Source organism: Pseudomonas sp. Ors-4-3C, assembly GCF_055755035.1.
In genome coordinates this window covers 3205356-3261171 of the sequence record NZ_CM146900.1, presented here as the reverse complement: position 1 = coordinate 3261171, position 55816 = coordinate 3205356, and the positions used below count along the sequence as shown (strand labels likewise).

The following is a 55816-nucleotide window of genomic DNA, read 5'->3' as shown; positions in this document are numbered from 1 at the left end:
GTCCGTCCGGACGAGCGCATGGAGAGTTTTTTATGTCAGTTTCCGCCCCGAACGCTGTCCTCTCGGTCAGCGGTATCGGTAAGACCTATGCGCAACCGGTGCTCACGGGCATCGACTTGACGCTGATGCGCGGTGAAGTGCTGGCGCTGACCGGCGAGAATGGCGCCGGTAAAAGCACGCTGTCGAAGATCATTGGGGGGCTGGTTACGCCCACCACCGGTCAGATGCAATTCCAGGGCAAGGACTACCGTCCGGGCAGCCGCACCCAGGCCGAAGAGCTTGGCGTGCGCATGGTCATGCAAGAACTCAATCTGCTGCCGACCCTGTCGGTGGCGGAAAACCTGTTTCTCGACAATCTGCCCAGCAACGGCGGCTGGATCAGTCGCAAGCAATTGCGCAAAGCCGCGATCGAAGCCATGGCACAGGTCGGCCTCGACGCCATTGACCCCGACACCCTGGTCGGCGAACTGGGCATTGGCCATCAACAGATGGTCGAAATCGCGCGCAACCTGATCGGCGATTGCCATGTGCTTATCCTCGATGAACCGACCGCGATGCTCACCGCCCGCGAGGTGGAAATGCTCTTCGAGCAGATCACTCGTTTGCAGGCGCGTGGCGTCTCCATCATCTATATCTCCCACCGTCTCGAAGAGCTGGCGCGCGTCGCGCAGCGCATTGCTGTGCTGCGTGATGGCAATCTGGTCTGCGTCGAGCCGATGGCCAACTACAACAGTGAGCAACTGGTCACCTTGATGGTCGGCCGCGAACTGGGCGAACACATCGACATGGGCCCGCGCAAGATCGGCGCCCCGGCACTGACGGTCAAGGGCCTGACCCGCTCCGACAAGGTGCGTGATGTTTCCTTCGAAGTGCGTGCTGGCGAGATCTTCGGGATTTCCGGGCTGATCGGGGCAGGGCGCACCGAATTGCTGCGACTGATCTTCGGCGCCGATCTGGCCGACAGTGGCACGATTGCGCTGGGTTCGCCGGCGCAGGTGGTCAATGTGCGTTCGCCGGTTGATGCGGTGAAGCATGGCATTGCCTTGATCACCGAAGACCGAAAGGGCGAAGGCCTGCTGCTCAGTCAATCGATCAGCGCCAACATCGCTCTGGGCAACATGCCGGAGATTTCCAGGGCAGGGATCGTCAATGCCAGCGACGAAATTTCCCTGGCGCAGCGTCAGATCGACGCCATGCGCATCCGCAGTTCCAGCCCGACACAATTGGTGTCGGAATTGTCCGGCGGCAACCAGCAGAAAGTGGTGATCGGCCGTTGGCTGGAGCGCGATTGCTCGGTGCTGTTGTTCGACGAGCCGACTCGCGGTATCGACGTCGGTGCCAAGTTCGATATCTACGCCTTGCTGGGCGAGTTGACGCGTCAGGGCAAGGCACTGGTGGTGGTTTCCAGTGACCTGCGCGAGCTGATGCTGATCTGCGACCGGATCGGTGTGCTGTCGGCAGGGCGTTTGATCGACACCTTCGAGCGCGACAGCTGGACCCAGGATGATTTGCTTGCCGCCGCGTTCGCCGGCTACCAAAAACGTGATGCGTTGCTCAATGAAGCGGCGCCTAGGGATCTCCCATGAAAACTGCATCTTCTGCCGGCAAACGTAGTGGCAATTTCTACGGTCTGGGCACCTATCTGGGCCTGGCCGGGGCCTTGTTGGCGATGGTGGCGCTGTTCTCGATGATGAGCAGCCACTTTCTGTCCTATGACACTTTCAGCACGCTGGCCAACCAGATCCCCGATCTGATGGTGCTGGCGGTGGGCATGACCTTTGTACTGATCATCGGCGGCATCGATCTGTCGGTCGGTTCAGTGCTGGCGCTTGCCGCCTCGACGGTCAGCGTGGCGATTCTCGGTTGGGGCTGGGGCGTGTTGCCAGCGGCATTGCTCGGCATGGCGGTGGCGGCACTGGCAGGTACGGTGACCGGTTCGATCACCGTGGCGTGGCGTATACCGTCGTTCATCGTTTCGCTCGGTGTGCTGGAAATGGCCCGTGGCCTGGCGTATCAGATGACCGGTTCGCGCACCGCCTACATCGGTGATTCGTTTGCCTGGCTGTCGAACCCGATCGCGTTCGGCATTTCGCCGTCGTTCATCATTGCCTTGCTGGTGATCTTCATTGCGCAAGCTGTACTGACCCGCACCGTGTTCGGTCGTTACCTGATCGGTATCGGCACCAACGAAGAAGCGGTGCGTCTGGCCGGGATCAACCCCAAGCCGTACAAGATTCTGGTGTTCAGCCTGATGGGCCTGCTCGCCGGTATCGCCGCGCTGTTCCAGATTTCCCGTCTGGAAGCGGCCGACCCGAATGCCGGTTCTGGCCTTGAGCTGCAAGTGATCGCCGCCGTGGTGATTGGTGGCACCAGTCTGATGGGTGGCCGTGGGTCGGTGATCAGCACCTTCTTTGGTGTGTTGATCATTTCGGTACTCGCCGCCGGTCTGGCGCAGATCGGTGCCACCGAGCCAACCAAGCGCATCATCACCGGCGCGGTGATTGTCATTGCGGTCGTGCTCGATACCTATCGCAGCCAGCGCGCCAGTCGACGGGGCTAAGAAATGGCAACGATCAAGGATGTGGCGGCGCTCGCGGGGATTTCCTACACCACGGTTTCTCACGTGGTGAACAAGACCCGCCCGGTCAGTCAGGAAGTGCGGCTGAAGGTCGAGGCGGCCATCAAAACCCTCGATTACGTGCCGAGTGCGGTGGCGCGCTCGCTGAAGGCCAAGACTACTGCGACCATTGGCTTATTGGTGCCCAACAGCCTCAACCCGTATTTTGCCGAGTTGGCGCGGGGTATCGAGGATTACTGCGAGCGTAACGGCTACTGCGTGATCCTCTGCAACTCTGATGACAACCCGGAAAAACAGCGCAGCTATTTGCGTGTGCTGCTGGAAAAGCGCATCGACGGTCTGATCGTCGCCTCCGCGGGTGGCGATACCGGTCTGGCACAAGGACTGGCGGGCGTGAAAACGCCGATGGTCATTGTCGACCGGGGGCTTGAAGGCGTGGATGCGGATCTGGTGCGCATTGATCATGAATATGGCGCCTATCTGGCGACCCGTCACCTGCTGGAGTTGGGGCATCGTGACATCGCCACCATCGGTGGTCCGTCGAGTACCAGCGTGGCGCAAATGCGTCAGGCCGGTTTTTGTCGGGCGCTGAAGGAGGCGGGAGTCACGGTGCGCCCCGAGCGCATACTGGAAAGCGATTTCACCAGTACCGGCGGCTACAACGCAGCGGCGGTTCTGCTCAAAAGCAATCCGCCGAGCGCGATCTTCGCCGGTAACGACATGATCGGTATCGGTGTGCTGCGTGCGGCGGCCGAGCGCAATGTGCGCGTGCCAAGCGAACTGTCGGTGATCGGTTTCGACGATATCCAGATGAGCCGCTATGTGTACCCGGCGCTGACCACCGTCGGCCAGTCGATCCTGCAGTTGGGCGAAATGGCTGCCGAAGTGCTGCTGCGAAGGATTGCTACCCCGAGCCTGGTCACCGATCAACGGATCGTGACCCCGAGTATTGTCTTGCGCGAATCGACTGCGCCGTTGTCTGGCGTGTTCACCGAGTACCGCTGAAACCGAATTGACGAGTAGTGATGTATGCCAGCAAATGTAGTGGTAATAGGCAGCCTGAACATGGACCTGGTCACCCGGGCGCCACGGCTGCCCAAGGGTGGGGAGACGCTGATCGGTCATTCCTTTGCCACCGTGTCCGGCGGCAAGGGCGCCAATCAGGCAGTCGCTGCTGCGCGTCTGGGTGCAAAAGTGGCGATGGTCGGCTGTGTTGGTAACGATGACTACGGCGTGCAATTGCGCGACGCGTTGCTGGCCGAGCAGATCGATTGTCACGCGGTGAGCACGGTTGAAGATTCCAGTGGTGTGGCACTGATCGTGGTGGATGACAACAGTCAGAACGCCATCGTGATCGTCGCCGGCGCCAACGGTGCAATGACCCCGGCCGTGATTGACCGCTTTGATGCGGTGCTGCAGGCGGCCGACGTGGTTATCTGTCAGCTCGAGATCCCGGATGCGACGGTGGGTCATGCGCTCAAGCGCGCACGTGCGCTGGGCAAGACCGTGATCCTCAATCCGGCGCCGGCCAGTCGTGCGCTGCCGGCAGACTGGTTTGCCGCCATCGACTACCTGATCCCCAACGAAAGTGAAGCCGCTGCGTTGAGCGGGTTGCCAGTCGATTCGTTGGAAACCGCAGAAAGCGCGGCCAGCCATCTGATTACCATGGGCGCGAGCAAGGTCATCATTACCCTCGGTGCGCAAGGTTCACTGTTTGCCAATGGCAAAGGGTTCGAGCATTTCCCGGCGCCGAAAGTGAAGGCCGTCGATACCACCGCTGCGGGCGATACCTTCGTCGGCGGTTTTGCCGCGGCGCTCGCCAGTGGCAAATCCGAGGCCGAGGCAATCCGTTACGGACAGATCGCGGCAGCATTGTCTGTGACCCGGGCCGGCGCACAACCTTCCATTCCAACGATGTCCGACGTACAGGCGTTCAAACCCGCATGAAAAAGACTCCACTGCTCAACGTCGCGTTGTCGCGGCTGATCGCCTCCCTGGGCCATGGCGACATGGTAGTCATCGGTGATGCCGGACTGCCGGTACCGCCAGGTGTCGAGCTGATCGATCTGGCGCTGACCCACGGTGTTCCGGATTTCATCGGCACGCTGAAAGTCGTGCTCAGTGAGATGCAGGTGGAGCGCCATGTGCTGGCCAACGAAATCCTCGACAAGCAGCCGACTGCACTGGCCGTGCTGGACGAGTTGCAAGAAGAGGGCGCTCTCGGTCGGCGCGATCTGCTGACTCATGAGCAATTCAAGGTTCTCAGCCGACAGGCACGGGCGATTGTTCGTACAGGCGAATGTCAGCCGTACTGCAACATCGTGCTGGTGGCCGGGGTAACGTTCTAATCGGGTTTTCGACCCTTTCATTTTCATCAGCACAAGGAATGCGCCATGCACCGCTATGCTCAAAAACTCCACCAATTGCTTCGGAGTCTGCTGCTTTTGTCTTTTATTACCGCCACCGGCGCTCAGGCTGCTGAAAAGATCGACCTGATCATCGACACCGATCCGGGTGCCGACGACGTGGTCGCCTTGCTGTTCGCCCTGGCATCGCCGGATGAACTGAACATTCGCGCACTGACCACCGTGGCCGGCAACGTGCGCCTCGACAAGACTTCGCGTAACGCGCGCCTGGCTCGCGAGTGGGCAGGGCGCGAAGATGTTCCGGTCTATGCCGGTGCGCCGAAGCCACTGATGCGTACGCCGATCTACGCCGAGAACATCCATGGCAAGGAAGGCCTGTCGGGTGTCACCGTGCATGAGCCGAAAAAGGGCCTGGCCGAAGGCAATGCGGTCAACTACCTGATCGACACTTTGAAAAAAGCCAAGCCGCACAGCATCACCATCGCCATGCTCGGCCCGCAGACCAACCTTGCGCTGGCGCTGATCCAGGAGCCTGAGATCGTTAATGGCATCAAGGAAGTGGTGATCATGGGTGGCGCGCATTTCAATGGCGGCAACATCACCCCGGTGGCCGAATTCAACCTGTTCGCCGACCCGCAAGCAGCGGAAGTGGTGCTCAAGAGTGGCGTGAAGCTGACCTACCTGCCGCTGGACGTGACCCACAAGATCCTCACCAGCGACGCACGTCTGAAGCAGATTGCTGCGCTGAACAACAACGCGAGCAAGATTGTTGGCGACATCCTCAACGAGTACATCAAGGGTGACATGGAGCACTACGGTATTCCGGGTGGCCCGGTGCATGACGCGACCGTCATCGCTTACCTGCTCAAGCCTGAGCTGTTCACCGGTCGCTCGGTGAACGTGGCCATCGACAGCCGTGAAGGGATCACCTTTGGCCAGACTGTCGTCGACTGGTACGACGGCCTGAAACAACCAAAGAATGCATTCTGGGTCGAGAACGGCGATGCCCAGGGCTTTTTCGATCTGCTGACCGAGCGTCTGAAGCGCTTGAAGTAAGGCATGGACCCGCAGGTGCCAGCCTGCGGGTCGTTACTCCCTCTCGGTGTCCTGCGCGCCCTTGTGCTCGTGTTGATAGCGTTCGAAAATCTGGGCGATAAACGTCTGCGCACCTTGTGTTCCCATGGTCTTGACCAGCAGATCGATGCTGATCAACGCCAACTCCTCCGAACTGCCAGGGCTATATGAACTGTGCCCCTTTGGCCAAAGAACCTTGATGTCGGCGTTGATGCTTACAGTGCTCATGAATGCGCTCGAAAAGTCGGGAATGTCTGTGCCTGAGTTAACCACTTTGTCGGGCGTTTGGCACTGCGACTTAGGCATGAGCGCGACGCTATGCGACACTTGGTCTTTTCCGGCTGATCCAAGGAATGTGCTGTGCAGATCGATTTGAACACCCCCGACGGCCTCACACTCGACGCTGTGCGCCAGTTGCTGGCGTCGGCCAGCGATGATGTGCATACGCAGTTGCGTGTGACGAAGGGGGGGATTGCCTATATTTCTTCTGGTGTGACGGGCGGGCAGGACATCGATGGCCTGCTGTTTCGTCTGGAAACCTGGGCCAAGGGTTCGGGGTGCGTCGGCAATGTTGCGGCCAGTGATGAGGTCTGGGTAATGCAGATTTTCAACGCGCTCAAGGAAAACTGGCCGAATTCGCCGCTCGATTACATCGACGTCTATTGAGCTTCGTTAATATTCGGTGACGATTGCGTGAGGATGCGTTGCGCGCACTTCAGGCAGACTCGGCGTTTTTTCGGATCGTGGGGCAGGGTGGCAGCACTTGTTGTGAAACCAAACGCCAGATTGGCGGTCGCACGATCTCAGCTTAACCATTTGAAAAAAGGAGGCTTCATGCCTTTGAAGTTCGCGTCACTGGGTGCACTTATGGCCGTTGCCATGTTGGCCGGTTGCAGCACAACCTCCAGCGAGTCGGCAAAGGATCCTGTGGCGACCGATGCTGGTCATAGCCGCTGTGAAGCAAAGGCAGCGGAGTTTGCCATCGGTAAAAAGGCTTCGCCGGAACTGCTCGATCAGGCTCGTGCCAAGGCTGGCGCGCAAAACGCTCGATTCCTCAAGCCAACGGACATGATTACTCTGGAGTATCGTTCCGATCGATTGAATCTGAATACCGACAACAACCTGGTAGTCACCCGCGTCAACTGCGGCTGATCGCTGACCGCTTTTGTTGCAGGCATAAAAAACCCCGTCACATGGACGGGGTTTTTTTAGTGCGCCGGGAAATTACTCTGGGCGAACTTGTGCAGCTTGCATACCCTTTTGGCCTTTCTCAGCCACGAAAGAGACGGTCTGGCCTTCTTTCAGGCTTTTGAAACCGTCGGATTCGATAGCTTTGAAGTGTACGAACAGGTCGTCACCGCCACCTTGAGGAGTGATGAAGCCGAAGCCTTTTTCATCGTTGAACCATTTAACGGTGCCGGTTTGGCGATTAGACATGGTGTATCTCCAAGAAACATATATTTTCAGTAGTACTGTGCTGCTCAGGCCAACTGGGCACACCGGAGTATCATAGTCGAAATGTTCGCTTTGGTAGCCCCCCGGACGTGCTGTTTGCTTTCATATTGCATTGATTTCAACCTCTGAAATGTCTGCAAGCCCCGGTTTCAGTGGCTTTCAGCCGAAAGAAGAGGGTGTAAAAAAAGCTATAAAACCTGCGTAAATTATCGATTTCGGGGTCTTTTTGGCGGTTTTCAGCCTGCTGGACGCCCGAAAAAACATTCGTCAGCGCTTATTTCTGCACGCGGCAAACCGAGATTTCTTTCAATGCGCGCTGACCCAGTTCACCACTCGGCGGGGTGTTCTTGTCCATCAGCTGTGCGATCTCTTGCGTGGTGAATTTCTTTTCCAGAACGTCGGCACCGCAAGCACAGTGCTTATTGGCTTCGGCCGGATTGACGCTCTTGCTGGCTGCGGCGGTGCAGTCGTTCATGTACTGGGCTTTGACGCCGGCAGGCCAAGCCGCGTTGGCACTCAGCGGCAGCAGCAGGGCCAGCGGGGCCGCGAAAGCAAAAAGTCGGATAAGGCGCATGTCGGAAACTCCTTGGGTTGATATCGGCGACGATTCTCAGCTTATTTGAGGCAAAGCGTATATCCCAAGTTCACTTCGCGCCGCAAAAATGCGCAAATCAGCAACACCTCAATTCGATGACGTCGATGACCGCTCATCTGTGCTAGCATGCCGGGCTCAAGCGTTCTCAGGCTCCGGACGGCCTTCAGCCCCGGCAGCGGTCAGCGTGCGAATATTCTGATTTGAATCCCAGTCACTCTGGTTCGGTTTTCCGGTTGGCCGCAAGGCTCCTGCCGCTGTAAGGCAGGCGTTCGTCATTGAATGGCCTGGATCGGATCTTGTACTGGCTCATCCCAACCCACGTGACCTTTGGTAGGGGTCACCACTAGGAGAGGAGGCGCCATGCCAACTATTACTCTTCCCGACGGCAGTCAACGTTCATTCGATCACCCGGTTTCCGTAGCCGAGGTCGCCGCATCCATTGGTGCAGGTCTGGCCAAGGCCACCGTGGCCGGCAAGGTCAACGGCAAGCTGGTCGACGCCTGCGACATCATCGACAGTGACGCGACGCTGCAAATCATCACGCCAAAGGATGAAGAGGGGCTGGAGATCATTCGCCACTCTTGCGCGCACCTGGTTGGCCACGCGGTCAAACAGCTGTACCCGACTGCGAAAATGGTCATCGGTCCGGTCATCGACGAAGGCTTCTATTACGACATCGCCTTCGAGCGTCCTTTCACGCCGGACGACATGGCCGCCATCGAACAGCGCATGCATCAGCTGATCGACAAAGATTACGACGTCATCAAGAAAGTCACTCCGCGCGCCGAAGTGATTGAAGTGTTCAAGGCCCGCGGCGAAGACTACAAGCTGCGTCTGGTCGAAGACATGCCGAACGAGCAGGCCATGGGCCTGTACTACCACGAAGAATACGTCGACATGTGCCGCGGCCCGCACGTGCCGAACACGCGTTTTCTGAAATCCTTCAAGCTGACCAAGTTGTCCGGCGCCTACTGGCGCGGCGATGCCAAGAACGAGCAATTGCAGCGCGTTTACGGCACAGCCTGGGCTGACAAGAAGCAGCTGGCGGCTTACATCCAGCGCATCGAAGAAGCGGAAAAGCGCGATCACCGCAAGATCGGCAAGCGCCTGGGCCTGTTCCACACCCAGGAAGAAGCGCCGGGCATGGTGTTCTGGCACCCGAACGGCTGGACCCTGTATCAAGTGCTCGAGCAGTACATGCGCAAAGTGCAGCGTGACAACGGCTACCTGGAGATCAAGACCCCGCAAGTGGTCGACCGCAGCCTCTGGGAGAAATCCGGGCATTGGGCCAACTACGCCGACAACATGTTCACCACCGAGTCGGAAAGCCGCGACTACGCCATCAAGCCGATGAACTGCCCATGCCACGTGCAGGTGTTCAACCAAGGCCTGAAGAGCTACCGCGAGCTGCCGATGCGTCTGGCCGAGTTCGGTGCCTGCCACCGTAACGAGCCGTCGGGTGCGTTGCACGGCATCATGCGTGTGCGTGCGTTCACTCAGGACGACGCTCACATTTTCTGCACCGAAGAGCAGATGCAGGCCGAATCCGCAGCGTTCATCAAGCTGACCATGGACGTTTACCGCGACTTCGGCTTCACCGATGTCGAGATGAAGCTGTCCACTCGTCCGGAAAAGCGCGTGGGTTCCGACGAGTTGTGGGATCGCGCCGAAGCGGCACTGGCTGCAGCCCTTGACAGTGCTGGCCTGCCGTACGATCTGCAGCCGGGTGAAGGCGCATTCTACGGGCCGAAGATCGAATTCTCGCTGAAAGATTGCCTCGGTCGTGTGTGGCAATGTGGTACTTTGCAGCTCGATTTCAACCTGCCTGTCCGTCTTGGCGCCGAATACGTCTCCGAAGACAACAGTCGCAAGCACCCAGTGATGTTGCACCGGGCGATCCTCGGTTCGTTCGAGCGTTTCGTCGGGATTCTGATCGAGCACTATGAAGGTGCATTCCCTGCGTGGCTCGCGCCAACCCAGGCAGTGATCATGAATATCACTGATAAACAGGCAGATTTTGTTGCTGAAGTGGAAAAAACTCTCAACGAAAGCGGATTTCGTGCCAAGTCCGACTTGAGAAATGAAAAGATCGGCTTTAAAATCCGCGAGCATACTTTGCTCAAGGTTCCCTATCTTTTGGTTATCGGAGATAAGGAAGTCGAGATGCAGACTGTCGCTGTGCGTACTCGTGAAGGTGCTGACCTGGGCTCGATGCCCGTCGCCCAGTTCGCTGAGTTTCTCGCGCAAGCGGTTTCCCGGCGTGGTCGCCCAGATTCGGAGTAATTATTATTAAGCGTGAAATGAGACAAGATAAACGAGCTGCACCGAAAGCCCCGATCAACGAGAATATCTCGGCACGCGAGGTTCGGTTAATTGGCGCTGATGGCGAGCAGATTGGCATCGTCTCGATTGATGAAGCGCTTCGTATTGCTGAAGAAGCAAAGCTTGATCTGGTAGAAATCTCTGCTGACGCAGTCCCACCGGTTTGCCGGGTGATGGACTACGGCAAATCGATCTTCGAAAAGAAGAAGCAGATTGCAGCAGCGAAGAAAAACCAGAAGCAGATTCAGGTAAAAGAAATCAAGTTTCGTCCAGGGACGGAGGAAGGGGATTACCAGGTAAAACTGCGCAACCTGGTACGTTTCCTGAGTGACGGGGACAGGGCCAAGGTATCCTTGCGATTCCGCGGCCGTGAGATGGCCCACCAGGAGCTGGGGATGGAACTCCTCAAGCGGGTTGAAGCTGACCTGCTCGAGTACGGTTCGGTCGAACAGCATCCTAAGATGGAAGGACGCCAGCTGATCATGGTCATCGCCCCGAAAAAGAAGAAGTAATCAACAGGGCACGGCAGGCCTTCTGATTATGTTTATCAACTGAATGCGGAGTATCCGAACATGCCAAAAATGAAAACCAAAAGTGGTGCTGCTAAGCGGTTTCTGAAAACTGCTAACGGTATCAAGCACAAGCACGCTTTCAAGAGCCACATCCTGACCAAAATGTCGACCAAGCGTAAGCGTCAACTGCGCGGTAGCAGCTTGCTGCATCCGTCTGACGTGGCAAAAGTCGAGCGCATGCTGCGCCTTCGTTAATTTTAGTCAAGAATAGAGGAAGTAACTCATGGCTCGTGTAAAGCGTGGCGTCATTGCCCGTAAGCGTCACAAAAAAATTCTGAAACTTGCTAAAGGCTACTACGGCGCACGCTCCCGCGTATTCCGTGTTGCCAAGCAAGCGGTAATCAAGGCAGGCCAATACGCCTACCGTGACCGTCGTCAGAAAAAGCGTCAGTTCCGCGCTCTGTGGATCGCTCGTATCAATGCTGGTGCTCGTGTTAACGGTCTGTCCTACAGCCGTTTCATTGCTGGCCTGAAAAAAGCGTCCATCGAGATCGACCGTAAGGTTCTGGCTGATCTGGCAGTGAACGAAAAAGCGGCGTTTGCTGCGATTGTCGAGAAAGCTAAAGCCACCTTGGCTTAAGTACCCCCGACAGTCACCCGGCCTCACCTCTGTGGGGCCAGGTGTTAAACGTCATAAATAGGGGAAGAGCCTTCAAGCTCTTCCCCTATTTTGTATCTGGAGTCTGTACATGGAAAACCTGGATGCGCTGGTCTCTCAAGCACTAGAGGCTGTGCAAAGCGCTGAAGATATCAATGCCCTGGAGCAAATCCGGGTTCAATACCTTGGCAAAAAAGGTGAATTGACTCAGGTGATGAAGACCCTGGGGAATTTGCCGGCAGAAGAGCGTCCGCAAGTCGGCGCCCTGATCAACGTTGCCAAGGAACGTGTCACAGGCGTTCTCAATGCGCGCATGGCTCTGTTTGAAGAAGCCGAACTGGCTGCCAAACTGTCTGCCGAATCCATTGACGTGACGTTGCCGGGCCGTGGTCAGACCTCCGGTGGTCTGCATCCGGTGACCCGGACTCTGGAACGAGTCGAGCAGTTCTTCACCCGCATCGGCTACGGCATCGCCGAAGGCCCTGAGGTCGAAGACGACTATCACAACTTTGAAGCGCTCAACATCCCAGGCCACCACCCGGCCCGGTCGATGCATGACACCTTCTATTTCAATGCGAACATGTTGCTGCGCACCCATACCTCGCCGGTACAGGTCCGCACCATGGAGTCCAAGCAGCCGCCGATCCGCATTGTCTGCCCAGGCCGTGTGTACCGCAGTGACTCCGATATCACCCATTCGCCGATGTTCCACCAGGTCGAAGGCCTGCTGGTCGATCGCGACATCAATTTCGCCGATCTCAAAGGCACCATCGAAGAGTTCCTGCGGGTGTTCTTCGAAAAAGAGCTGGCCGTACGTTTCCGTCCTTCGTACTTCCCGTTCACCGAGCCATCCGCTGAAGTCGACATGGAATGCGTGATGTGCAGCGGTAAAGGCTGCCGCGTCTGCAAACAGACCGGCTGGCTGGAAGTCATGGGCTGCGGCATGGTCCATCCGAACGTGCTGCGCATGTCCGGCATCGATCCGGAAGAGTTCTCCGGTTTTGCCTTCGGCATGGGCGTCGAGCGTCTGGCGATGCTCCGTTACGGCGTGAACGACTTGCGTCTGTTCTTCGACAACGACTTGCGGTTCCTCGCGCAATTTCGCTAGTCGTAACGAATTCTTAGGAGAGCAGGATGAAATTCAGTGAACAATGGCTGCGTGGCTGGGTTAGCCCGCAGGTAAGTCGCGACGAGCTGGTTGCTCGTCTGTCGATGGCGGGTCTGGAGGTCGATAGCGTGACCCCGGCCGCCGGTGTATTCAGCGGCGTGGTAGTGGGCGAGGTGCTGAGCACCGAGCAACACCCTGACGCCGACAAGCTGCGTGTATGCCAGGTCAGCAATGGCGCGGAAACCTTCCAGGTCGTGTGCGGTGCGCCAAACGTGCGTCCGGGCCTGAAGATTCCGTTCGCCATGATCGGTGCCGAACTGCCGGGCGACTTCAAGATCAAGAAGGCCAAGCTGCGCGGCGTCGAGTCCAACGGCATGTTGTGCTCGCAAGCCGAGCTGCAGGTCGGTGAAGGCAATGACGGTCTGATGGAGCTGCCGGCTGATGCGCCGGTGGGCGAAGATTTCCGTGTGTATCTGGATCTGGAAGACGCCAGCATTGAGGTTGACCTGACCCCGAACCGTGGCGACTGCCTGTCGCTGGCCGGTCTGGCCCGTGAAGTCGGCGCGCTGTACGACACGCCGGTCGCTCGTCCGGTGGTCATGGCGATTCCGGCTGTGCACGACGAAGTGCGTTCGGTAGAAGTACTGGCGCCTGCCGCTTGCCCGCGTTACCTGGGCCGCGTCATCCGCAATGTCGACCTGTCCAAACCAACCCCGTTGTGGATGGTTGAGCGTCTGCGCCGCGCCGATGTGCGCAGCATCGACGCTGCCGTCGACATCACCAACTACGTGATGCTCGAGCTGGGTCAGCCGCTGCACGCTTTTGATCTTGCCGAGATCAATGGCGGCATCCGCGTACGCATGGCGGAAGAGGGTGAGAAGCTGGTGCTGCTCGACGGTCAGGAAGTCAGCCTGCGTAGCGATACGCTGGTGATTGCCGACCATACCCGTGCTCTGGCGATTGCCGGCGTGATGGGTGGCGAGCACAGCGGTGTGTCCGCAACCACTCGCGACGTTTTCCTGGAAAGTGCCTTCTTCGACCAGATCGCTGTGGCAGGCAAGGCTCGTTCCTACGGTCTGCACACCGACGCTTCGCATCGTTACGAGCGCGGCGTGGACTGGCAACTGGCCCGTGAAGCCATGGAGCGCGCCACTGGCCTGCTGCTGGAAATCACTGGTGGCGAAGCCGGCCCGATCATCGAGACCGTCAGCGAGCAGCACCTGCCGTCGATCGCGCCGATCACCCTGCGTGCGCAGCGCATCACCCAGATGCTGGGGATGGAGATGGATTCGGCTCAGGTCGAGCGTCTGCTCAGCGCCTTGGGTCTGAATATTTCCGCTGACGGAGCAGGGCAGTGGCGCGTAGAAGTGCCAAGCCATCGCTTCGACATCAGCCTGGAAGTCGATCTGATCGAAGAGCTGGCTCGCCTGTATGGCTACAACCGTCTGCCGGTTCGTTACCCGCAAGCGCGTCTGGCGCCACAGGCCAAGGCTGAAGCGCGCAGCGAATTGCCTGAGCTGCGTCGTCTGCTGGTAGCCCGTGGTTATCAGGAAGCGATCACTTACAGCTTCATCGATCCGAAGCAGTTCGAACTGTTCAATCCGGGCGTCGAGCCGCTGTTGCTGGCCAACCCGATTTCCAATGACATGGCTGCCATGCGTTCTTCGCTGTGGCCGGGTCTGGTCAAGGCGTTGCAGCACAACCTGAACCGCCAGCAGGATCGCGTGCGTCTGTTCGAAAGCGGTCTGCGCTTCGTCGGTCAGCTGGAAGGTCTGAAGCAGGAGCCGATGCTGTCGGGCGTGGTTTGCGGTAGCCGTCTGCCTGAAGGTTGGGCGCAAGGTCGCGACACCGTCGATTTCTTCGACGTAAAAGCTGATGTTGAAGCGGTGCTGGGCTTTGCCGGTGCGCTGGATACCTTCACTTTCGCTCCGGGCAAACACCCGACGCTGCACCCGGGACAAACCGCGCGCATCGAACGTGACGGGCGTGAAGTCGGCTTTATCGGTGCGATTCACCCGGAGCTGTCCAAGGCCCTGGGTCTGGATCGTCCGGTCTTCGTCTTCGAGCTGGTTCTGGCTGAAGTCGCTTCCGGAAAAATGCCGCAATTCCACGAGTTGTCGCGTTTTCCTGAAGTGCGTCGTGACCTTGCGCTGATCGCGCACAAAGACGTCGCGGCCTCGGCGGTATTGGACGTAATCCGAGAAAATGCAGGCGAATGGCTCACGGATCTCAGGCTGTTTGACGTGTATCAGGGTAAAGGTATTGATCCTGATAGAAAAAGCCTTGCAGTTGGCTTGACCTGGCAGCATCCATCGCGCACTCTTAATGACGATGAGGTGAATTCGACGACGCAAAATATCCTCACCTCGCTCGAACAAAGGTTGAACGCCACGTTAAGGAAGTGACGTATGGGGGCTTTGACGAAAGCTGAGATGGCGGAACGTCTGTATGAAGAGCTGGGCCTGAACAAGCGGGAAGCCAAGGAATTGGTTGAACTGTTTTTCGAGGAAATCAGGCACGCTCTTGAAGACAACGAGCAGGTCAAATTGTCCGGTTTCGGCAATTTCGACCTTCGGGACAAGCGCCAGCGGCCTGGCCGCAACCCGAAAACGGGGGAAGAAATCCCGATCACGGCTCGCCGTGTGGTCACCTTTCGTCCAGGGCAGAAGTTGAAGGCCCGAGTTGAGGCTTATGCTGGAACCAAGTCATAACGACGAACTACCCGTTATCCCGGGCAAACGCTACTTCACCATTGGTGAAGTCAGCGAGCTGTGTGCAGTAAAGCCACACGTGCTGCGCTACTGGGAGCAGGAGTTTCCTCAACTCAACCCCGTCAAACGCCGCGGAAACCGCCGGTATTATCAGCGCCAGGATGTGCTGATGATCCGGCAGATCCGCGCGCTCCTTTACGATCAGGGTTTCACCATCGGCGGTGCGCGTCTGCGTTTGTCCGGCGATGAAGCCAAAGACGACACCACCCAATACAAGCAAATGATCCGCCAGATGATCGCTGAGCTTGAAGATGTACTGGTGGTGCTCAAGAAATAAAAAGCTGCGTTTGAATACTTCCAGTTTTCAAAAGCTTGCGCTATATTCTTGAGCGCTCTTCGAGATGAAGAGCAGGTTTCAAACCAGTCGGGGCGTAGCGCAGTCCGGTAGCGCACTAGCATGGGGTGCTAGGGGTCGAGTGTTCGAATCACTCCGTCCCGACCATATAATTCAATGACTTAGCCCAACTCTAACCAGTTGGGCTTTTTCATGCGTAGGGAGTTTTTCGGGACTTCATCTAAGCCGATCATCCAGATCGGCTTTTTTGTGCCTGCGCAAAACCCGCGCAAAAAAGGTCGCTGGGTGAAAAGTTTGGATCACTTGATAGACAGACGGGATCCGGCTGCGCAGCCATTTGATGTCGGGTTGATACTCTGCCTGCCAGGGCTGAAGATGCTCGCTCAGATACACGAATGAAGTGCAGGCCACATCTTTTTCGTCATGGGTTCCTAAGAAAATGGATAAGTTATCTCGCTTGAACTCGCTTTTGATTCAGCACAATGCGGTCGTTTCGCTGAATATCGAAATTCAAGACTTCAAGTACAACCTGGCCTTGACGATGTCGTCGCTCGATGACGCAGCAGAAAGCGCTATCACTATAAATTTTCAGGATGTCAGTGCGCTTGATCTGAGTGGCTTTGGTGGCGGGCTGACTCAATTCATGGAGCTCGTCGTTACCCGAATCGATCGTGGGCTCGACAGGATCAGATATGAATTAAAAGACGTAGAGGACGAGAAAATATCGTTCTACTTCTTTACCTTCAGTGAGCCTATTCATTCAGAGCAATCTTGTGGGTTTGATTGACCGCACTCCCCTGAAGCGCCATTAAATATTGGCGATCGGATGCCGATACCCGGTTATCTAAATTCCGATCGAGCGAAGGCGCATGGACATCAGCAATACCAGCAGTGAATATCAAAAGCCCAAAAATCTCGCAGGGCTGGGCCGTCGCTGGGGCGGGCAGATCATCGATACATTGATCACCTACTTTTTGATCCTCTTCGTAGGACGGCTGGCGGAGTTTATTGGTTTGCCGCCAAATGTGGTGGCTATCCTGGCTTTTGGTTCGGGTGTGTCGTATTACCTGTTTTCCGATGCAATGCCCAACGGGCAAAGCCTGGGTAAAAAACTGCTGGGGATGTCGGTGATTGATGAGCGTAGCTACTTGAACTGCAATCTGTATCAATCGTTCATCCGCAACATCACAACGCCCTTCCTGAACATCCTCGACTGGATTTTCATCTTCTTTGGCTCGCGCAAACGCCTGGGCGACATGCTTGCCTCGACAATTGTGATCCGCGTTTAGATGAGTCAAATGAGGCGGCGGCAGTCGCCCAAGTCTTAAGGTTTCGAATCTTGCTGAATATCCTCCGAGTCACTCGAGGTAGCGGCATCTTTCTGGGTTTCTTTGGGTTCGGTGCTAGAGTTTGAACCTGACGCTTCTTCGCCCTTTTTATTGGCTTTTTCGTCGTTGGACTCGGAGCTGTTCGCCTGATTGGCTCCGGGTGAGACGGCGGGTGCTTCTACCGTTCCTGATTTCTCCGCGGCCTGCGAGGAGAGCGAGCCAGTCAACAGCAGGCTGGCAAGCGTCATGGTGACAATCGACTTGTTCATTGTTGAGTCTTCCGCGCGATGGGGGTAAACCATTGGAGGCATGAACAGGCCCAAGGTGCTTGCTGTTGGACGAGCGGTAGAGTCGGCGGGGACTATGATTTTGCGGCTTGCAAGTCGGCCCATTCAATCCCGAACCGGCTGAGGTATTTTCTCAAGCGATCTGCATCATTCGGCTGCGCCTTGGCCTGGCGCGATACCCCAAACAATCTGCGCCCGGCATCCGACAGGCTGTCTGCCTGCCGGCATACGTCAAGTACCGCCTTCAATTGCAGTCGATCGAACAGGTCCAGGCTGTCGGCGTCTCCCGGTAGTTCATCCGACATCCCGTCCGCTTGCGTCAGCCCCCACGCATAACGCAGCCGATCAATTTCTTCCTGCACTTGCGCCTCATCAATTCGTCCGCTGTCAGCCAGTGTGGCCATCCGGGTAATCGACGCTGACAGTTCGCGAAAGTTGCCCAGCCATGCCGCTTCCCGAGAGCTGGCGAAGGCGAGGTAGCGCCGCCGCGCTTCGAGGTTGAAGCGCACTAGCTGGCCGTGATCGCGGGCGTGGCGTTCCAGTTCGAAGTCGATGTTGGGCTCGATGTCTTCGCGGCGCCCGGCCAGGCCGGGCAAATCAAATGTCCAGAGGTTGATCCGCGCGTACAGATCTTCGCGGAACAGGCCTTCGGCGACGCGGCTGCGCAGGTCGCGGTGGGTGCCGGCGATGATCAGGAAGTCGCTGTCGACCTCCTTGTCGGAGCCAAGCGGAAAGAAGCGCTTTTCTTCGATAGCCTTGAGCAGCATCGCCTGTTCGTCCGCGCCCAGCTCACCGATTTCATCGAGAAACAACATGCCGCCGTCCGCTGCCCGTAGCAGGCCGTCGCGGGCGTTCTGTGCGCCGGTGAAAGCGCCTTTGACGTGACCAAACAATGCCGACATCGCGCCGTCGCCACGCAGGGTGGCGCAGTTCACCTCAACAAACCGGCCCTGCATTTGATGGCGACTGCGCTTGAGTTCGTAGATGCGTCGGGCGAGAAACGATTTGCCGGCGCCGGTCGGGCCGATCAGCAGCATGGGCGCCTTGGAGCGCACAGCTACGCGTTCAATCTGTTCGATGGAGCGGTTGAACGCCGCGTTACGGGTGGCGATGCCGGACTTCAAGAACTCCAGGCCTTCGAGGCGTTTATTGGCGAAACGCGAGGCGATGCGGTCATAACGCGACAGGTCGAGGTCGATCAGGGCGTGGGTGCCGGTGGCTTGTTCATCTTCGCTTTTGCGTCGGGCGGGGGAGGTCTGGATCAGGCGCGCCGGCAGATAGCGTGCTTCGGTCAGCAGGAACCAGCAAATCTGCGCGACGTGGGTGCCGGTGGTGATGTGAACCAGATAGTCCTCATGTTCGGTATCGAAGCTGTAGGCCGTTGTGAAGTCATGCAGGGCGCCGTAGACCTCTTCGAAATCCCACGGATTGCGCAGTGCCATAGGGTGCAGGTGGACTTCGGTTTCCGGTGAGACCTGCTGGATATCGGCGCGAACCCGTTCAGCGAGGCTGATGTCGCGCGCGTCGATACCGTGAATCAGTTCCAGACGATGGATCAGCACGTCCGGTTGTTGGCACAGGCCCACGCTCGGCCGCCAATGGCTCCAGCGATTGGCGCCCTTGCCAACGCGGTCCAGGGTGGCGCCGATAAAACCGATGGCGACGGTGCGTTTGTTTGGCATGGCTATCTCAAAAGATAAATGACGATATCAAATGATAGATTTCTCATGGTTGGTTTGTCTTCGGTTCAGCTAAAAGAAAACCATAAAAAATAAAAAACCCTATAAATCAATTAGATAAGAAATAAATTTTACGACTTTCCAAAACTGGCACAGCCGCTGCAATACCTATCGCAACGAACAGGACAACAGAGCGAGACGCCACGATGGCCAACTTCAAACTCTTCAACACGCAATCGAAGCAACTGCCAGCCTGCGACACTTTGAATGCTTCGGGCGCCTCGGCATATGCCTACACCCCGAAGCATCAACTGGCTCAACTGGCGGTCACCGGTTGCCTGAACCAGACGTTTTACGCCAGCGCTGAAAGTCAGCTGGATCAAGTATTGAAGCTGGTGGCTGAACTCGACAGCCGTTTCGTGGCGAAGGCTGCTGTCTACGCTCGCCAAAAAGGCCACATGAAAGATATGCCGGCGTTGCTGCTGGCGGCGTTGACGGCGAACCGTTCGTCGCTGGTACCTGAGGTTTTTGAACAAGTGATCGACAGCGGCAATATGTTGCGCAACTACGTGCAGATCCTGCGCAGTGGCGCCACCGGGCGCAAATCCCTCGGTTCGCAACCCAAGCGTCTGGTGCAGAACTGGCTGAACCGCGCGACCGAACGTCAACTGCTGCAAGCGTCGATTGGCAACCAGCCATCGCTGGCTGATGTGGTGAAGATGGTTCACCCGAAACCGGCTGAGGCCTGGCGCGAAGCATTCTTCGCGTGGTTGATCGGCAAACCGGTGGATGTGCAGGCATTGCCTGAGTTGACCCGCGATCTGCTGGCATTTCGCAGCGGCGCGAGTCATCAAGTACCCGCGGTACCGTTCCAACTGCTCGGCAACGAAACCCTGAGCAAAGAACAATGGGCTGCGCAGGCTTACAACATGGGCTGGCAGGGATTGCGCATCAACCTCAACACCCTGGAGCGGCATGGCGCGTTTGAAGTTCCGGGTTGCGTCGAATACGTGGCGGCGCGGTTGGCGGACCCGCAGGAAGTGGCCAAGGCGCGGGTTTATCCATACCAGTTGCTGGCGGCTTATCGGATGGTTGGCGATAACGTACCGCTGCAGATCCGCGAGGCGTTGCAGGACGCACTTGAGTTATCGCTGGCCAACGTGCCGAAGCTGGAAGGTGCGGTGGTGGTTTGCCCGGACGTATCGGGTTCGATGGGCAGCCCGGCGACCGGTTATCGTCAGGGCGCGACCACGGCGGTGCGTTGCATCGATGTGGCGGCACTGGTCGCGGCAGCGGTGTTGCGCAAACAGCCGGCGGCGCGGGTGATGCCGTTCGAAGTGAACGTGGTGGATATCCAGCTCAATCCACGGGACAGCGTGATCAGCAACGCGGAGAAACTGGCCGCGGCCTTTGGCGGCGGCACCAATTGCTCGGCGCCGCTGAAGAAACTGGCGGACAGCAAGGCCAGGGTCGATACGCTGATTCTGGTATCGGACAACGAGTCCTGGATCGATACGCGACGCCATGGTGCCAGTGAGACCATGCGCCAGTGGGAGCGCATCAAGCAGATCAACCCGCAGGCGCGGCTGGTGTGCATCGATATCCAGCCGGGTTATGCAACCCAGGCGGCGGACCGCGATGACATTCTGAATGTCGGCGGTTTCAGCGATGCAGTGTTCGATGTGGTCGAGCAGTTCACCAGCGGCCGTTACGGCGCGCAGCACTGGGTCGAAGCGATCGAGAGCATGCAATGAATTGATTTGTCACAGGCGCTGAATGCCGGTGGGACTACATCCAAGACGTCTCATCAAACCCTTGTCAGCGTGTGTGACGGCACGAATGCCTGATGGCTGTACATCTGAGGCCGGTTAACCCCGGTGCGCGGCAACGCGCAACAGTCATCAACTTTTGTCGTGCCACCTTAATTGAAAAAGAAGGCAGCGAATGCAACAGGTACTCCATCGGAACGCGGGTTCGAATCCCGCCCCGGCAACGGGGGCTCGACTGGCAGAGCCACAGTGTCTGTTTTTTTGTCGCTGCACATGACGGAACAACGCCGAATCATCGGCCAACGAATAAAGAATAGAGAAATGAAAGAACACACTTACCAACTGCTCGAAGTCGCCAACGGCAAGCCGATCAAACTCTGGACCGAAGGCGTCCCGGTAGAAACCGAGGCCCGCGAGCAACTGATGAACACCGCAAAGATGCCGTTCATCTTCAAGCATCTGGCGGTGATGCCGGATGTGCATCTGGGCAAGGGCTCGACCATTGGCAGCGTGATTCCGACGGTGGGCGCGATCATCCCGGCGGCCGTCGGCGTGGACATCGGTTGCGGCATGATCGCCGCACGCACGTCGCTGACCGCTGCCGACCTGCCGGACAACCTGCAAGGTCTGCGCAGCGCCATCGAGCAAGCGGTGCCCCATGGCCGCAGTTCGAACCGTTCGCGGCGCGACAAGGGCGCGTGGGACGAGATTCCGCAGCAAGCCGATCAGGCGTGGGCGGGGCTTCAGCCACGTTTCAAGCTGATCACCGATAAGTACCCGAAACTGGCCAACACCAACAACCGCGGGCATCTGGGCACGCTTGGCAGTGGCAACCATTTCATCGAAGTGTGCCTGGACGAAGCCAACCGGGTCTGGTTCATGTTGCACAGTGGTTCTCGCGGTGTCGGTAACGCCATTGGCAACCTGTTCATTCAGAAGGCTCAGGCGGATATGCGGCAACATATTGCCAACCTGCCGGATCGTGACCTGGCGTATTTCGAAGAAGGCAGCCAGCACTTCGATGATTACGTGGAAGCGGTGAGTTGGGCGCAGGACTTCGCCAGACAGAACCGCGAACTGATGATGCGTGCGGTGATTCAGGCCACGCGCCAGATCATTCGCAAGCCGTTCGAGGTGGCGCTGGAAGCGGTCAACTGCCACCACAACTACGTGCAGAAAGAGCGGCATTTCGGCGAAGAAGTATTGGTCACTCGCAAAGGCGCGGTGTCGGCGAAGAAAGGTGAGCTGGGGATCATTCCGGGTTCGATGGGCGCCAAGAGTTTCATTGTGCGCGGCCTGGGCAACGAAGAGTCGTTCAACTCCTGCAGCCACGGCGCTGGCCGGACCATGAGCCGCACCAAGGCCAGGAACACCTTCACCGTCGAGGACCAGATCCGCGCCACGGCGCATGTGGAGTGCCGCAAGGACGAAGCGGTGATCGACGAAATTCCGATGGCCTACAAGGACATCGACAAAGTCATGCACGCCCAGCGCGAGTTGGTGGAAGTGCTGCACACCCTGCGGCAAGTGGTGTGCGTCAAAGGATAAAAGGATCAGCAAGCATGGAATTCGAAGAACGCCACCCGCTGTGCGACACGATGCGTGCGCGGGTACTGGAAGAGTTGGCGCGTATAGAGCGCGAGCGCAACGTCACGGTGTTGTACGCCTGTGAGTCCGGCAGTCGGGCCTGGGGCTTTGCCTCGACTGACAGTGACTACGACGTACGGTTCGTGTACGTGGAAAAACCGCAGTGGTTCGTTCAGGTCGACACGCCGCGCGATGTGATCGAGCGGCCATTGGACGATGAGCTGGATGTCAGCGGCTGGGAGCTGCGCAAGACCCTCGGGTTGTTGCGCAAGTCCAACCCGACGCTGCTGGAGTGGCTCGACTCGCCATTGGTGTACCGCAGCGAAAGCGCACAGGTTGCGCAACTGCGTGAGCTGGCCGAAGCGTTCTACAGCCCGCCGGCAGCCCGTAACCACTATCTGTCGATGGCGAAAAACAATTTTCGCCAGTACCTGCAAGGCGACAGCGTGCGGTTCAAGAAGTACTTCTACGTGCTGCGGCCATTGTTGGCGGTGCGCTGGATCGATCAGGGGCGTGGACGTCCGCCGATGACCTTCGCCGACCTGCTGACCACGGTCGACGACCGTGCACTGCTGGCTGAAGTCGACGAACTGCTGGCACTTAAACGCAATGCCGACGAGAGCTCCCATGGTCCGCGTCGTCCGGCGCTGCACAGGTTCATCGCGGCCGAACTCGAGCGCGATGTGCCCACATTACTCAGAACTCAGGAAGACTCGCGACGACTGGATGACTACCTCAGGGAGACCGTCGGGTTGTACGCGTAAGGATTGAAATGGAACAGCAAGTGATTGAACTGGACGGCGCGATTGGCGGCGGTCAGGTGTTGCGCAGCGCGCTGAGCCTGTCGATGGTGACGGGCCAGGCGTTTCGCATTAAACAGATCCGCGCCCGCCGCAGTCGGCCGGGATTGTTGCGACAGCATTTGACGGCAGTGATGGCAGCTGCCGAAGTCTGCGGCGCACGGATCGCGGGAGCGGAGTTGGGCTCGCAGGCGCTGTATTTCGAGCCGGGAACGATTCGTTCGGGTGATTACCGGTTTGCGATCGGCACGGCCGGTAGTTGCACGTTGGTGTTGCAGACACTGCTGCCGGCGCTGTTGCAGGCGCCGGGCACAAGTCGCGTGCGGATCAGCGGCGGTACCCATAATCCATTGGCGCCGCCTGCCGATTTCCTCACGCGCAGTTGGTTGCCGCTGATGCGACGCATGGGGGCCGGCATTGAGCTGGATCTGTTGCGTCACGGCTTCGTCCCGGCCGGTGGTGGTGAGATCGACGTCACGGTGCAGCCGTCGCAACTGACGCGACTTGATCTGTGTGAGCGCGGGGCACTGCTGTCGCATCAAGCAATGGCGCTGACGGCCGGGCTCGCACCGACTGTCGCCGAGCGAGAACTGAATCGGGTGGCCAAACGCCTGAACTGGTCATCGGAAACATTGCAGTCGATCACGCTCGATCCGGCGCGTGGCCCCGGTAATGTGTTGTTGCTGGAGTACGTGTTCGAACAGGTCACCGAAGTCTTCAGTGCCTTTGGCCAGGTGTTGTTACGGGCGGAGAAGGTCGCTGATACCGCAATCAATCAGGCGGCAGACTGGTTGCGCAGTGACGCTGCGGTGGCGGAACACCTCGCCGACCAGTTGCTGCTGCCGATGGCGCTGGCCGGCGGCGGGTCATTCACCACCCCGAGAATGACCGAGCATCTGCACAGCAATATCGCAGTGATCGAGCGCTTCTTGCCGGTGAATATCGAATGCTCGGAAGAGGGCGCCGAGCGTCTGCGGGTTGAGGTCCGCCGCGGTCGCTGATCACGGCGCAGGCACAGGTCAATCTCGGAAAAGCGGCAATTTGCTGGCCCCCAGGCTTGGGCTTCCCCGGCAAACTCGCCTTTTTTCAAAAGGTTAGGTTGGCTATATGCGGACGATTGTCATAACCGTTGCAACGCTTTCCCTGGCTGCCTTCGCTTCGGCCATTGAAGCGAAGGAGTTGAGCAAGAGTCATCGTTTTGCCTGTACCTGGGGCTCGGACATCGCTGCCGGGGCGCAGCAGTCGAAGCTGTCGGGGATCTCGCTGTACGGCGCGCGCAAGCAGTTGCAGGTGCGCAAGTTCCAGCAACCGTGGATGCGCATGACGGCGATGGGCATTACCGAGCAGACGTACAACAGCACCTCCAGGCTCAAACCCGCGGCGGTCAAGCAGACCTATTACGAACAATGCGTGCGGCATGAGCTGGCCCAGCGATAAACCCAAAAGCCCAACCTGAAGAGGTTGGGCTTTTTCATGCCTGACGAAATGTCAGCATCACTGGTCAGTCTCGCAATTGACCATCCATGACACGCCAAAGCGATCGACCAGCATGCCGAAACGGGCGGCCCAGAACGTGGTTTGCAGCGGCATGTCGACGCGAGCGTCCTTGGCCAGCGCATTAAACACTCGCTCGGCTTCGGCAATGCTGTCGACGTTGAGGGAGATCGAGCACCCGCTCATGCCCCCGGTTGGCCGGTCAGGTGTGGTGTCCGAGGCCATGATCATCTGGTCGCCAACCTTCAGGCAGGTATGGTTGACGAGGTTGTGGTGCTCCTTCGGTACGTGTTCGGCGGCGGGTGTTTCGCCGTAGGTCATCATTGCTTCGAGTTTGCCCTGCAAGGCTTGTTCATAAAAGGTGAAGGCCTCGCGGCAGTTGCCGTTGAAGATCAGGTAGGGATTGATTCTCATGATGGCGTTCCTGGCAGTAGGCGCGGAGTGAGGCGATTTTCGCCAGGTTCCGCGAAAGGCGGTTAAACCATAGCAAAGCATTGGACGCCGCAACGGACAGAGTTTTTCCAGATGTTTTTCTTCTGAAAACGCCGCGCTTCAGCACGGATAAAACCTGCGGAGTACCATGACACCCTGTACGACCTGTCGAGCCTGATCTGCCATGCCTTTGATTTCCCGCTTCAACGCTCTGTTCGATCAGGCCCGGCGCGCCCTGTTGCTGGTCTGGGCGACATCACGCGGGTTGTTTCTGGGGTTGGTGCTGGCGACCCTGATTGCCGGCGTTCTGCCGGCGCTGGCTGCGTGGCTGGGCCAGCGCATTGTCGATGCGGTCGTGACGGCGATGCAGTTGCACGCGCAGCAGGGCGATGCGCCACTGTGGCCGGTGTTGCGTTATGTGCTGATGGAGGCGGGGGTATTGGCGCTGTTGTCCGGCACGCAACGGGCGCTCTCGGTGCAACAGTCGTTGCTGCGGGTGCAATTGGGGCAGAAGGTCAACACGCTGATTCTGGAGAAGGCGCAGACCCTGTCGCTGGTGCAGTTCGAGAATTCCGAGTTCTACGACAAACTGGTCCGCGTGCGCCGCGAAGCTTCGACCCGGCCGCTGGCGTTGGTGATGAAGTCTCTGGGATTGATCCAGAACCTGATCATGTTGATCAGCTTCGGTGTGCTGCTGGTGCATTTTTCGCCGTGGGCGCTGGTATTACTGGTGATCGGCGCGTTGCCGGTGTTCTTTGCCGAGGCGCATTTTTCCGGCGACGCTTTCCGCTTGTTCACCCGCCGTGCGCCGGAGAGTCGGCAGCAAAATTACATCGAAACCTTGCTGTCCCATGAGGCCTATATCAAAGAGGTCAAGCTGTTCGGCTTCGCGCCGTTGCTGTTGCAGCGTTATCGGGACACCTTCGCCAAGCTCTACGCTGAGGATCGGCGCCTGACATTGCGTCGCGATGGTTGGGGCTTCGGTCTTGGATTGCTCGGCACCGGGGCGTTCTATCTGGCTTATGCCTGGGTGGTGATCGATGCCGTGAACGGCAATATCAGTCTCGGCCAGATGACCATGTATCTGGTGTTGTTCAAGCAGGGCCAGAGTGCGGTCAGCAGCAGCCTGAGTGCGATCAGCGGCTTGTACGAGGACGGTCTGTACTTGTCGAACCTGTACGAGTACCTGGCCGAACCGGTGATGGCCGATTCCGGTCACCTCACTGTCGGCGCGCAACCGGGCGATGGCCTGCGCTTTGAAAACGTCGGTTTCCGTTATCCCGGAGCAACCCGGGCAGCGCTGGAAGGCATCGATCTGCACCTGGTGCCGGGCAAGAGCGTGGCGCTGGTGGGGGAGAATGGCTCAGGCAAGACCACACTGATCAAATTGCTGACCCGCCTGTATCGGCCGGATCAAGGGCGCATTCTGCTCGACGGCAGCGATTTGCAGGATTGGGAAGAGATCACCTTGCGTCGGCGTATCGGCGTGATTTTTCAGGATTACATTCGCTACCAGTTCACTGTGGGTGAAAACATCGGCGTGGGGGATACCTCGGCGTTCAATGAAGAACAACGCTGGAAGTCAGCGGCCGCCGAGGGAATGGCCGCGCCGTTCATCGAAGGGCTCGACCGCGGCTACGCCACGCAACTGGGTCGCTGGTTTGCCGGCGGTCAGGAGTTGTCGGGTGGGCAATGGCAGAAGATTGCCTTGTCCCGGGCCTATATGCGCCGCGATGCCGACATCCTGATCCTCGACGAACCGACCTCGGCGCTGGATCCGGCGGCGGAAGCGGCAGTGTTCGAGCATTTCAGCCAGCACACCGAAGGTCGCATGACCTTGCTGATCTCCCATCGCTTCTCCAGTGTGCGCAACGCTGATCAGATCATGGTGCTGGAGGCCGGACGGATACTGGAGCAGGGCGATCACGACAGCCTGATCGCCGCCGATGGACACTATGCCAAGCTGTTTGATCTGCAGGCTCGCGGCTATCGCTAGGAGTCCTGTGCGCTGCGTGCCAGCGCGGGGCCTGCGACGTGGGGCGCGGGTTTGGACTGCATCAGCGCATCAATCGCCTTGCGATAATTCTGCCCGCCCAGCGCCATGCTGTTGTTGTGGGTGGCTCCCGGCACCAAGAGCAGTCGCTTTGGTTGTTGGGCGGCGTTGAACAGTTGCTCGCTGAAGCGCGGCGGCACAAACGCGTCGGCCATGCCATGTACCACCAGCAGTGGCATGTGAATTTCGGCGATCTTGTCGATGGAGTCGAACTTCTGCGACAGCAGCCAGCGCACCGGTAGTGAAGTATTGGCCACTGCGGCCGCCACGTCGGCGAGGGAGGTGAACGTCGACTCGATCACCAGGCCTCTGACCGGCAGCGGAGTATTGTCCCGAACGGCGTCCTGTCCGAGTTCGGCAGCCAGATCAATGGCCACGGCGCCCCCCAGCGAGTGACCGTAGATCAGGCGTTTGCTCGGGTCGGGCTGTAGCAGTTTGAAACGTTCCCACGCCACACGAGCATCTTCGTACACGCTGCTTTCTGAAGGCAGATCACCCTTGCTCTGGCCGAAACCACGGTAGTCGATGGCCAGTACCGAGTAGCCGGCCGCGCGCAGTTGTTCGATACGGAACAACTGCCCGGTGAGGTTCCAGCGCACGCCATGCAGATAGAGGATTGCCGGGGCATTGGCTTTTTCTGCCGGCCACCACCAGGCATGAATATTCTGCCCGGCCTTGAAGCTCTTGGGCTGCAAGTCGAGTTCCTGCACGCTGCCCGGCAAGCCGTGATACCAGCCGGCCGTGCCCGGTTCGATGCGAAACAGCAGTTTGCGCTCGGTGTGTTCGAGCACCGCACAACTCGTCGGCACGCCAATGATCAGCGCAGCCATGCAGGCGAACGCCAGACGGCGACGACGCAAACGAGTCATGAAGGACAGGAACATTAAACGGTTCACCACAGCGCAGACAAAGAAGGCTTTTTACCAGAAGCCTCCGCCTGCGCGTGACTTTTTCGACCGCCGTGTGCTTGCAACGATTACAAAATGCTGCGGCTCAGTCCACCCGCAGCACAATTTTGCCAATGTGATCGCCGCCTTCCATGCGCGCATGCGCCTGGGCCGCATCGTTCAGCGAGTAGACCTTGTCGATGATCGGCAGGCAGCGCCCGGCGGCCAGCACCGGCCACACGTGTTCGCGCAGTTGCTCGGCAATTGCGGCCTTTTCCTCCGAGGTACGCGCACGCAGCAACGAACCCGTGATCACCGCGCGTTTGGCCATGATCGCCAGCAGGTCGACATCGTTGGCCCGTCCGCCGCCGAGAAAGCCGAGCATTACCAGCCGGCCATCCATTGCCAACGCGCTGACATTACCATTGAGGTACGAGGCACCCATGATATCGAGAACCGCGTTTACCCCTTGGCCTGCAGTCTTTTCGGCGATGACCGCGGCGAAGTCCTGCTCGCGATAATTGATCGGCTGGCCACCCAGTTCGCTGATGGCCGCGCATTTATCCGCGCTGCCGGCAGTGGCAAAGGCTTCGATGCCAAACTCGCGGCATAGCATCAACGCGGTGGTACCGATGCCGCTGGTGCCGCCGTGGATCAACACGCGCTGACCACGCTGGGCGTCGCCGAGGCCGAACAGGTTGGCCCACACGGTAAAGAAGGTTTCCGGGATGGCGGCGGCCTGCACCCAATCCAGACCATCGGGGATCGGCAGGGTTTGCCCGGCCGGGACATTGCAGTACTCGGCGTAACCGCCACCGTTGGTCAGCGCGCACACCTTGTCGCCCACGGCAAACTCGCTGACGCCGGCGCCCAGCGCCACGACTTCGCCGGCCACTTCCAGGCCGGGGATCGGATTCATTCCGGGCTTCATCGGGTATTTGCCGGCACGTTGCAGGGCGTCGGGGCGGTTGATCCCGGCGGCATGCACGCGAATCAGCACTTCGCCGGCTGCGGCGACGGGCAGGGGCACGTGTTTGGCCTGCAAGACTTCGGGGCCACCGGGTTGGGTGATTTCGATACGGGTCATTTCGCTGGGCAGTGTCATATCCGGTCCTGTTGCGTAGGAGGTCTGTAGGTGGGAGTCCAGAGGAGCGCCAATGATTCCCTGCAAAAGCATTTCAAACTTGAGAACAGGGGTGAGGATATCGGCTATTGTTGCTGCTTTAGCGCAGTGTTTTGGCGGCACAGTGATGCAAATCTGCATCAACGGGAGATCAGATGAATTGGGATGACGCACGGGTATTTCTCGCGGTCTGTCGCGAGTCGACACTGCGCGGCGCAGCGCGGGTGTTGGGGGTGGATCAAGCCACCGTCGGACGGCGGATTACCGCACTGGAAAAGTCCCTCAGCGCAACGTTGTTCCTGCGCACGTCTGACGGCTATGCGCTGACCGCTGTCGGTGAAGCGGCGCTCAGGTCCGTGGAGAAAATGGAGCATTCGGCGCTGGAGCTGGAGCGGCAGATCCAGGGGCTGGATGATCGCCTGACCGGCACGGTGCGGGTCAGCACCACCGATTCGCTGGCCATCGACTTCCTGATCCCGGCCATCGCCCGCCTGCATGAACTGCATCCGGACGTACGCGTGCAGTTGGACGCCTCCACGCAGATCCTCAGTCTGGCCAAGCGCGAGGCGGATATCGCCGTACGCAACACCCGGCCCGACAATCCGGACCTGATCGCCCGGCGCATCGCGCGCTGGCCAACGGGATTATTCGCCTCAAAAGCTTACGTTGACGCCCACGGAGAACCTGAACCCGGCAGTGCTTTCGCCGGGCATGATCTGGTGGTTTATCAACCGTATCTGCAGAGCAACCGAGACCTGAACCTGGTGGGGGAGCCGATCAGCCGCGGACGAATCGTCGCCAGCCTCGGTTCCAGCCTGTTGATGCGTCGCTCGATTGCGGCAGGTATTGGTGTAGGAGAAATCCCGCTGTACATGGGCGAGCGCGACGGTCTGGTGCGGCTCTGGCCGCAGCGTACCCGGCCGCAGCCGTACGAAGTGTGGCTGGTGACCCATGCGGACCTGCGTCATACCGCGCGGGTGAGGGCAGTGATCGAGCAGATCGTCGAAGTGTTTGCGTCGGAAAACGAGTAAGGCGCGTTTTCTCGGCGAACTCACAAGGTCTGACGAAATGGCCTACGCCGGACGCAGAATCCGCTGGCTTGTAGGCCGAAGGACCGGGGGCTATCGTACCCAAAGGCTGGTGCGAGGCCGCACGCTTGCACTGGCGTGACATACCACGGACGGTATCGGTAGCCCGATAAAGGTGTCGAATTGGAAGCCAGGGAATTCAGTCACTTTCAAAGCAGTGACATAACGGGTAACGGTCAGAGTACGCAAGTCATGGGCGCCATCAGTCGAGAAGAATTCAATGCCAGGATCGAGACCATCGAGACACGAATGGATGCTCGACTGGACGCGGTATCAATGAAAATTGACGGGTTTCTATCTGTTCAGGTTGAGCGCGACAAAACTCAAGTCGAACGAGACAAACGCTACGACTTGATTACGCAAGAGATGCGCAGAATTGCCGACGGCGCGCAGGACGCAGCAAGGCAAGGCGCCACCGTCAAGGCCAACGTCTGGGCAGCAACGGCTGTCCAGTTACTTGGAATAGTCGCCATCGTCGTTGGGGCCTATTACGCCAACCAAGCCAACATGTACGTAGCGATACAAACCACCTTCGCGGCAGTCCAGGCGGGCAAGGATGCCCACACACTCAAATCGCCGGAGTTGCCAACGCCACTGCCACCGCAATAAAAAACGGCCTTCAAATGAAGGCCGTTTTTGCAGGCGTTAAACCCGTGGCTCATGGCATTTGCGGCAACTCCTGCGGCCGCAGATCAAACACCAGCACTTCGGCATCCACGCCGTTGCTCAAGGTCAGGGCATGTTCTTCGCGAACCCGCACACCGTCGCCTTCCTGCAACTGCACGCCGTTGAGTTCCACGCTGCCACGCGCCACATGCACGTAGGCATAACGGTTGGCCGGCAGTTTCAGCGTTGCGCTTTCCTGGCCGTCGAACAGGCCGGCGTAGACCCGTGCGTCCTGACGTACTTTCAGCGAGCCATCAGCGCCGTCCGGCGAGATGATCAGTTGCAGGCGGCCGCGTTTTTTCTGCGCACTGAAGTGCTCTTGCTGGTAGCGCGGCTTGGCACCGGCCACTTCCGGCACGATCCAGATCTGCAGAAAATGCACAGGCCGGGTGGCCGAATGGTTGAACTCGCTGTGGGCCACGCCGCTGCCGGCGCTCATCAGTTGCACATCACCAGGGCGGATCACCGAACCGGTGCCCAGGGTGTCCTTGTGCTCCAGCGCACCTTCAAGCACGTAGGAAAAGATCTCCATGTCGCGGTGTGGGTGCTGGCCGAAGCCCTTGCCGGCCGCCACGCGGTCATCGTTGATCACCAGCAGGTCGGAAAAACCCTGTTCGCGTGGATCGCGGTAACTGGCAAAGGAAAAGGTGTGGAAGGACTTCAGCCAGCCATGATTGGCGAGGCCACGGTCGGAAGCTTTGCGAAGGGTCAGCATGATGGATTCTCCTTGCGGGACGTTGATTCGTCCGAGTGAGGAGAAGGTTACTGTTAAACGATGGATGCAATAAGTAGATGGAAATTGAAATACTGTCCCTCTCAGGTTGACAGTTTTGCGCAGTCGATCACGCATTCTTTTCGCCGCTCTCTACGCACTTGGCCATAATGCGAGGCTTGCTTCCTTTTCCTTGATTTCAGTGATGTTCACCCATGAAAACCGTGGCAATGGTGCTGTTTCCCGACTTTCTTCTGCTCGACATGGCCGGTCCCATGGAGGTGTTTTCGGTCGCCAATCGCTACTTGAAGACCGAAGATCACTATCAACTGATTACCCTGGGCACTGAGCGCGGGATGCTGCGGGCGTCCAATGGCGTGCAGGTGCAGACCGACCGCCATATCGACGACCCGACCCAGGCCTTCGACCTGTTGCTGGTACCGGGTGGGCCGGGTGCCTATAACGAAAGACACCCGGCGCTGCTCGCCTGGCTGCGGCGCGCGGTGAGGCAGGCTGGTTGCTACGGTTCGATCTGCACCGGGGCTTTTGTGCTCGGGCATGCCGGTCTGCTCGACGGTTATCGCGTGACCACGCACTGGAATTACACCGAACGACTGATCAAGGCCTTCCCCGAGGCGCAGGTGGAGACCGACCGGATTTACACGGAAGACCGCAATCTGATTACCTCGGGAGGCGTGACCGCCGGTATCGATCTGGCGCTGGCCGTGGTCGCCCGGGATCATGGGAAAAAAGTCGCTCAGGACGTGGCCAAGGTTCTGCTGGTGGTGATGAAACGACAGGGCGGACAAGCACAGTTCAGTCCGTTGATGGCGGCAGTATCCCCCCAGGAAACCGCGATCACGCGGGTGCAGAACCATGTCCTGGAACACCTCGAAGAAGCCTTCACGGTCGAGCGCATGGCGGGTCTGGCGAACATGAGTACCCGGCACTTTGCGCGGCTGTTCGCGCGGGATGTGAGCATGACGCCGATGGAGTTTCTGCAAAACGCCCGGATCGATTGCGCGCGTAATCTTCTGGAGACCACCGAGCTGCCGTTGAAGACCGTCGCCTATAAAAGTGGTTTCGGCAGTGTGCGGCACATGCGTTTTCTGTTCACTGAAAAGCTTGGTCTGACCCCGGCGCAATACCGCGAACAGTTCAGCTAGAGCGGTTGTGTCCGTCCGGTGCATCCGGATGTCCGTGTTGCGCCCCGTACGGAGGTTGTGCCGTTACCGGCGCCTGCCAAGATAAACGGCAACGCTTGGGAGGGAGAGGCACTGGACGCCGAGGGCATGCTGCCCGCAGGCGCTGGCGCTGAAAAACGGCATGAACAGCCACAATGATTTACCCGCGGCATCGGTCCTGCATTTCGGGCCATACGCCTTTCATCTGCGCCAACGGTTGATCCTCGAAGGGGATCGACAGTTGCGCATGGGCGGGCGCGCCCTCGATATTTTGCAGGTGCTGGTCGAGCACGCTGGTCGAGTGGTGCGCAAGGAGCAGTTGATCGCCTGGGTGTGGCCGGACAGTGTGGTCGAAGAGATCAACCTGCGGGTGCACATCGCTGCGTTGCGCCGGGCGCTGGGCGATGGTGAAAACGGCCAGCGCTACATCGTCAATGTGCCGCAATGTGGTTACAGCTTTATCGCCCCGGTGCACGGCGACAGTGTCGCGCAAGTGGTATTCGAAACCCTGCAGGCGCCGCAACATAACCTGCCCGCACGCTTGACCCCGGTCATCGGCCGCGATTCGCTGGTCGGCAGCCTGGTGCGACAAATGCCGCTATGCCGGCTGATGACGTTGACGGGCCCGGCGGGCATCGGCAAATCCACGGTGGCGCTGCGGGTGGCCGAGTTGCTGTTGCAGCATTATCGCGACGGTGTCTGGTACATCGACCTGTCCATTGCCGATGATGCGCCGTCGTTGCTCGACTGTCTGCTGCAAACTCTGGATACCTCGTTCGATACGTTAGCGTCGCGGCATGCCTTGCTGATCCTGGATAACGGCGAGCGGCGTCGCGAATCATGCCGGGCGCTGGTGGAACGATTGCTGTTGGCGGCGCCGCGGCTGGCGCTACTGGTCACCAGCCGCGAACCGCTGCAAGCCCATCTCGAGACCCTGCAACCGATTGCGCCATTGACCTTCCCCAAGGCATCGGTGCCAACCAGTGTCGACGAGCTCATGGGCTATTCGGCGGTGCAATTGCTGGTCAGCCGTGCGCGTGCCCGTCAGCACGATTTCCGCCTGCGCGAGCAGGATCTGCACACCGTGTGCGCGATCTGTCGGCGACTGGACGGTTTGCCGCTGGCGATCGAGCTGGCGGCTGCGCAAATCGATGCGCTGGCGCTGGTGGGGCTGCTAGCGCAACTGGACAACGGTCTGCGCCTGCTCAGTCATGGCCGACGCACCGCGATGCCCCGGCATCAATCCATGAGCGCCGCGCTGGACTGGAGTTATCAGGATCTGCGTCCCTGTGAACGACGGGTATTGCAGCGCCTGTCGGTGTTCAACATGGCCTTCACCGCGGACGCTGCGCTGCGGGTCATTGACGGTGCGCATCTGCGGGCGGTGATTGAACGCCTGGCCGCCAAGTCATGGCTGACGATGGAGCGCGGTGGAGATTCGACGCGGTATCGGATGCTCAACACCCTTCGCTGTTATGTCCGCGAACAGTTGGAAACCAGCGCTGAACGGATGGATAACCTGCAGCGTCATGTCCTGTACAGCGGACGAAATCGATCAAGCGCGGGCGGACAACTGGCCACGCAACGCGTCGAGCAGTGAGCGCACTTTGCGCAGGTCCGGGGTGGCATAGCCTTCGGTGAAGCGCTGGTAGATCGGGGTCAGCAGATCCAATGCCTCGCGATGGCGTGATTGACGCTGCCACAGTTGTGCCAATGAGGTGGCGCTGCGTAGCTCCCAGGCCAATGCGCCCTGGGAGCGGGCGATGGCGAGAGCGTTTTGCAGGAGGTGCTCTGCCTGCTCGCTGAGGCGTCCCTGCGGACAACCCGCCTCATCCGCCAATAACCGCTCAGCCTCGGCCCGCAACACTTCTGCGGTGCTCCAGCCGGCCGCACCGCTGTGCGCCCGCTCCAGCAACGCATCATCGATATGCCGAGCATCGAGCGTGACCATCAGCTCCTTGATCAGCCCGTTATCCGCCGGAGCGTCGGGCTGGGCCAGATGGTTATCGATCACCTGCGCATAGTGCCGGCCCCAGCGATAGAACAGCAGCACCGAGTGCTTCTGCGCCTGCTCCAACAGCAGTTGCAACAGCGCGCGAGCGTTCTTGTCGTCGCCGTTGTAATGGGCGATCAGACAGCTGGCCAGCGCCAGGGTGTAGCAGATCGAAGTGCCGTGATTGATCTGCACCGCGATGTCCAGCGCCTGCCGAGCGGTGCGCCAAGCCTGTTCGGGAAACCCCTGCAGCCACAGCACCCGGGCAAGAATGGTCAGCGAAGCCACGCTCTGGTCGTACTGCACGCCGAAACCGTGGGTGAAACGGTTGCGATAGCCACTGTGGGCCATGCGCTGGATCACTTGCTCGGCACTGACCCGCGCTTGCGGCTGGTCGCCGGCGAAGTGCAGGGCGAGGACGCGCAAGCGGTGAATGCTCAACGACAGCAGTGGCTCGTCGTGGCCACCGAGACGATCGAACTGTTCGCTTTGCAGCAATGCCGCCTGGTAATGCCCGCAACTGAGATTGACCGCCAGGTGCCCGGAGATGGCACGCAACTGTCCGGCGACATCGTTTTGCTGTTGCGCCAATGCGTTGGCTTGAGTGAAGGCGTCGACAGTCTCCGGCGAACCGCCCCAGGTGTGGTAGCAGGCGCTGCCGAGTGCCAGTTGCAGGGCAATCTCCAGACGTGGGCAGGGTTGCTCGGCACCGCCGAGCAAGGTCAGTGCCTGGCGCACATGGTCGCCATATTCCTTGAGCAACGACAGCTCCTGCCACAACGCGGCCGACGTCGCTGTCAAACGGATGCCGAGATGTCGCGAGCCGTTGCCGTGCAAACTCCAGTCCAGCGCGGCGCGCAGGTCTTCCAGGCTTCGGGCATAGCGCTCGATCCACTGCGTGCTCGGAGTGCTTTCCCATTCGGTCTGCGCCTGCTCCATCAATGCCAGACAGCGTTCGGCGTGGCGTTCGCGCAGGGTTTCGTGCTCGCCGCTGTATTCGAGTTTTTCCAGGGCGTAATGGCGGGTCGTGTCGAGCAGGCGATAAAACACTTCTTCATCGCCAACATCCACATTCAGCAGCGATTTACCCACCAGTTGCGTGACCGACGCGAGTACCTGCGTCGGATCGATGTGCTGACCGACGATCACCGCCGCGGCGGATGCCAGGCTGAAGCTGCCGCGAAAGACCCCGAGGCGGCGCAGGCAAGTCTGCTCGCAGGGGCTGAGCAGGTTGAAGCTCCAGTCCAGTGTGGCGTGCAACGTCTGGTGCCGCGCATGGCGCGGGTGGTTGCCCGCCGCCAGCGGGTGCAGATGGCCCTGCCATTGCTCCAGCAAACCGCTCAGGCCCAGGCTCTCGACCTGCGCTGCCGCCAGCTCCAGGGCCAGCGGAATACCGTCCAGGCGCCGACAGATTTCCATGGCCAGCGGTAGGTCGGCGTCGCTCAGTTCAAAGTGTTCATGGGCGCCCATGGCCCGTTCGACGAACAGTTGCAGGGCAGCAAAACCCATCGCCTGCTGGCGATCAAGAACGGCCGTCGCTGGCGGGCAATCGAGGGATTCCAGACGCTGCACGAACTCGCCTTCAGCGCGCAGGCTTTCACGGCTGGTGGCCAGAATGTGCACCTGCGGCGCGCCGCTCAGGAGGCTCTCGACGAGCAGCGCCACGGCATCGATCAGGTGCTCGCAATTGTCGATCACCAGCAGCATCTGCCGCTCGCGCAAATGATTGATCACCCCTGCCAGCGGATCGCCGTCGTGCACTGCCAGATCAAGCAGGGTTGCCAGTTGCGAGGCGATCAGCGTCGGGTCGTTGAGCGGTGCCAGATCCAGCAGCCGGATCCCGTCACGATAGCGTCCGAGCAACTGCTCGGCGACGCGCAGGGCGACGGTGGTCTTGCCGATTCCGCCGGGGCCGACCAGGGTGATGCAACGCTGTCGCGGCAGTTGCTGCATCAGATTGTCCACCAGCGGCTGGCGGCCGATCATCCGGGTATGGCGCAACGGCAAATTATGGCGTCCGGGTGCTGCCTCCAGCAGCCGTTGTCCGCTGACTTGCACCGTCAGCGGGGCAACGAAACTGTAGCCGCGCTGGGCCACGGTGACGATGTAGCGCTGGCCGGCCTGACCATCGCCCAGCGCCTTGCGCAGGGCGGCCATGTGTACTCGCAGATTGATGTCTTCGACGACACTGTCCGGCCACACGCCAGCGAGCAGTTGCTGCTTGCTCACCACTTCACCGGCATGCGCCAGCAGCATCAGCAGAATGTCCATGGCGCGCCGACCCAGGCGCAGCGGCTGGTCACCTTCCATGACCAGCCGCTGCCCGGTGTAGATCCGATAGGGGCCGAAGCCGATGGCCTGATTCGGGGAAAGACTCAACAGCACACTCCTGCGGTGATGCGGCGATCCTGGCAAATGAACGCTGCGTGAGGACGCAGATCGTCGGGTGCAAGGTATCGCAGCATATTCCTCAGGTTTGGCCATCAGTGCAACGCCGGGCTCCTGCGTAACGCTCAAAAGGTCATGGGCCGGGTCCGGGTGTCCTGGTTTTCACGCATGACCTGACAGCGCCAGGCGAACGGATTGATCCCTTCGCTGCGAGTAAACATGTGACAGAAATGTGCCTGATCGCAGAAGCCGCATTCCAGGCTGATCTGCGTCAGGCTCAGGCCCGTGTGGCGGATCAGCAGCTTGGCGCGGGCGATGCGCTGTTCGCGGATCCAGTCCTGAGGCGCGAGGCCGGTGCTGGCCTTGAACGCCCGGGAGAAATGGCTGCGCGACAGCGAGCAGGCGCGTGCCAGCTCGGCCACTTCCAGGCTTTCTCCGAGGCGTTCGAGGATCAGTTGTTTGACCTGTCGCTCCCGTTGCGGGCTGAGGCCGCCGATGAGCGGCTTGCGGGTTTCGCTGGCAGGGGCGAGGGCGACTGATTGCTGTAATTGAGCCATGGCCAAAGTCCGTGTCGTGGGGGCAAAAACAACGCTGCGCAGAGGCCTGCATTGTTAAGACGGGAGAGCCAGGCTGACGAGTTAATCGTTGTTAATTCGCAGGCCTGACCCGGATGCAAACCGCCGTTGATCGGGTAAAGTGCTCAGCACTTGCGACTGGTCATAGAAGGAATTGCCGCCCATGAACCGTAACGATCTGCGTCGCGTCGACATGAACCTGCTGGTGATTTTCGAAGCGCTGATGTTCGAAAAGAACCTGACCCGCGTCGCCGAAAAACTGTTCATGGGCCAGCCGGCAGTGAGCGCGGCGCTGGGACGTTTGCGCGACCTGTTCGATGATCCGTTGCTGCTGCGCAACGGCCGCAGCATGGAGCCAACCGCCCGCGCACTGGCGATTCTGCAGGAGCTGCAACCGGCGATGGATGTGATCTCGGGCGCGGTCAGCCGGGCCAAGGAGTTCGACCCGGCGAGCAGTTGCGACGTGTTCCGCATCGGCCTGTCGGATGACGCCGAATTCGGTCTGTTTCCGCCGCTGCTGCGACAGCTCCAGCAAGAGGCACCCGGGATTGTCGTGGTGGTGCGTCGTGCCAACTATCTGTTGATGCCGGCGCTGCTGGCGTCCGGGGAAATCTCGGTCGGGGTCAGTTACACCACCGATCTGCCGGCTAATGCCAAGCGCAAGAAGCTGCGCGATATTCCCTGCAAAGTGCTGCGCGGCGATGACCGTCCCGGGCCGCTGACACTGGACGAATACTGCGAGCGCCCGCACGCGATGGTGTCGTTCTCCGGCGACCTGAGCGGCAATATCGACCTGGATCTGGCCAAGCTCGGCCGGCGTCGGCGGGTAGTGCTCGGTGTGCCGCAGTTCAGCGGTTTGCGCGCGTTGCTCGCCGGCACCGAAATGATTGCCACCGTGCCGGACTACGCCGCGTGTGCGCTGGTCGAAGGCTGCAACCTGCGCGCTGAAGATCCACCGTTCCCGATCGACGCCGCGCAACTGTCGATGGCCTGGAGCGGGGTGCACGACAACGACCCGGCCGAGCGCTGGCTGCGCTCGCGAATCAGCCAGTTCATGGCAGCGCCGCTGGATATCCCGCATTCCTGACGCGCCAAATTTCCCTGTGGGAGCGGGCTTGCTCGCGAAAGCGGTGTGTCATTCAACAATGATGCTGGCTGACCGGACGCCACTGTCGGATCGCCGCCCGCACCAGGCTCGCTCGCACAGGAATTCGACTCGCCTGAAAGAGAGCACATCCATTCAATTTCCCACCGCCCGCACCGAGCATGATTCACCCCGATAAGAAATAAAGGGTGGGGTCATGAACGCTTTGCAAAGGGATGAACGGGCGCGCGACGCCGGTTTGCTGTTTCTGCGGGTCAGCGGCGGATTGTTTCTGCTGTGGGTCCACGGCTTGCCCAAGCTGTTGAATTTCAATGCGCAATTGCAGCAGATCGAAGACCTGTTTCATCTAGGGGCGCACCTGACCCTCAGCCTGGCGATTTTCGCCGAAGTGCTCTGCCCGCTACTGATCGTCGCCGGGGTGCTGGCGCGATTGGCTTGCTTGCCTATTCTTTTTGTTCTGCTGGTGGCGCTGCTGGTCGTGCATCCGCAATGGAGTGTGGCCGAGGGGCAATTCGGCTGGTTGCTGTTGATCCTGTTCGCCACTGTGTTTATCGCCGGGCCGGGACGCCTGGCGCTCAATGTCCGTCTGCCCGGAGTGCTGCGTTATGCCTGAAGCCCTGAGTCCAAAAGCACCGGGGGTCGGTGAAACCGTGACCCTGATCGTCAAGCATCGGGTCAAGGCCGGGTTTGAACAGCCTTACGAGGCGTGGTTGCGCAACATCGTCAGGGTCGCCGGGCAGCGCGACGGCCACCTCGGGGTCGATGTCGTGCGCGGCAAGCTCAAAGGCCTCGACACGTACACCTGCGTGCTGCGCTTTTGCTCCACCGAGGCCATGCAGCTGTGGCTGGAGTCGCCGCAGCGTCAGGCGCTGGTGGATGAAGCGGCGCCGATGCTCGCCGATGGCGACCAGACCGAAGTCGCGCCGGTCAACGAATTCTGGTTCGCACCACTGGCCGATGCCGCCAAGCCGCCGCCGCGCTGGAAACAAGCAGTGATCACCCTGCTGGTGATTCTGCCGCACACGCTGCTGGTGCCGCTGATCTGGGGGCCGCTGCTCAAGCTGCATCCGCTGCTTTCCAACTACGTGGTCGCCACGTTCCTGATCACCCTGACCATCGTCCTGTCGGTGGTGTACGTGTTCATGCCCCGCGTGACCCGGTTGTTCGCGCCGTGGCTGGAAGCCGGTCAGGCCCATGCTCACGTCGAGCCCGCGAAACAGCCGTCACGCTGACACCCATTCATCTACTCGAAAGGAACTGCGATGAACGCCGATCTGATTCTGTTCAATGGCCAATTTCATACCGTAGACCGCAGCAAACCGCTGGCCAGTGCGGTGGCGATCAAGGACGGACGCTTTGTCGTCGTCGGTAACGACACCCAAGCCATGGCCCTGCGTGGTTCGGCCACGCAAGTGATCGACCTGCACGGGCGCTGCGTGATCCCCGGCCTCAACGACTCGCACCTGCACCTGATCCGTGGCGGCCTGAACTACAACCTCGAACTGCGTTGGGAAGGCGTGCCGTCGCTGGCCGATGCGCTGCGCATGCTCAAGGAGCAGGCCGACCGCACGCCGACCCCGCAATGGGTACGCGTGGTGGGTGGCTGGAACGAATTCCAGTTCGCCGAAAAACGCATGCCGACCCTCGAAGAACTCAACCAGGCGGCACCGGACACCCCGGTGTTCGTTCTGCACCTGTACGACCGCGCGCTGCTCAACCGCGCCGCGCTGCGCGTCGCCGGTTACACCCGCGACACGCCGAACCCGCCGGGCGGCGAGATCGTCCGCGATGCCAACGGCAACCCGACCGGCATGCTGGTGGCAAAACCCAACGCGATGATTCTGTACTCGACGCTGGCCAAGGGGCCGAAGCTGCCGCTGGAATATCAGGTCAACTCGACCCGGCAGTTCATGCGCGAACTCAATCGCCTCGGCCTGACCAGTGCGATCGATGCCGGCGGTGGTTTCCAGAACTATCCCGATGACTATCAGGTGATCGAACAACTGGCCAAGGATGACCAGTTGACCGTGCGCATCGCCTACAACCTGTTCACCCAGAAACCGAAAGAAGAGCTCAGCGATTTCCAGAACTGGACCGGCAGCGTCAAGTTGCACCAGGGCGACGATTACCTGCGGCACAACGGCGCCGGCGAGATGCTGGTGTTCTCCGCCGCCGACTTCGAAGACTTCCTCGAACCGCGCCCGGACCTGCCGCAGACCATGGAACAGGAGCTGGAACCAGTGGTGCGCCATCTGGTCGAGCAGCGCTGGCCGTTCCGCTTGCACGCCACTTACAACGAATCGATCAGCCGCATGCTCGACGTGTTCGAGAAGGTCAATCGCGACATTCCATTCAATGGTCTGCCGTGGTTCTTCGACCACGCCGAAACCATCACCCCGCAGAACATCGAGCGGGTGAGGGCGCTGGGCGGCGGCATCGCGATTCAGGATCGCATGGCGTTCCAGGGCGAATACTTCGTCGACCGCTACGGCGCGAAAGCCGCCGAAGCCACGCCGCCGATCAAACGCATGCTTGCCGAAGGCGTGCCAGTAGGCGCCGGCACCGATGCCACGCGGGTGTCCAGCTACAACCCGTGGACCTCGCTGTACTGGATGGTCAGCGGCCGCACCGTCGGCGGTCTGGCCTTGTACGAAGAAGGTCTGCCACGCACTACCGCGCTGGAACTGTTCACTCACGGCAGCGCCTGGTTCTCCTCCGAGCAGGGCAACAAGGGCCAGATCAAGGTCGGGCAACTGGCGGATCTGGCGGCGCTGAGCGCGGACTTTTTCCATGTCGAGGAAGAAGCAATCAAGTGGATCGAGTCGGTGCTGACCGTGGTCGGCGGCAAGATCGTTTACGCCGCCGGCGATTTCGAAGACCTCGGCCCCCGCTCGATCCCCGTGCTGCCGGACTGGTCACCGGTGGTCAAAGTGCCGGGCCACTGGCGGCCGAACTCGCCGTTGCAGGCGCAAGTGCACCAGTGTGTCGGTGCCTGCGCGGTGCACTCGCACAGCCATGAAAAAGCCCGACTGTCGAACGCACCGGTCAGCGACTTCGCCGGTTTCTGGGGCGCGTTCGGCTGTTCCTGTTTCGCTTTCTGATCCCTACAAAAAAGCGCCGGCCAACCGGCACGGCGCTTCTTGCAACATCCACCCAAGGAGTTTCCCATGAGCGTTCCCTACAAGCGTCTGAACAAAGATGATGCGGTCGTGCTGCTGGTCGATCACCAGACCGGTCTGATCTCGCTGGTGCAGGACTTCACCCCCAACGAGTTCAAGAACAACGTGCTGGCACTGGGCGACATCGCCAAGTTCTTCAAACTGCCGACCATCCTCACCACCAGTTTTGACGCCGGTCCGAACGGCCCGATCGTGCCTGAGCTGCGTGAGCAGTTCCCGGACGCGCCGTTCATTCAGCGTCCAGGCCAGATCAATGCCTGGGACAACGAAGACTTCGTCAAAGCGATCAAGGCTACCGGCCGCAAGCAACTGATCATCGCCGGTGTGGTGACCGACGTCTGCGTGGCGTTCCCGACCTTGTCAGCCATCGCCGAAGGTTATGAAGTGTTCGTGGTCACCGACTCGTCCGGCACTTTCAACACCACTGTGCAGCAGGCGGCGTGGGCGCGGATGTCCGCTGCCGGTGCGCAACTGTTGAACTGGTTTTCAGTGGCGTGCGAGCTGCAAGGCGATTGGCGTAACGACATGGAAGGCCTGGCGCATCTGCTGTCCGAGCGCCTGCCGAACTACCGCAACCTGATCAACAGCTACACCAAGTTCACGGCCAAGTAATTGCTTGAACTGAAAGTGCCCGCTTGATTGCGGGCATTTTCATGTGCAGTAAAAAGAGGTGCAATCCACCACCTCCTGTGGCGAGGGAGCTTGCTCCCGCTGGGCTGCGCAGTAGTCCCCGAAATCTTGTGAGCGCTGCGCACTCAAGCGGGAGCAAGCTCCCTCGCCACAAGGTTTGGTGTTCAACTGTCTGATGGGGCTAGCGCTTTTGCAGCCAACCCAAAAAACCACCCTTGCGCACCGCCACCGGTTTGGCCATCAACGCCAGCCGACTGCTCTGCTGTCGCACGGCCTGCAATTTGTTCAGCGCCTGGCCGACTTCGCTGCGCTGCGCCATGCATTGACGCGCCAGGGTTTTGTCGAGGCGGTAGATGATGCTCGAGGTCAGCGCGGTGAACGTGGCTTGCGACGGCGTATCGGCGAGGATGCTCTGTTCGCCCATGACCTCGCTCGGCCCCATGCGCCCGGCCTCGGTCTGGCCGTTGCCATCGGGCACGGTCGCACTGACCACGCCGGTGGCGATGACAAACAGACTGTCGGGGACTTCATCCAGATCCAGCACCACCTGACCGGCCGCGTATTGCTGCGCGACCATCGATTCGGCGAGGCGATCACGTTCTTCATGGCTCAGCGAGCGAAAGACTTTCACTTCATCGAGCAACGCGCGGGCGCGGGTCGAGGGTTCGATCACGCCATCCGGATGCCGGGAAATACCTGCGGCTTCGAGATGCCGGTGGGCGAGGTCGAACAATTGATTGCGCACTTCGCCTTTGTTGCTCAGTTCACTGATGAAACCGCTGGCGACGTACTCCGACATTTCCTCGCCGGCCTCTTTCAACACGGCTTTGGGCGGCGGATTGAGCAGCAGGCTGCTGCTGCCCTGCAGGGTGCGGTCGAGGGCGTCGAGTACCCGTCGTGGGCGAATGTGATTCGGCACCTTGAGGCTGATCGAGACGCCGTGCAGGTTGCTCGGACGACTGAGATTGACGATCTTCGCCTTGGCTGCCACCGAGTTCGGCACTACCGCCAGGGTGCCGGTGCTGGTCAGCAGATGCGTGGCGCGCCAGTCGATGTCGAGCACCTTGCCCTCGACGCCGTCGATCACCACGAAATCGTCGACCTGATACGGTTTGGTGGTGTTGAGCACGATCCCCGAGAACACGTCGCTCAAGGTGCTTTGCAGCGCCAGACCGACGACGATCGCCACCACCCCGGAGGTCGCCAGCAAACCTTTGACCGGCAGCTCCAGCACGTAACCGGCGGCCGCGACGATCGCTGCCAGAAACACCAGCGCGCCGATCACGTCCTGCAACAGCCGACCGCTGTGCCCGATGCGCCGCATCAGCGCCAGACCGATCACTTCGGTCAATACGCGCGCGGCGTACAGCCACCAGACAATCCCCAGCGCCGTCGCGCCCAGTTGCATCACCCGGTCATCGGCGAACAGCGGCGCCTGCAACGGGCTGATCTCGGCGTTGATGATCAGTGCGCTGAACGCCAGAAACAGCGCCAGGCGAATGCCGACTCTCGGTGCGCGATGCTGGAACGGGGCGAGGTGCCAGAGCAACGCGTCGAGGAGCAGCAGGGCGGCGCTCCAGGACAGTGGGTGGGTGAGGAGGATGGACATGATGTGCTCCACGATGATGAGCGCTGTTGTGGCGAGGGAGCTTGCTCCCGCTTGAGTGCGCAGCGCTCACACAATTTTGGGGCCGCTGCGCAGCCCAGCGGGAGCAAGCTCCCTCGCCACGGAATGTGGTCAGGCAAAAAACTCGCCGCACCGTCAGGTGTGGCGAGGGAGGGGGCCTCAGTTCAGATGCGTCTTCAACTCCGCCGCCGCCTGCCGCACGGCCGCTTTCACTTCCGGAATCTGACTCAGCGGATTGAGCAAGCCAAAGTCATGAATCATCCCGTTGTAGCGCACCGAGGTCACCGCCACTCCGGCCGCATCCAGATGCCGCGCGTAGCCTTCGCCTTCATCCCGCAACACGTCGAATTCGGCGGTCTGCACCAGCGCGGCGGGCAGGCCCTTGAGCTGGTCGCTGCTGGCGTTCAGCGGCGAGGCGTGGATCTGCGCACGCTCGGCCGGGTTGGTGGTGTAGTTGTCCCAAAACCACTGCATCATGCCTTTAGTGAGGAAATGGCCCTCGGCAAATTGCTGGTACGACGCGTCGTCGAATTGCGCATTGGTCACCGGCCACATCAGCAACTGGAAGCGCAGGGCCGGGCTCTGCTTTTCTTTGGCCATCAGCGCCACGACCGCCGCCATGTTGCCGCCAACGCTGTTGCCAGCCACCGCCAGACGCTTGCCGTCGACGCCAATGTCCTTGCCATGCTCAGCCACCCATTGGGTCGCCGCGTAGGCCTGGTTGATCGCTGTCGGGTACTGCGCTTCCGGCGACGGCGTGTAATCGACGTACACCGCGACCGCTCCAGAACCGACCACCAAATCGCGAATCAAGCGCTGGTGCGTCGGGTAATCGCCCAACACCCAACCGCCGCCGTGGAAGAACATGAACACCGGCAACTCGCCTTTGACCTTGGCTGGACGCACCACTTTGAGGTGGATCGTCTGGCCATCGACGGTGATCGCCTTGTCGCTGACTTCAACCCCGGACAGGTCGACTTTCACCGACGCCTGAGCACCGCTCAGCACCGCACGGGCATCTTTCGGGCTCAGCTGTTCCAGCGGTTTGCCACCGCCGGCGGCGAGGGCTTCGAGGAAGGCCTGGGTGGTGTGTTCGACACCCGGGCTGCCAGCGGCGAAAGCATTGCCGATGGAGAGGGCGAGAAGGGATGCGGTCAGGGTCTTTTTGATGTTCATGCTCAATTCCTTTTTCGAAAGTTTTTGGTGTTGTGTCGGGCTGTTCTCAAACCGTGAACACAGATTAATGAGCTGTCGAAAAGTGAAAAAGCGGCTATAAAGCGTTTGACTGTCTACCAGAGAGTGACAATGAACCCGTTCGAAGACATGCGTATTTTTTGCCAGGTCATGGACTCCGGCAGCTTCACTGCCGCGGCCGATCAGTTGGGCCTGTCCAAGCAGTTCGTCAGCCGCCGTTTGATGCAGCTCGAAGAGCGCCTCGGTGTGCGCTTGTTGAACCGTTCCACCCGGCGTCTCGACGTCACGCCACTGGGCCAGAGCTACTACGAATCGGCGCTGCGCCTGCTGGGCGAAGTGGAACAGGTCGAGCAGGGCATCGCCGGGCAGACCGCCGAGCCGCGCGGTACGATTCGCGTCAGTGCACCGCTGTCGTTTGCCGTGGCGCATCTGGGATGCCTGCTGCCGCTGTTCCTGCAGCGCTATCGCGAGGTCACCGTGGAGGTGGATTTGAGCGATCGCCCGGTGGACCTGCTCGGCGAAGGCTACGACCTGGCGCTGCGCATCGGTGTGCTGGAAGACTCGACGCTGATTGCGCGGCGCATCGCCGCCATCGAACGGGTGTACTGCGCCAGCCCGGCGTATCTGGCCGAACGCGGCACACCGCTCAACCCCGAAGACCTGCACGGCCACGACTGTCTGCCGTACGGCCACGGTCGTTCGGTGCAGTGGCGCTTCAATGCGGGTCAGGGCAAGCCGCTGCTGGTCAACGTCACCGGCCGCATGCGCGTGAACAACGGCGAGTTGCTGCGCGATGCGGCGGTGCAGGGGATGGGGATTACCTATCTGCCGACGTTCATCGTTGGCGCGGCGCTGAAGGATGGGCGACTGGTGCCGGTCCTCGACGATTACCGCACTGAACCGCTGACCTTGTCGGCGGTGTATCCGCAACATCGCCAGGCTTCGCGCCCGGTGCAGGCGCTGGTCGAATTCCTGCGTGAACGTCTCAACCAAATGTGACCACGCCAAAAGTGTGGGAGCGGGCTTGCTCGCGAAGAGGTCGTGTCAGTCGATATCCATGTTGACGGATACACCGCCTTCGCGAGCAAGCCCGCTCCCACAATGGCACTGTGGGTTGGCTTACAAGTTCGCAACAACCCGAATTGCCGAGCTGTTCTAGACTCGGCACCGCTCAATCACGAGCATCGCCCGGAGTGCGCCATGGAAGTGCCCAACAATAAAACCGCCATCGCCAGCAATCGACAGGCGTGGAACGATTCCGCTCGCCACCACCGTGAATCGGCCGAATGGCAAGCGCTGTTGAACGACGTGTCCCAGGCTGATTTCTCTTGCCTCGACGATACCTTGCGCGGCTTGCTGGAGCAGGTCGGCGTCGACGGTAAAGAGGTGATTCAACTCGGTTGCAACAACGGCCGCGAAAGCCTGTCGCTGTTTGCCCTCGGCGCGCGCAGTGTGGTCGGCGTCGATCAATCGGAAGCGTTTCTCGAACAGGCCCGCGAGCTGAATCAGCGCTCGCCACACAACGCCGAATTCATCGAAAGCGATATCCATCACCTGCCGGCCGCGCTGCACAGCCGCTTCGACGTGGCGCTGATCACCATCGGCGTGCTGAACTGGATGCCCGACATCGGCGAGTTCTTCCGCCATGTCGCGCTGACTCTCAAACCGGGCGGCAAACTGGTGATCTACGAAACCCATCCGTTTCTGGAAATGGTCGATCCCGACGCCGAAGACCCGTACCGCCTCGCCAGCTCCTACTTCCGCGCCGAACCATTCGTGCAGGAAGAGCCGATCGTCTACGTGGGCAAGGTCGAGCAGCAGGCCGCCAAGTCCTACTGGTTCGTGCACACCCTCGGCGCCATCTTCAGCGGCGCCATCGCGGCCGGGCTGAACATCGCGCACTTCAAGGAATACCCGCATTCGAATCGGGAAGAAGTGTATGACCAGTACCTGAATCAGCCAGCGCAGATGCCGCTGTGCTTCACCCTGGTCGCCAGCAAGGCCTGAAGCTTTCCATCGATCCCACCGGCCTTTTCGCGAGCAAGCCCGCTCCCACATTGGATCTGCGTCGTACACAAATCCATTGTGGGAGCGGGCTTGCTCGCGAAGGCGTCGATAAGGTTTCAAGTCTGGCTGAAAGAATCAGAACCAACTCTGGCCGTTTGATCCCTTCGAATGTTCGAGCAAGCCTGTGCCACATAGCCGATGGCTCGAAGCAACTCTTCATCGTCGTAATCGCTTAGCACTTGCTTCAGATATTCACGAATTGCCGCGACATCTACGAGTAATGACGGCATCTCTAGGCTGGTGAGTTTGTGGCTCAACTTTCTGCTCCCTTCTGTTTTTGCACCAATTTACTTGATCACGCCATTGGCAACAGTCAGGCATAGACTTTAGGGCAGGAGGGCGATTCTTTTTTGGTTGTGGGCAAAGTCGTGTATTACGCAAAGAACATAACGAACGACTTCCCGCCTCATCGCGAGCAGGCTCACTCCTACAGTTGAATGGTGTCGTACACAAAGCCTCTGTAGGAGTGAGCCTGCTCGCGATGGCGGCCGAATGGCCACCATCGCTTTTACGATTGAATCAAGCCTGCGCCGGCGCACTCACTACCGGCCGTTCCGGTTTGCGCAGTGGCTCCAGGCGTGAGCCTTGATAGCGGGTTTCGCGGTAGAAGCGCCAGCGGCCGAACAGGCCGTAGACGTGGGTGATGCGCCCCTGTTCGTGGTAGCCCATGCGCAGGTGCAGCTTCATCGCCGGGATGTTGCGGGTTTCGCAGGTGTCCACGACGGTGTGGCAGCCCTGGGCGGCCATGGCTTCCCAGAGGGCGACTTGTACGTCTACCGACAGGCTGGTGCCGAAATACGGCCGGGCCATTTCGCCGCCGAATTCGAAGAACTCACCGGGTTTGACCGGGAACCAGCAGCCGTAATAGTGGCGGTCGTGGTAGTCGCGAATACTGCCCCAGATGAACGCCACCGCGTGACCGTCGCCGTCGAGGTACATGTGTCCGGTATGACCCTCGGCGGCGAGTTCGGCCATGGTCTCGACGCGGTCGCCGAAGTGTTTGGCGAAGGCCCCGGTGTTGTGCGGCGTGATATCGACTTTGCGCAAGCCTTCGTACGGGCGCAGCTTGTGTGGCGGTACCGGGGAGACCAGATCGCGCTCCATCCACAGCAGCTCCCAGTGGAAGAACACGTATCGTTTCCAGAGGGTGGCGAAGACGCGGCCGAGGCCTTTTTGACGAATGCGTTCGCGCAGTTTTTCGATAACACTCATGTTGCCCTCCGTGGCCGAGGCCCGGTGTAGTGGATGTTGCTTTTGTGGGTATAGATCACACCTGCAATGCCGTTTCGAAGCGCCATCTTCGCAAGTATTGCAAGTTATGTAGGTCGATCGAGTGCCGCGGCACCGCGCAGAAAGTCCTTGTTCAGATCGGCATAGGAAACCCGTGGAACGCCCGGCAGCCGCTGCTCTAGCACGCGGCTCAGGGATTCTCCGGGGTTGAGATAGGCATCACCGAAATCGCTCCCGAGCTGATTCGGGTGGGCAACGATTTCCAGCACGCCGTCGGTCGGCGCGGGGTCGTTGCGCAGATCCACCGGGGTACACACGTAGTCCGCCGTGGCCCCGGCCAGAGTCTGCAAGCGCCAGTTGAGCAAACCTTTGAACACGCGTTTCGGCAGACTGAGGTTCTGCCCCAGGTTGCGTGCCAGGCGAATCGGCACGCCTTGCCGGGCGGCAAACCGGGCGACGATTTCGCCGATCGGCCAGATGTTGTGCACGTGCTGATGCGAGTCGATGTGGCTCGGCCGCACGCCATGTTCGACACAGCTCTGCCACTGCGCGTGCAACTCCTCACGCACCGCATCGCGATCTTCGCGACTCAGCCACAGACTGTGGCGCGGCAGGCTCAGATCGAACACGCCGTAGCCATCGCAGAAGGTACGACTGCGCAGGATCGAAGTGCTTAACGGCCGGCCGTAAGTCAGGTTGAAGTGCAACCCGACCCGACCTTGTAGCGACGGATGCCGGGCCATTGCGCAGGCTGGTTCGAAGGCCGGCATGTTGGCCATGGCCGTGGCCGAACTGATGACCCCGGCCTGAAACGCCGCGAAGATCGTCGCGTTTTCGTTCGGGCTCAACCCGAAATCGTCAGCGTTGACTATGACTTGGCGAGGCATGATCGCCCTCCGTGGTGATGACGACAGGTGGGGTGGGCGATGCCGGTTTGGCTGCACGCCGCGCTCGCCATTGCTGCACCGTCGGTTTCAATCGATGCCAGAGCCGCAACCCCAGCCCCAGCAACATCCCGCTGGGGCGCCAGGAATAGAAACTCCAGCGCCAGTGTTCCAGTTGTCCGGTCATGCGTTCGTGCAGTTGGTGGCTGGAGTTTTCCAGACTGACCCGCGAGGCATCGATCCAGCGCCAGTGATCGTCCAGCCCCCAGCGAATCCACTCCTCCAGCAGCACCCGGCCGCTGCCCAGATCGGCGTATTGCGGCAGGAACGCGAGGTTGTAATCGTAGAGTCGGTCCTGTTCGAGCAGCCCGAGGCGATAGCTGATGCAACGTCCGTTGAGTTCCAGCGTCACCACCCGCACCAGTCCCTGGCCGGCGAGGGCGGTGAAGGCGCGTTCGATCCATTGCCGACTGCGTTCGCTGGCGAAAATCCCCACGCCTTCGTCGCCTTTCCAGCTCACCGCTTCGACTTCGCTGATCGCCTGCAACAGCGGACCCATGCTCAGCGCGTCGGGAGTGATGCGCCGCACCTGGGCGCCACACGCGGCAATCCGTTTGCGCGCCCGCCGCAGCTTGTAGCGCGGGTCACCGGAGACTTCCTGATGATCGGCGTCGCTGATCAGATGCACCGGCACCCGGCAACTGAGACGGCGTTCGCCTGTAGAACTGTGGGCCATCCATTCGGTGAGCACGCTTTCTTCACCCGCAGGCTCGGACAATTCGTTAAGTTGCAGCAGCGCGTGCGGCAGCTGTCGGTGGATCAGGCGCAAGGCTTCGCGCATGTCCTCGCCCTTGAGCAATGACAACAGCGCCAGCCGGTCCGCCAGCGGATGGCCCAAGTGGTGCAGCACGCGGAACGGCACTCCGGCAAAACGCTCGCGGCCCGCCACCAGCGGCAGGCACAGACGCAATTCTTCCGCTTCCCAACCGAGCAGGATGTGCAGGCGCTCACTCTCGTCGAGTGCCTGCTCGGCCGCGCACAACCAGCCCAGGTGGTTGAACGGCGTGTGGTCCGTCACTTGCAGGCGCAGCGCTTCATAGGCTGCTGCCGGGAAGTCGGCGGCGCACAGCGAAGTGCGCCATTCGAATCGTGCCGGCATAGGCTCAGACCGCCGTTGCTGTGACAGGTGGACGGGACGGTTTGCGCAGCGCATCCAGTCGCGAACCGCTGTAGCGGGTTTCGCGGTAGAAGCGCCAGCGACCGAACAGGGTGTAGACGTTCATGATCCGGCCTTGCTCGGTGTACCCCATGCGCAGGTGCAGTTTCAGCGCCGGGATGTTGTGGAACTCGCAGACGTCCACCACCTTGTCGCAGCCCTGGGCCGCCATGGCTTTCCACAGTTCCAGTTGCAGGTCCACCGACAGTTCGGTGCCCCAGTAGGAGCGGGTCAGCTCGCCGCCGAATTCGAAGAACTCGCCGGGTTTCACCGGGAACAGGCAGCCGTAGTAATGCCGGTCGAAGTAGTCCCGCGCGCTGCCCCAGATGAACGCCACGGCATCGCCCTGATCGTCCAGGTGCATGTGCCCGGTATGCCCTTCGTTGGCCAGCTCGGCCATGGTCCCGACGCGGTCGCCGAAGTAGCGGGCGAAGGCGCTGGCGTTGTCGGCGGTGATTTTTACCACTCGCAGTGGCGGATACGGTTTGAGGCTGTGCGGTGGCACCGGACTGACCAGATCGCGCTCCATCCACAGCAGTTCCTGATGGAAAAACACGTAGTGCTTCCACGCCTTGCCGAGGGTGGCGCGCAGGCCTTTTTGTTTGATGTGTTCGCTGAGTTTGCTGACGGTACCCATGTTCTGTACTCCGGCGTTATCGCAGGGCGAACGACTGTGGCGAGGGAGCTTGCTCCCGCTCGGCTGCGCAGCAGTCGCCAATGGGGTCGCAAGCATTGGGGCCGCTTCGCAGCCCAGCGGGAGCAAGCTCCCTCGCCACAATTTTGTTTTCGCCATGCATTGTCTGAAATTCGGGTTCATGACGCGCTCCAGCTCAGGGCGAACAGGGTTTCCCCTGGCAACTCGAAGCTGACGCGTCCGGCGCGACAGGCAAACGGCGCGTCGCGGCTGCGGTTGTCCGCGCCGAAGTAACGCAACGCACCGTTGTTCAGCGGGCACTTGGCGCCGCTCAGGTCGACACGCTGCAAACGCGTGCCCTTGTTCACACCGAGCAGGCCACGCTGGTCGTCGCCGGCCATCGCCAACACATCGACTTCAAAGCCATCGTTCTCCAGCCACAGCACCTTGTGCAGCCAGTGTTGTGCGATGAATTGCTGGGTCAGCCCCACCGGTTTCAGCTCGAAACGCTCAGCGCCCAAGACCCGGATCATGCCCTTGGGGTACTGCGGTTCATCGGCGGCCTGAAACCAGTTGAGCATCGTCAGCAAACCGTCCTGCGAGGCATTGATCACCACCGAGGCCCACCACAGCGAGGCGTAATGGGTCTCCTGATCGTAGGGGCTGAGGCTGGAGCCGCTGGACAGATTGGTCTGATCCAGCAACAAGGCCTTGCGCGGCTGGCCATGGGCGTCGAGGCCGACCAGTTCAGCGGCGCGGCGCACGCTGTCGCGGTAGACGCGGGTGGCGAGCAGGTCGCGGATCATCCATTCGTGCCACGCCAGCGCGTCGATCTGCTCGGCGGACTCGCCGAGCAAGCGCCGCGCCCAGTCGATGCCGCGCTTGTCGGCCGCGTTGTCGGCGAACGGCCCGTTGACCAGCCGTGAACTGGCCGGCATGGCGATGCGCACGCCGGCCTTGGCATTCGCCGGATCGCTGCGCACCTGTCTGGCCATGCTGGTGAAAATCGCCCGGTATTGCTCGAAACTCGAATAGTTGAGGTTCGGCTCGTCGGCAAAACCGATGTAGTGCGTGCCTTTGCCGCCGAGCGCTCGGGTGCCGGCGAGCCAGGCGTCGAGCCCGCCATTGCTTTGCACATCGGCGCGCAGATCGGCCTGACGCTGGCTGCCGGCGAGCAGGGTGATGTCCTGACGGATGCCGAAGCGCTCCTGATAAGCCAGACGAAACGCGTCTTCGAAGTGCGGATTCTTCGCCGTGACATCGACAAAACTGTAGTAACTGGCGGCGGTCGGTTTCAGCGCATCCAGCGCGGCATGGCTGGCGGCGGGCGGCATCACGTAGGGCAGGGCGATGCCCAGATCCGGGGTGCGCCCGAGGATTTTGTCGTGCAGGGCCAAGTGGATCTGGCCGGTCTCCTCGCGCACGGGTTTGAGTTGCTGCGGAGTCTGCGCAAACCGATTGGCCGTGCCGTCGAGCCAGAACGCCGCTTTGCCGCTGCCTTGCAGGCGCAGGCGCCAGACCTGTTCGCGCGCGCTGACCGGCAGCGCCAGTTGATCGAACTGCCAATAGGCGCGATAGGGTTTGAGCGCCAGCGTCAGTGGCCGGTCATCGCCAACCCGTTGTACCTGCAGCGCGTTGACCCCGCCATGAAACTTGCCGGCAAGCACCGCGTGTTCCCCCGGCGCGACCTTGAAATACAACTCGTCGCCGTTCTGCGTCTGCGCGCTGAAATGCACTTTGGCCGGCTCGAACAGCGCGACGGTGCGGTCGTCGTGCTCGACCCGGTAATTGCGGAAGCTGTAGCCGGGAATTTCCAGGCGATAGCTGGCGGCACCCGGCAGCAACGCCCAGCTCTGGGTGCCGCGGGTTTCGCTGGCCTTGATCAAGCGCTCGCCCTGCAATTTGCCCTGGCCGTCGAGCAGGTACAGATGCTCTTCGTTGGCATCGGCCTGCCACGCGGGTGTCCAGCGCACGGTCACGGTGTCCGGGCGATCGGTTTGCAGGTACAGGCTGCCGTCGCGGATCTCGCCCCAGCGCATCGACGCGGCAAAGGCGTCCAGCGACAGGCCGAGACCGAGCAGCAGGACCAGGCCTTTCATGCGGCCTTCCGTTGCAGCATTTGCCACATCGGCGTGATGTCGCTGGGCAGGATGATCAGGGTTTGCCAGAACGCCACGCCGCTCAAACGGCAGTACAACACCAGCATCGCCACGGTGACGGCGAGATAGGCAATGGACGAAGCCGCCGCAGCGCCGACGATCCCGTAGGCCGGAATCAACACCAGGTTCAGCGCCAGATTGAGCAGGGCACCGAGGCCCATCAGCAGCGATACCGTGCCGGGGCGGTTTTTCCCCAGCAGGTCCAGACGCAGGATGCTGGCGTAGCACAGGCCGAGCAGCCCCGGCAGCAACGCCAGCAGCGCCGGATACGCCGGTTGGTAGGCGATGCCGAACAGGGTGACGATCAGCCAGTTGCCGATCACTGCCATGCTCAGGCACGCAGCGAGCATCACCGTGGCGGTCAGGCGCAGGGCCAGCGGGGTGACCTTGTCCATGCCTTCGTCCTGTTGCAGCAGGCGCTTCATCAGCGGCGTGGTCACCGCTTCCGGGACGATCAGCAGCAGTTCGGCGGCAGCGCTGGCCATGGCGTAATGACCCAGCGCGGTGCTGCCGAGCAGGGCGCCGATGAACAGGTAGTCCGAGCGCAGAATCACTTGCTGGAACAGCAGATCCGGATGGCTGCGCGCGCTGTAGCGCAGCAGTTCCTTCTGGCTGGCGCGATCCCATTGCAACTGCAGCGGTTGCGCGCGTTTGAGCCAGACCCAACCGGCCAGCACCACCAGGCTGATCCCGGCCAGCCAACTGATCAGCGCGGCTTCCAGCGCTGCGCTTTTCCACATCCAGAACAGCGCGAGAAACAGCAGCAACGGCGCCAGCGATTCGGTCAGGCGCAAGGCGTTGAACGCGACGACGCCGCCGGAGGCGTTGTGCAGGGTCAGCAGGCCGCTTTTCAGCACGGTCAGCGGCACCGCCAGCAGCAACAGCCAGGCCAGCAGACCGAGCTGCACAGTCACATCCAGCTCACTGCCGAACTCACGCACCAGCGCCACCACCAGCAAGGTCAGCAGACCGGCGAGCAAGCAACCGAACACCAGCACCTGACTCAGCAGCAGCCCCATCGGCCGTTGCTTGGCGGCCTGATAGCCGACGGCTGAATTCAACCCGCCACTGGTGGCGGCGCTGATCAGGTCGGGCAAGGTGCTGAGCAGCGCAAACAGCCCCCGTTCACTCGGCCCGAGGATCCGCGCCAGCAACACGTTGCGCAGCAGACGCAGGGCGATCATCGCCAGTTTGGTGCCCATGCTCAGTGCCAGATGCCTGAGATAGTGGCTGCGGCTCATGGCCGGTTGCCACGAAAGATGCGCCACGACAGCAGCTCAGGATTACGCGCGGTGCGCTGGCTGACACCGAAACGCGGCAGGTTCAGCGGATCGCCTTCGCCGCGATAGATGCCGGTGCCAGTGCCGAGGGCGAGCGGATAGTCGTGCGCGGCAATCTGCTTGCGCACCCGTTCGTCGTTGTTGCCGTTGGGGTAGCAGTACACCGGCAGCGGCCGGTTGCAGCCGTTGTTCAAGGCTTCACGGCTGCGGCTGATTTCTTCGCTCAGGCGCACATCGTCCAGTTCGGTGAGGATTTTATGGCTGGCGCCGTGCGGGCCGAAGCGCACCAGTCCCGAGGCCTCCAGCGCGCGTACCTGATGCCAGTCCAGCGCTTGCGGCAACGATTCCGGCGGACATTCGTCAGTCAGGCGTTCGAGCATCTGCGGTTCGAGGCTCTTCAGGCTTTGCAGGTAATGCAGCAGCGACAGGCTGCGGCGATCGACGTCAATGTCGTCGACCAGCACCGGCACCGGGTGATGAATCGCGTGCAGGCATTCGATCAAGTGCAGGCGGGTCTTTTCGCCATGGCTGCCCCACAGGGTTTCGCCGAGGCTTTCCCACCAGAAGCGCTGACGGCTGCCGATGAAATCGGTGGAGAGGAAAATGCTCGCCGGCACCTGATGCTTCTGCAGCAGCGGGAAGGCGTTGACTGCGTTGTCGCGCCAGCCGTCGTCGAAGGTCAGCGCCACCCGTGGGCGCTCGTCGCGCGCTGAGCCGGGCGTCAGGATATCCATCAGCGGTACACAATCGAAATGCCGACGCAGCCACACCAGCAGGTGATCGAACGCCTTGGGGCCGACGCACAGTTCATTGCGGTGCGGCAGGTCGGCGG

The 55816-nt window shown here is 60.4% G+C and carries 56 protein-coding genes and 1 tRNA gene (1 of these 57 running past the window's edge); 36 read left to right on the top strand and 21 right to left on the bottom strand.

The features are described 5' to 3' along the window. Nucleotides 1-32 precede the first annotated feature (32 nt). From ACVHNU_RS14560 to ACVHNU_RS14535, 6 genes are read left to right on the top strand one after another with little or no spacing between them, the layout of a single operon-like run. Entirely contained in the window at nt 33-1586 is a 1554-nt protein-coding gene (locus ACVHNU_RS14560; RefSeq protein ID WP_103483617.1) for a sugar ABC transporter ATP-binding protein, read from the top strand. Further along, complete coding sequence (locus tag ACVHNU_RS14555) at nt 1583-2560, top strand: ABC transporter permease (RefSeq protein WP_003226385.1); 978 nt, start codon at nt 1583-1585, stop codon at nt 2558-2560. The genes ACVHNU_RS14560 and ACVHNU_RS14555 overlap by 4 nt, the downstream gene beginning before the upstream one ends. A 3-nt stretch (nt 2561-2563) precedes the next feature. Beyond that, nucleotides 2564-3583, top strand: coding sequence for a LacI family DNA-binding transcriptional regulator (locus ACVHNU_RS14550; protein WP_473017610.1), 1020 nt, complete (start codon nt 2564-2566; stop codon nt 3581-3583). Nucleotides 3584-3607: 24 nt separating this feature from the next. After that, nucleotides 3608-4525, top strand: coding sequence for a ribokinase (gene rbsK, locus ACVHNU_RS14545; protein WP_473017609.1), 918 nt, complete (start codon nt 3608-3610; stop codon nt 4523-4525). Next, nucleotides 4522-4926, top strand: a complete 405-nt coding sequence (gene rbsD / locus ACVHNU_RS14540; RefSeq protein WP_338802494.1) for a D-ribose pyranase — start codon at nt 4522-4524, stop codon at nt 4924-4926. The genes rbsK and rbsD overlap by 4 nt, the downstream gene beginning before the upstream one ends. Before the next feature lie 45 nt (nt 4927-4971). Then, nucleotides 4972-6000, top strand: coding sequence for a nucleoside hydrolase (locus tag ACVHNU_RS14535; protein WP_003226378.1), 1029 nt, complete (start codon nt 4972-4974; stop codon nt 5998-6000). Nucleotides 6001-6033: 33 nt separating this feature from the next. Here ACVHNU_RS14535 and ACVHNU_RS14530 read toward each other — a convergent pair whose 3' ends face one another. Continuing rightward, nucleotides 6034-6246, bottom strand: a complete 213-nt coding sequence (locus ACVHNU_RS14530; RefSeq protein ID WP_003226376.1) for a hypothetical protein — start codon at nt 6244-6246, stop codon at nt 6034-6036. A 132-nt stretch (nt 6247-6378) separates the two neighbouring features. On the opposite strand from ACVHNU_RS14530, the gene ACVHNU_RS14525 reads away from it, so the two are divergent. Together ACVHNU_RS14525 and ACVHNU_RS14520 are read left to right on the top strand one after the other, a co-directional pair. Beyond that, nucleotides 6379-6684 (top strand): hypothetical protein, encoded by a 306-nt coding sequence (locus ACVHNU_RS14525; protein WP_473017608.1) that lies wholly within the window; start codon nt 6379-6381, stop codon nt 6682-6684. 168 nt (nt 6685-6852) lie between these two features. Then, nucleotides 6853-7170: an I78 family peptidase inhibitor gene (locus ACVHNU_RS14520; protein WP_007961248.1), complete on the top strand. Its 318-nt coding sequence runs from the start codon at nt 6853-6855 to the stop codon at nt 7168-7170. 72 nt (nt 7171-7242) lie between these two features. Here ACVHNU_RS14520 and ACVHNU_RS14515 read toward each other — a convergent pair whose 3' ends face one another. Then, nucleotides 7243-7455, bottom strand: a complete 213-nt coding sequence (locus ACVHNU_RS14515; protein ID WP_003179963.1) for a cold-shock protein — start codon at nt 7453-7455, stop codon at nt 7243-7245. A 292-nt stretch (nt 7456-7747) separates the two neighbouring features. Continuing rightward, nucleotides 7748-8047: a hypothetical protein gene (locus ACVHNU_RS14510; protein ID WP_003226370.1), complete on the bottom strand. Its 300-nt coding sequence runs from the start codon at nt 8045-8047 to the stop codon at nt 7748-7750. 381 nt (nt 8048-8428) lie between these two features. Here ACVHNU_RS14510 and thrS point away from each other — a divergent pair, with 381 nt between their 5' ends. From thrS to ACVHNU_RS14455, 11 genes are all read left to right on the top strand, one after another. Next, on the top strand, nt 8429-10351 hold the full coding sequence (thrS, locus tag ACVHNU_RS14505; protein WP_003226368.1) for a threonine--tRNA ligase: 1923 nt from the start codon (nt 8429-8431) through the stop codon (nt 10349-10351). After that, nucleotides 10351-10902 carry a translation initiation factor IF-3 gene (gene infC / locus ACVHNU_RS14500; RefSeq protein ID WP_170929410.1) on the top strand — a complete coding sequence of 184 codons (552 nt, stop codon included), beginning with the start codon at nt 10351-10353 and terminating at the stop codon, nt 10900-10902. The genes thrS and infC overlap by 1 nt, the downstream gene beginning before the upstream one ends. Nucleotides 10903-10962: 60 nt before the next feature. Then, on the top strand, nt 10963-11157 hold the full coding sequence (rpmI, locus tag ACVHNU_RS14495) for a 50S ribosomal protein L35 (RefSeq protein ID WP_002553160.1): 195 nt from the start codon (nt 10963-10965) through the stop codon (nt 11155-11157). 28 nt (nt 11158-11185) lie between these two features. After that, nucleotides 11186-11542, top strand: coding sequence for a 50S ribosomal protein L20 (gene rplT, locus ACVHNU_RS14490; RefSeq protein WP_002553161.1), 357 nt, complete (start codon nt 11186-11188; stop codon nt 11540-11542). Nucleotides 11543-11651: 109 nt separating this feature from the next. Beyond that, nucleotides 11652-12668 carry a phenylalanine--tRNA ligase subunit alpha gene (pheS, locus tag ACVHNU_RS14485; RefSeq protein WP_003226365.1) on the top strand — a complete coding sequence of 339 codons (1017 nt, stop codon included), beginning with the start codon at nt 11652-11654 and terminating at the stop codon, nt 12666-12668. Between the two features lie 26 nt (nt 12669-12694). Next, nucleotides 12695-15073 carry a phenylalanine--tRNA ligase subunit beta gene (gene pheT / locus ACVHNU_RS14480; protein WP_473017605.1) on the top strand — a complete coding sequence of 793 codons (2379 nt, stop codon included), beginning with the start codon at nt 12695-12697 and terminating at the stop codon, nt 15071-15073. Between the two features lie 3 nt (nt 15074-15076). Next, entirely contained in the window at nt 15077-15379 is a 303-nt protein-coding gene (ihfA, locus tag ACVHNU_RS14475) for an integration host factor subunit alpha (protein WP_002553164.1), read from the top strand. After that, a complete protein-coding gene (locus tag ACVHNU_RS14470) occupies nt 15360-15716 on the top strand; it encodes a MerR family transcriptional regulator (RefSeq protein WP_003179985.1) in 357 nt (118 codons plus the stop codon). The genes ihfA and ACVHNU_RS14470 overlap by 20 nt, the downstream gene beginning before the upstream one ends. Before the next feature lie 88 nt (nt 15717-15804). Next, a tRNA-Pro gene (locus tag ACVHNU_RS14465) sits at nt 15805-15881 on the top strand. Between the two features lie 292 nt (nt 15882-16173). Next, the gene (locus tag ACVHNU_RS14460) at nt 16174-16521 is read left to right on the top strand and encodes a hypothetical protein (RefSeq protein WP_098964618.1); all 348 of its coding nucleotides are present in this window, start codon (nt 16174-16176) and stop codon (nt 16519-16521) included. A gap of 82 nt (nt 16522-16603) precedes the next feature. Further along, nucleotides 16604-17023: an RDD family protein gene (locus ACVHNU_RS14455; RefSeq protein WP_262143003.1), complete on the top strand. Its 420-nt coding sequence runs from the start codon at nt 16604-16606 to the stop codon at nt 17021-17023. 35 nt (nt 17024-17058) lie between these two features. Here the strand turns inward: ACVHNU_RS14455 and ACVHNU_RS14450 are convergent, their stop codons facing one another. Together ACVHNU_RS14450 and rtcR are read right to left on the bottom strand one after the other, a co-directional pair. Continuing rightward, on the bottom strand, nt 17059-17331 hold the full coding sequence (locus ACVHNU_RS14450) for a hypothetical protein (protein WP_473017603.1): 273 nt from the start codon (nt 17329-17331) through the stop codon (nt 17059-17061). A gap of 92 nt (nt 17332-17423) precedes the next feature. Next, on the bottom strand, nt 17424-19031 hold the full coding sequence (rtcR, locus tag ACVHNU_RS14445; protein ID WP_103483613.1) for an RNA repair transcriptional activator RtcR: 1608 nt from the start codon (nt 19029-19031) through the stop codon (nt 17424-17426). Nucleotides 19032-19234: 203 nt separating this feature from the next. Here rtcR and ACVHNU_RS14440 point away from each other — a divergent pair, with 203 nt between their 5' ends. The 5 genes from ACVHNU_RS14440 to ACVHNU_RS14420 all read left to right on the top strand — a co-directional run bounded on the left by ACVHNU_RS14440 (nt 19235) and on the right by ACVHNU_RS14420 (nt 24621). Then, entirely contained in the window at nt 19235-20782 is a 1548-nt protein-coding gene (locus ACVHNU_RS14440) for an RNA-binding protein (RefSeq protein WP_473017602.1), read from the top strand. 336 nt (nt 20783-21118) lie between these two features. Then, nucleotides 21119-22345: an RtcB family protein gene (locus ACVHNU_RS14435; protein WP_103483611.1), complete on the top strand. Its 1227-nt coding sequence runs from the start codon at nt 21119-21121 to the stop codon at nt 22343-22345. Between the two features lie 14 nt (nt 22346-22359). Then, nucleotides 22360-23148, top strand: a complete 789-nt coding sequence (locus ACVHNU_RS14430; RefSeq protein WP_473017601.1) for a nucleotidyltransferase domain-containing protein — start codon at nt 22360-22362, stop codon at nt 23146-23148. An 8-nt stretch (nt 23149-23156) separates the two neighbouring features. Further along, nucleotides 23157-24185: an RNA 3'-terminal phosphate cyclase gene (gene rtcA, locus ACVHNU_RS14425; protein WP_473017600.1), complete on the top strand. Its 1029-nt coding sequence runs from the start codon at nt 23157-23159 to the stop codon at nt 24183-24185. A 106-nt stretch (nt 24186-24291) separates the two neighbouring features. After that, nucleotides 24292-24621, top strand: a complete 330-nt coding sequence (locus tag ACVHNU_RS14420; RefSeq protein WP_003226343.1) for a hypothetical protein — start codon at nt 24292-24294, stop codon at nt 24619-24621. A gap of 57 nt (nt 24622-24678) precedes the next feature. Here ACVHNU_RS14420 and ACVHNU_RS14415 read toward each other — a convergent pair whose 3' ends face one another. Continuing rightward, a complete protein-coding gene (locus tag ACVHNU_RS14415) occupies nt 24679-25092 on the bottom strand; it encodes a VOC family protein (protein ID WP_103483608.1) in 414 nt (137 codons plus the stop codon). 202 nt (nt 25093-25294) lie between these two features. On the opposite strand from ACVHNU_RS14415, the gene ACVHNU_RS14410 reads away from it, so the two are divergent. Further along, nucleotides 25295-27106 (top strand): ABC transporter ATP-binding protein, encoded by a 1812-nt coding sequence (locus tag ACVHNU_RS14410; protein WP_473017599.1) that lies wholly within the window; start codon nt 25295-25297, stop codon nt 27104-27106. Here ACVHNU_RS14410 and ACVHNU_RS14405 read toward each other — a convergent pair. Both ACVHNU_RS14405 and ACVHNU_RS14400 read right to left on the bottom strand, forming a co-directional pair. Beyond that, nucleotides 27103-28047 carry an alpha/beta hydrolase gene (locus tag ACVHNU_RS14405; protein ID WP_473017598.1) on the bottom strand — a complete coding sequence of 315 codons (945 nt, stop codon included), beginning with the start codon at nt 28045-28047 and terminating at the stop codon, nt 27103-27105. The two genes, ACVHNU_RS14410 and ACVHNU_RS14405, sit on opposite strands and share 4 nt — an antisense overlap. 109 nt (nt 28048-28156) lie before the next feature. Then, a complete protein-coding gene (locus tag ACVHNU_RS14400) occupies nt 28157-29155 on the bottom strand; it encodes an NAD(P)H-quinone oxidoreductase (protein WP_473017597.1) in 999 nt (332 codons plus the stop codon). Nucleotides 29156-29328: 173 nt separating this feature from the next. Between ACVHNU_RS14400 and ACVHNU_RS14395 the strand changes: the two genes are divergently transcribed. Beyond that, nucleotides 29329-30204 (top strand): LysR family transcriptional regulator, encoded by an 876-nt coding sequence (locus tag ACVHNU_RS14395; protein ID WP_201137165.1) that lies wholly within the window; start codon nt 29329-29331, stop codon nt 30202-30204. 249 nt (nt 30205-30453) lie between these two features. Further along, the gene (locus ACVHNU_RS14390) at nt 30454-30870 is read left to right on the top strand and encodes a hypothetical protein (protein ID WP_473017596.1); all 417 of its coding nucleotides are present in this window, start codon (nt 30454-30456) and stop codon (nt 30868-30870) included. Between the two features lie 49 nt (nt 30871-30919). Here ACVHNU_RS14390 and ACVHNU_RS14385 read toward each other — a convergent pair whose 3' ends face one another. After that, on the bottom strand, nt 30920-31642 hold the full coding sequence (locus tag ACVHNU_RS14385) for a pirin family protein (protein ID WP_003226334.1): 723 nt from the start codon (nt 31640-31642) through the stop codon (nt 30920-30922). Between the two features lie 212 nt (nt 31643-31854). Between ACVHNU_RS14385 and ACVHNU_RS14380 the strand changes: the two genes are divergently transcribed. Then, nucleotides 31855-32805, top strand: a complete 951-nt coding sequence (locus ACVHNU_RS14380; protein WP_473017595.1) for a GlxA family transcriptional regulator — start codon at nt 31855-31857, stop codon at nt 32803-32805. Nucleotides 32806-32965: 160 nt separating this feature from the next. After that, nucleotides 32966-34423 (top strand): ATP-binding protein, encoded by a 1458-nt coding sequence (locus tag ACVHNU_RS14375; RefSeq protein WP_473017594.1) that lies wholly within the window; start codon nt 32966-32968, stop codon nt 34421-34423. On the opposite strand, the gene ACVHNU_RS14370 is transcribed toward ACVHNU_RS14375, so the two are convergent. Both ACVHNU_RS14370 and ACVHNU_RS14365 read right to left on the bottom strand, forming a co-directional pair. Beyond that, nucleotides 34379-37195: an ATP-binding protein gene (locus tag ACVHNU_RS14370; RefSeq protein WP_473017593.1), complete on the bottom strand. Its 2817-nt coding sequence runs from the start codon at nt 37193-37195 to the stop codon at nt 34379-34381. The two genes, ACVHNU_RS14375 and ACVHNU_RS14370, sit on opposite strands and share 45 nt — an antisense overlap. 134 nt (nt 37196-37329) lie before the next feature. Beyond that, nucleotides 37330-37761, bottom strand: coding sequence for a helix-turn-helix domain-containing protein (locus ACVHNU_RS14365; RefSeq protein ID WP_473017592.1), 432 nt, complete (start codon nt 37759-37761; stop codon nt 37330-37332). Between the two features lie 181 nt (nt 37762-37942). On the opposite strand from ACVHNU_RS14365, the gene ACVHNU_RS14360 reads away from it, so the two are divergent. The 5 genes from ACVHNU_RS14360 to ycaC all read left to right on the top strand — a co-directional run bounded on the left by ACVHNU_RS14360 (nt 37943) and on the right by ycaC (nt 42675). Next, nucleotides 37943-38866, top strand: coding sequence for a LysR family transcriptional regulator (locus ACVHNU_RS14360; protein ID WP_045122544.1), 924 nt, complete (start codon nt 37943-37945; stop codon nt 38864-38866). Between the two features lie 214 nt (nt 38867-39080). Continuing rightward, nucleotides 39081-39497, top strand: coding sequence for a DoxX family protein (locus ACVHNU_RS14355; RefSeq protein WP_473017591.1), 417 nt, complete (start codon nt 39081-39083; stop codon nt 39495-39497). Beyond that, a complete protein-coding gene (locus ACVHNU_RS14350; protein ID WP_003226324.1) occupies nt 39490-40116 on the top strand; it encodes an antibiotic biosynthesis monooxygenase in 627 nt (208 codons plus the stop codon). Before ACVHNU_RS14355 ends, ACVHNU_RS14350 begins: the two co-directional genes overlap by 8 nt. A 30-nt stretch (nt 40117-40146) precedes the next feature. Beyond that, complete coding sequence (locus ACVHNU_RS14345) at nt 40147-41985, top strand: amidohydrolase (RefSeq protein ID WP_103520015.1); 1839 nt, start codon at nt 40147-40149, stop codon at nt 41983-41985. A 66-nt stretch (nt 41986-42051) separates the two neighbouring features. After that, nucleotides 42052-42675 carry an isochorismate family cysteine hydrolase YcaC gene (ycaC, locus tag ACVHNU_RS14340; RefSeq protein ID WP_103520016.1) on the top strand — a complete coding sequence of 208 codons (624 nt, stop codon included), beginning with the start codon at nt 42052-42054 and terminating at the stop codon, nt 42673-42675. Nucleotides 42676-42874: 199 nt separating this feature from the next. Here the strand turns inward: ycaC and ACVHNU_RS14335 are convergent, their stop codons facing one another. Together ACVHNU_RS14335 and ACVHNU_RS14330 are read right to left on the bottom strand one after the other, a co-directional pair. Then, complete coding sequence (locus tag ACVHNU_RS14335; protein ID WP_473017590.1) at nt 42875-44302, bottom strand: mechanosensitive ion channel domain-containing protein; 1428 nt, start codon at nt 44300-44302, stop codon at nt 42875-42877. 177 nt (nt 44303-44479) lie between these two features. Next, nucleotides 44480-45496 carry an alpha/beta hydrolase gene (locus ACVHNU_RS14330; protein ID WP_473017588.1) on the bottom strand — a complete coding sequence of 339 codons (1017 nt, stop codon included), beginning with the start codon at nt 45494-45496 and terminating at the stop codon, nt 44480-44482. Nucleotides 45497-45625: 129 nt separating this feature from the next. Here ACVHNU_RS14330 and ACVHNU_RS14325 point away from each other — a divergent pair, with 129 nt between their 5' ends. Both ACVHNU_RS14325 and ACVHNU_RS14320 read left to right on the top strand, forming a co-directional pair. Next, nucleotides 45626-46513: a LysR family transcriptional regulator gene (locus tag ACVHNU_RS14325; protein ID WP_473017587.1), complete on the top strand. Its 888-nt coding sequence runs from the start codon at nt 45626-45628 to the stop codon at nt 46511-46513. Between the two features lie 201 nt (nt 46514-46714). Beyond that, nucleotides 46715-47521 carry a class I SAM-dependent methyltransferase gene (locus ACVHNU_RS14320; protein WP_473017586.1) on the top strand — a complete coding sequence of 269 codons (807 nt, stop codon included), beginning with the start codon at nt 46715-46717 and terminating at the stop codon, nt 47519-47521. A 116-nt stretch (nt 47522-47637) separates the two neighbouring features. Here the strand turns inward: ACVHNU_RS14320 and ACVHNU_RS14315 are convergent, their stop codons facing one another. The 8 genes from ACVHNU_RS14315 to ACVHNU_RS14280 form a co-directional block, all read right to left on the bottom strand. Then, a complete protein-coding gene (locus ACVHNU_RS14315; protein WP_103520021.1) occupies nt 47638-47838 on the bottom strand; it encodes a helix-turn-helix domain-containing protein in 201 nt (66 codons plus the stop codon). 262 nt (nt 47839-48100) lie between these two features. Further along, nucleotides 48101-48793, bottom strand: a complete 693-nt coding sequence (locus ACVHNU_RS14310) for a GNAT family N-acetyltransferase (RefSeq protein WP_473017585.1) — start codon at nt 48791-48793, stop codon at nt 48101-48103. A gap of 104 nt (nt 48794-48897) precedes the next feature. After that, the gene (locus ACVHNU_RS14305) at nt 48898-49698 is read right to left on the bottom strand and encodes a ChbG/HpnK family deacetylase (protein ID WP_473017584.1); all 801 of its coding nucleotides are present in this window, start codon (nt 49696-49698) and stop codon (nt 48898-48900) included. Continuing rightward, nucleotides 49670-50854 carry a GNAT family N-acetyltransferase gene (locus ACVHNU_RS14300; RefSeq protein WP_473017583.1) on the bottom strand — a complete coding sequence of 395 codons (1185 nt, stop codon included), beginning with the start codon at nt 50852-50854 and terminating at the stop codon, nt 49670-49672. Before ACVHNU_RS14300 ends, ACVHNU_RS14305 begins: the two co-directional genes overlap by 29 nt. Nucleotides 50855-50858: 4 nt before the next feature. Then, the gene (locus ACVHNU_RS14295) at nt 50859-51548 is read right to left on the bottom strand and encodes a GNAT family N-acetyltransferase (protein WP_226500073.1); all 690 of its coding nucleotides are present in this window, start codon (nt 51546-51548) and stop codon (nt 50859-50861) included. Between the two features lie 176 nt (nt 51549-51724). Continuing rightward, nucleotides 51725-53644, bottom strand: a complete 1920-nt coding sequence (locus ACVHNU_RS14290; RefSeq protein ID WP_473017582.1) for a hypothetical protein — start codon at nt 53642-53644, stop codon at nt 51725-51727. After that, nucleotides 53641-54945: an oligosaccharide flippase family protein gene (locus tag ACVHNU_RS14285; RefSeq protein WP_473017581.1), complete on the bottom strand. Its 1305-nt coding sequence runs from the start codon at nt 54943-54945 to the stop codon at nt 53641-53643. Before ACVHNU_RS14285 ends, ACVHNU_RS14290 begins: the two co-directional genes overlap by 4 nt. After that, nucleotides 54942-55816 carry the 3' portion of a polysaccharide deacetylase family protein gene (locus ACVHNU_RS14280; RefSeq protein ID WP_473017580.1) on the bottom strand. It continues 127 nt past the right edge of the window, so only the last 875 of its 1002 coding nucleotides appear in the window; its start codon lies beyond the right edge, outside the window — the gene reads right to left on this strand; it ends in the stop codon at nt 54942-54944. The genes ACVHNU_RS14285 and ACVHNU_RS14280 overlap by 4 nt, the downstream gene beginning before the upstream one ends.

Bases quoted from the DNA above. Each gene is read 5' to 3' on its own strand.
- ACVHNU_RS14560 (WP_103483617.1), top strand. From the start codon at position 33: ATGTCAGTTTCCGCCCCGAACGCTGTCCTCTCGGTCAGCGGTATCGGT.
- ACVHNU_RS14555 (WP_003226385.1), top strand. From the start codon at position 1,583: ATGAAAACTGCATCTTCTGCCGGCAAACGTAGTGGCAATTTCTACGGT.
- ACVHNU_RS14550 (WP_473017610.1), top strand. From the start codon at position 2,564: ATGGCAACGATCAAGGATGTGGCGGCGCTCGCGGGGATTTCCTACACC.
- rbsK (WP_473017609.1), top strand. From the start codon at position 3,608: ATGCCAGCAAATGTAGTGGTAATAGGCAGCCTGAACATGGACCTGGTC.
- rbsD (WP_338802494.1), top strand. From the start codon at position 4,522: ATGAAAAAGACTCCACTGCTCAACGTCGCGTTGTCGCGGCTGATCGCC.
- ACVHNU_RS14535 (WP_003226378.1), top strand. From the start codon at position 4,972: ATGCACCGCTATGCTCAAAAACTCCACCAATTGCTTCGGAGTCTGCTG.
- ACVHNU_RS14530 (WP_003226376.1), bottom strand. From the start codon at position 6,246: ATGAGCACTGTAAGCATCAACGCCGACATCAAGGTTCTTTGGCCAAAG.
- ACVHNU_RS14520 (WP_007961248.1), top strand. From the start codon at position 6,853: ATGCCTTTGAAGTTCGCGTCACTGGGTGCACTTATGGCCGTTGCCATG.
- ACVHNU_RS14515 (WP_003179963.1), bottom strand. From the start codon at position 7,455: ATGTCTAATCGCCAAACCGGCACCGTTAAATGGTTCAACGATGAAAAA.
- ACVHNU_RS14510 (WP_003226370.1), bottom strand. From the start codon at position 8,047: ATGCGCCTTATCCGACTTTTTGCTTTCGCGGCCCCGCTGGCCCTGCTG.
- thrS (WP_003226368.1), top strand. From the start codon at position 8,429: ATGCCAACTATTACTCTTCCCGACGGCAGTCAACGTTCATTCGATCAC.
- rpmI (WP_002553160.1), top strand. From the start codon at position 10,963: ATGCCAAAAATGAAAACCAAAAGTGGTGCTGCTAAGCGGTTTCTGAAA.
- rplT (WP_002553161.1), top strand. From the start codon at position 11,186: ATGGCTCGTGTAAAGCGTGGCGTCATTGCCCGTAAGCGTCACAAAAAA.
- pheS (WP_003226365.1), top strand. From the start codon at position 11,652: ATGGAAAACCTGGATGCGCTGGTCTCTCAAGCACTAGAGGCTGTGCAA.
- pheT (WP_473017605.1), top strand. From the start codon at position 12,695: ATGAAATTCAGTGAACAATGGCTGCGTGGCTGGGTTAGCCCGCAGGTA.
- ihfA (WP_002553164.1), top strand. From the start codon at position 15,077: ATGGGGGCTTTGACGAAAGCTGAGATGGCGGAACGTCTGTATGAAGAG.
- ACVHNU_RS14470 (WP_003179985.1), top strand. From the start codon at position 15,360: ATGCTGGAACCAAGTCATAACGACGAACTACCCGTTATCCCGGGCAAA.
- ACVHNU_RS14460 (WP_098964618.1), top strand. From the start codon at position 16,174: ATGGATAAGTTATCTCGCTTGAACTCGCTTTTGATTCAGCACAATGCG.
- ACVHNU_RS14455 (WP_262143003.1), top strand. From the start codon at position 16,604: ATGGACATCAGCAATACCAGCAGTGAATATCAAAAGCCCAAAAATCTC.
- ACVHNU_RS14450 (WP_473017603.1), bottom strand. From the start codon at position 17,331: ATGAACAAGTCGATTGTCACCATGACGCTTGCCAGCCTGCTGTTGACT.
- rtcR (WP_103483613.1), bottom strand. From the start codon at position 19,031: ATGCCAAACAAACGCACCGTCGCCATCGGTTTTATCGGCGCCACCCTG.
- ACVHNU_RS14440 (WP_473017602.1), top strand. From the start codon at position 19,235: ATGGCCAACTTCAAACTCTTCAACACGCAATCGAAGCAACTGCCAGCC.
- ACVHNU_RS14435 (WP_103483611.1), top strand. From the start codon at position 21,119: ATGAAAGAACACACTTACCAACTGCTCGAAGTCGCCAACGGCAAGCCG.
- ACVHNU_RS14430 (WP_473017601.1), top strand. From the start codon at position 22,360: ATGGAATTCGAAGAACGCCACCCGCTGTGCGACACGATGCGTGCGCGG.
- rtcA (WP_473017600.1), top strand. From the start codon at position 23,157: ATGGAACAGCAAGTGATTGAACTGGACGGCGCGATTGGCGGCGGTCAG.
- ACVHNU_RS14420 (WP_003226343.1), top strand. From the start codon at position 24,292: ATGCGGACGATTGTCATAACCGTTGCAACGCTTTCCCTGGCTGCCTTC.
- ACVHNU_RS14415 (WP_103483608.1), bottom strand. From the start codon at position 25,092: ATGAGAATCAATCCCTACCTGATCTTCAACGGCAACTGCCGCGAGGCC.
- ACVHNU_RS14410 (WP_473017599.1), top strand. From the start codon at position 25,295: ATGCCTTTGATTTCCCGCTTCAACGCTCTGTTCGATCAGGCCCGGCGC.
- ACVHNU_RS14405 (WP_473017598.1), bottom strand. From the start codon at position 28,047: ATGTTCCTGTCCTTCATGACTCGTTTGCGTCGTCGCCGTCTGGCGTTC.
- ACVHNU_RS14400 (WP_473017597.1), bottom strand. From the start codon at position 29,155: ATGACACTGCCCAGCGAAATGACCCGTATCGAAATCACCCAACCCGGT.
- ACVHNU_RS14395 (WP_201137165.1), top strand. From the start codon at position 29,329: ATGAATTGGGATGACGCACGGGTATTTCTCGCGGTCTGTCGCGAGTCG.
- ACVHNU_RS14390 (WP_473017596.1), top strand. From the start codon at position 30,454: ATGGGCGCCATCAGTCGAGAAGAATTCAATGCCAGGATCGAGACCATC.
- ACVHNU_RS14385 (WP_003226334.1), bottom strand. From the start codon at position 31,642: ATGCTGACCCTTCGCAAAGCTTCCGACCGTGGCCTCGCCAATCATGGC.
- ACVHNU_RS14380 (WP_473017595.1), top strand. From the start codon at position 31,855: ATGAAAACCGTGGCAATGGTGCTGTTTCCCGACTTTCTTCTGCTCGAC.
- ACVHNU_RS14375 (WP_473017594.1), top strand. From the start codon at position 32,966: ATGAACAGCCACAATGATTTACCCGCGGCATCGGTCCTGCATTTCGGG.
- ACVHNU_RS14365 (WP_473017592.1), bottom strand. From the start codon at position 37,761: ATGGCTCAATTACAGCAATCAGTCGCCCTCGCCCCTGCCAGCGAAACC.
- ACVHNU_RS14360 (WP_045122544.1), top strand. From the start codon at position 37,943: ATGAACCGTAACGATCTGCGTCGCGTCGACATGAACCTGCTGGTGATT.
- ACVHNU_RS14355 (WP_473017591.1), top strand. From the start codon at position 39,081: ATGAACGCTTTGCAAAGGGATGAACGGGCGCGCGACGCCGGTTTGCTG.
- ACVHNU_RS14350 (WP_003226324.1), top strand. From the start codon at position 39,490: ATGCCTGAAGCCCTGAGTCCAAAAGCACCGGGGGTCGGTGAAACCGTG.
- ACVHNU_RS14345 (WP_103520015.1), top strand. From the start codon at position 40,147: ATGAACGCCGATCTGATTCTGTTCAATGGCCAATTTCATACCGTAGAC.
- ycaC (WP_103520016.1), top strand. From the start codon at position 42,052: ATGAGCGTTCCCTACAAGCGTCTGAACAAAGATGATGCGGTCGTGCTG.
- ACVHNU_RS14335 (WP_473017590.1), bottom strand. From the start codon at position 44,302: ATGTCCATCCTCCTCACCCACCCACTGTCCTGGAGCGCCGCCCTGCTG.
- ACVHNU_RS14330 (WP_473017588.1), bottom strand. From the start codon at position 45,496: ATGAACATCAAAAAGACCCTGACCGCATCCCTTCTCGCCCTCTCCATC.
- ACVHNU_RS14325 (WP_473017587.1), top strand. From the start codon at position 45,626: ATGAACCCGTTCGAAGACATGCGTATTTTTTGCCAGGTCATGGACTCC.
- ACVHNU_RS14320 (WP_473017586.1), top strand. From the start codon at position 46,715: ATGGAAGTGCCCAACAATAAAACCGCCATCGCCAGCAATCGACAGGCG.
- ACVHNU_RS14310 (WP_473017585.1), bottom strand. From the start codon at position 48,793: ATGAGTGTTATCGAAAAACTGCGCGAACGCATTCGTCAAAAAGGCCTC.
- ACVHNU_RS14305 (WP_473017584.1), bottom strand. From the start codon at position 49,698: ATGCCTCGCCAAGTCATAGTCAACGCTGACGATTTCGGGTTGAGCCCG.
- ACVHNU_RS14300 (WP_473017583.1), bottom strand. From the start codon at position 50,854: ATGCCGGCACGATTCGAATGGCGCACTTCGCTGTGCGCCGCCGACTTC.
- ACVHNU_RS14295 (WP_226500073.1), bottom strand. From the start codon at position 51,548: ATGGGTACCGTCAGCAAACTCAGCGAACACATCAAACAAAAAGGCCTG.
- ACVHNU_RS14290 (WP_473017582.1), bottom strand. From the start codon at position 53,644: ATGAAAGGCCTGGTCCTGCTGCTCGGTCTCGGCCTGTCGCTGGACGCC.
- ACVHNU_RS14285 (WP_473017581.1), bottom strand. From the start codon at position 54,945: ATGAGCCGCAGCCACTATCTCAGGCATCTGGCACTGAGCATGGGCACC.